The 56,717-nt window shown below is 45.6% G+C and carries 55 protein-coding genes and 1 pseudogene (1 of these 56 running past the window's edge); 25 read left to right on the top strand and 31 right to left on the bottom strand.

The features are described from left to right. A protein-coding gene (locus HNP76_RS13170; protein WP_184661306.1) for an endonuclease/exonuclease/phosphatase family protein crosses the window boundary here: on the bottom strand, positions 1-812 show its 5' portion. Its footprint begins 67 nt before the window's first position; only the first 812 of its 879 coding nucleotides appear in the window; it begins with the start codon at positions 810-812; its stop codon lies off the left edge, out of view. Between the two features lie 255 nt (positions 813-1,067). On the opposite strand from HNP76_RS13170, the gene HNP76_RS13165 reads away from it, so the two are divergent. Both HNP76_RS13165 and HNP76_RS13160 read left to right on the top strand, forming a co-directional pair. Then, entirely contained in the window at positions 1,068-2,693 is a 1,626-nt protein-coding gene (locus tag HNP76_RS13165) for a SpoIIE family protein phosphatase (protein ID WP_184661304.1), read from the top strand. Beyond that, a complete protein-coding gene (locus HNP76_RS13160) occupies positions 2,690-3,091 on the top strand; it encodes an ATP-binding protein (RefSeq protein ID WP_184661302.1) in 402 nt (133 codons plus the stop codon). The genes HNP76_RS13165 and HNP76_RS13160 overlap by 4 nt, the downstream gene beginning before the upstream one ends. Positions 3,092-3,102: 11 nt before the next feature. Here HNP76_RS13160 and HNP76_RS13155 read toward each other — a convergent pair whose 3' ends face one another. Together HNP76_RS13155 and HNP76_RS13150 are read right to left on the bottom strand one after the other, a co-directional pair. Further along, positions 3,103-3,402: an STAS domain-containing protein gene (locus tag HNP76_RS13155; RefSeq protein ID WP_184661299.1), complete on the bottom strand. Its 300-nt coding sequence runs from the start codon at positions 3,400-3,402 to the stop codon at positions 3,103-3,105. A 26-nt stretch (positions 3,403-3,428) separates the two neighbouring features. Continuing rightward, positions 3,429-4,409 carry an SUMF1/EgtB/PvdO family nonheme iron enzyme gene (locus HNP76_RS13150; RefSeq protein ID WP_184661297.1) on the bottom strand — a complete coding sequence of 327 codons (981 nt, stop codon included), beginning with the start codon at positions 4,407-4,409 and terminating at the stop codon, positions 3,429-3,431. A 64-nt stretch (positions 4,410-4,473) separates the two neighbouring features. On the opposite strand from HNP76_RS13150, the gene HNP76_RS13145 reads away from it, so the two are divergent. Next, positions 4,474-5,085: a redox-sensing transcriptional repressor Rex gene (locus tag HNP76_RS13145; RefSeq protein ID WP_184661295.1), complete on the top strand. Its 612-nt coding sequence runs from the start codon at positions 4,474-4,476 to the stop codon at positions 5,083-5,085. A gap of 83 nt (positions 5,086-5,168) precedes the next feature. On the opposite strand, the gene lysS is transcribed toward HNP76_RS13145, so the two are convergent. Together lysS and HNP76_RS13135 are read right to left on the bottom strand one after the other, a co-directional pair. Continuing rightward, a complete protein-coding gene (lysS, locus tag HNP76_RS13140; RefSeq protein ID WP_184661293.1) occupies positions 5,169-6,797 on the bottom strand; it encodes a lysine--tRNA ligase in 1,629 nt (542 codons plus the stop codon). Positions 6,798-7,062: 265 nt separating this feature from the next. After that, complete coding sequence (locus HNP76_RS13135) at positions 7,063-8,460, bottom strand: sodium-dependent transporter (protein ID WP_184661291.1); 1,398 nt, start codon at positions 8,458-8,460, stop codon at positions 7,063-7,065. A 169-nt stretch (positions 8,461-8,629) separates the two neighbouring features. Between HNP76_RS13135 and HNP76_RS13130 the strand changes: the two genes are divergently transcribed. Both HNP76_RS13130 and HNP76_RS13125 read left to right on the top strand, forming a co-directional pair. Continuing rightward, a complete protein-coding gene (locus tag HNP76_RS13130) occupies positions 8,630-9,664 on the top strand; it encodes a threonine aldolase family protein (RefSeq protein WP_184661289.1) in 1,035 nt (344 codons plus the stop codon). An 88-nt stretch (positions 9,665-9,752) separates the two neighbouring features. After that, a complete protein-coding gene (locus HNP76_RS13125; protein WP_184661287.1) occupies positions 9,753-10,805 on the top strand; it encodes an HAD family hydrolase in 1,053 nt (350 codons plus the stop codon). On the opposite strand, the gene HNP76_RS13120 is transcribed toward HNP76_RS13125, so the two are convergent. Next, the gene (locus tag HNP76_RS13120; RefSeq protein WP_246462700.1) at positions 10,802-11,383 is read right to left on the bottom strand and encodes a DNA-deoxyinosine glycosylase; all 582 of its coding nucleotides are present in this window, start codon (positions 11,381-11,383) and stop codon (positions 10,802-10,804) included. The two genes, HNP76_RS13125 and HNP76_RS13120, sit on opposite strands and share 4 nt — an antisense overlap. Positions 11,384-11,415: 32 nt before the next feature. Between HNP76_RS13120 and HNP76_RS13115 the strand changes: the two genes are divergently transcribed. From HNP76_RS13115 to HNP76_RS13090, 6 genes are read left to right on the top strand one after another with little or no spacing between them, the layout of a single operon-like run. Next, positions 11,416-12,348, top strand: coding sequence for a helix-turn-helix transcriptional regulator (locus HNP76_RS13115; RefSeq protein ID WP_184661285.1), 933 nt, complete (start codon positions 11,416-11,418; stop codon positions 12,346-12,348). 50 nt (positions 12,349-12,398) lie between these two features. Continuing rightward, entirely contained in the window at positions 12,399-12,662 is a 264-nt protein-coding gene (locus HNP76_RS13110) for a DUF3781 domain-containing protein (protein ID WP_184661283.1), read from the top strand. 14 nt (positions 12,663-12,676) lie between these two features. Next, on the top strand, positions 12,677-13,306 hold the full coding sequence (locus HNP76_RS13105) for an SAP domain-containing protein (RefSeq protein ID WP_184661281.1): 630 nt from the start codon (positions 12,677-12,679) through the stop codon (positions 13,304-13,306). A gap of 12 nt (positions 13,307-13,318) precedes the next feature. Further along, a complete protein-coding gene (locus tag HNP76_RS13100; protein ID WP_184661279.1) occupies positions 13,319-13,867 on the top strand; it encodes a ClbS/DfsB family four-helix bundle protein in 549 nt (182 codons plus the stop codon). A 9-nt stretch (positions 13,868-13,876) separates the two neighbouring features. Beyond that, entirely contained in the window at positions 13,877-14,761 is an 885-nt protein-coding gene (locus HNP76_RS13095) for an SPL family radical SAM protein (RefSeq protein ID WP_184661277.1), read from the top strand. Between the two features lie 60 nt (positions 14,762-14,821). Next, on the top strand, positions 14,822-15,220 hold the full coding sequence (locus HNP76_RS13090) for a pyridoxamine 5'-phosphate oxidase family protein (protein ID WP_184661275.1): 399 nt from the start codon (positions 14,822-14,824) through the stop codon (positions 15,218-15,220). Positions 15,221-15,236: 16 nt separating this feature from the next. Here the strand turns inward: HNP76_RS13090 and panD are convergent, their stop codons facing one another. The 6 genes from panD to panB all read right to left on the bottom strand — a co-directional run bounded on the left by panD (position 15,237) and on the right by panB (position 19,544). After that, entirely contained in the window at positions 15,237-15,590 is a 354-nt protein-coding gene (panD, locus tag HNP76_RS13085; protein WP_184661273.1) for an aspartate 1-decarboxylase, read from the bottom strand. Between the two features lie 9 nt (positions 15,591-15,599). Then, the gene (locus tag HNP76_RS13080; RefSeq protein WP_184661271.1) at positions 15,600-16,370 is read right to left on the bottom strand and encodes a type III pantothenate kinase; all 771 of its coding nucleotides are present in this window, start codon (positions 16,368-16,370) and stop codon (positions 15,600-15,602) included. 29 nt (positions 16,371-16,399) lie between these two features. Further along, positions 16,400-17,119, bottom strand: coding sequence for a phosphopantothenoylcysteine decarboxylase domain-containing protein (locus HNP76_RS13075; protein ID WP_184661269.1), 720 nt, complete (start codon positions 17,117-17,119; stop codon positions 16,400-16,402). Further along, positions 17,116-17,661: a flavoprotein gene (locus HNP76_RS13070; RefSeq protein ID WP_184661268.1), complete on the bottom strand. Its 546-nt coding sequence runs from the start codon at positions 17,659-17,661 to the stop codon at positions 17,116-17,118. The genes HNP76_RS13075 and HNP76_RS13070 overlap by 4 nt, the downstream gene beginning before the upstream one ends. Before the next feature lie 195 nt (positions 17,662-17,856). Then, entirely contained in the window at positions 17,857-18,612 is a 756-nt protein-coding gene (gene panC, locus HNP76_RS13065) for a pantoate--beta-alanine ligase (protein WP_184661266.1), read from the bottom strand. Next, on the bottom strand, positions 18,609-19,544 hold the full coding sequence (gene panB / locus HNP76_RS13060) for a 3-methyl-2-oxobutanoate hydroxymethyltransferase (protein ID WP_246462702.1): 936 nt from the start codon (positions 19,542-19,544) through the stop codon (positions 18,609-18,611). Before panB ends, panC begins: the two co-directional genes overlap by 4 nt. An 84-nt stretch (positions 19,545-19,628) precedes the next feature. Here panB and HNP76_RS13055 point away from each other — a divergent pair, with 84 nt between their 5' ends. The 5 genes from HNP76_RS13055 to HNP76_RS13035 all read left to right on the top strand — a co-directional run bounded on the left by HNP76_RS13055 (position 19,629) and on the right by HNP76_RS13035 (position 23,951). Further along, a complete protein-coding gene (locus HNP76_RS13055) occupies positions 19,629-20,201 on the top strand; it encodes a hypothetical protein (protein WP_246462704.1) in 573 nt (190 codons plus the stop codon). Between the two features lies 1 nt (position 20,202). Then, a complete protein-coding gene (locus tag HNP76_RS13050; RefSeq protein WP_184661262.1) occupies positions 20,203-21,036 on the top strand; it encodes a sensor histidine kinase in 834 nt (277 codons plus the stop codon). Between the two features lie 17 nt (positions 21,037-21,053). Then, a complete protein-coding gene (locus tag HNP76_RS13045) occupies positions 21,054-21,668 on the top strand; it encodes a response regulator transcription factor (protein WP_184661260.1) in 615 nt (204 codons plus the stop codon). 49 nt (positions 21,669-21,717) lie between these two features. Continuing rightward, positions 21,718-23,052, top strand: a complete 1,335-nt coding sequence (locus HNP76_RS13040) for an acetate kinase (protein WP_184661258.1) — start codon at positions 21,718-21,720, stop codon at positions 23,050-23,052. A gap of 143 nt (positions 23,053-23,195) precedes the next feature. Next, a complete protein-coding gene (locus HNP76_RS13035; protein ID WP_184661256.1) occupies positions 23,196-23,951 on the top strand; it encodes a hypothetical protein in 756 nt (251 codons plus the stop codon). A 157-nt stretch (positions 23,952-24,108) separates the two neighbouring features. Here the strand turns inward: HNP76_RS13035 and HNP76_RS13030 are convergent, their stop codons facing one another. Continuing rightward, on the bottom strand, positions 24,109-24,735 hold the full coding sequence (locus tag HNP76_RS13030; protein WP_184661254.1) for a DJ-1 family glyoxalase III: 627 nt from the start codon (positions 24,733-24,735) through the stop codon (positions 24,109-24,111). Between the two features lie 90 nt (positions 24,736-24,825). On the opposite strand from HNP76_RS13030, the gene HNP76_RS13025 reads away from it, so the two are divergent. Genes HNP76_RS13025 through HNP76_RS13015 form a run of 3 tightly spaced genes read left to right on the top strand, consistent with a single transcriptional unit; the run spans position 24,826 to position 28,634 of the window. Continuing rightward, positions 24,826-26,070, top strand: a complete 1,245-nt coding sequence (locus HNP76_RS13025) for a response regulator (RefSeq protein WP_184661252.1) — start codon at positions 24,826-24,828, stop codon at positions 26,068-26,070. Further along, complete coding sequence (locus HNP76_RS13020; protein ID WP_184661250.1) at positions 26,054-27,781, top strand: response regulator; 1,728 nt, start codon at positions 26,054-26,056, stop codon at positions 27,779-27,781. Before HNP76_RS13025 ends, HNP76_RS13020 begins: the two co-directional genes overlap by 17 nt. Position 27,782: 1 nt before the next feature. Then, positions 27,783-28,634 (top strand): histidinol-phosphatase, encoded by an 852-nt coding sequence (locus HNP76_RS13015; protein WP_184661248.1) that lies wholly within the window; start codon positions 27,783-27,785, stop codon positions 28,632-28,634. A gap of 2 nt (positions 28,635-28,636) precedes the next feature. Here the strand turns inward: HNP76_RS13015 and HNP76_RS13010 are convergent, their stop codons facing one another. Next, positions 28,637-28,993, bottom strand: a complete 357-nt coding sequence (locus HNP76_RS13010) for a TraR/DksA family transcriptional regulator (RefSeq protein WP_184661246.1) — start codon at positions 28,991-28,993, stop codon at positions 28,637-28,639. Between the two features lie 90 nt (positions 28,994-29,083). Here HNP76_RS13010 and infA point away from each other — a divergent pair, with 90 nt between their 5' ends. After that, positions 29,084-29,305 (top strand): translation initiation factor IF-1, encoded by a 222-nt coding sequence (infA, locus tag HNP76_RS13005; RefSeq protein WP_184661244.1) that lies wholly within the window; start codon positions 29,084-29,086, stop codon positions 29,303-29,305. Positions 29,306-29,746: 441 nt separating this feature from the next. Here the strand turns inward: infA and HNP76_RS14405 are convergent. From HNP76_RS14405 to HNP76_RS12990, 3 genes and pseudogenes are all read right to left on the bottom strand, one after another. Continuing rightward, positions 29,747-30,004: pseudogene (locus tag HNP76_RS14405) on the bottom strand (DnaJ domain-containing protein); the annotation flags it as partial. A 122-nt stretch (positions 30,005-30,126) separates the two neighbouring features. Beyond that, positions 30,127-30,711: a Smr/MutS family protein gene (locus HNP76_RS12995; protein ID WP_184661241.1), complete on the bottom strand. Its 585-nt coding sequence runs from the start codon at positions 30,709-30,711 to the stop codon at positions 30,127-30,129. Positions 30,712-30,724: 13 nt separating this feature from the next. Continuing rightward, positions 30,725-31,852, bottom strand: coding sequence for a hypothetical protein (locus tag HNP76_RS12990; RefSeq protein ID WP_184661239.1), 1,128 nt, complete (start codon positions 31,850-31,852; stop codon positions 30,725-30,727). 82 nt (positions 31,853-31,934) lie between these two features. Between HNP76_RS12990 and HNP76_RS12985 the strand changes: the two genes are divergently transcribed. Further along, on the top strand, positions 31,935-33,152 hold the full coding sequence (locus tag HNP76_RS12985) for a tyrosine-protein phosphatase (RefSeq protein ID WP_184661237.1): 1,218 nt from the start codon (positions 31,935-31,937) through the stop codon (positions 33,150-33,152). Between the two features lie 4 nt (positions 33,153-33,156). On the opposite strand, the gene HNP76_RS12980 is transcribed toward HNP76_RS12985, so the two are convergent. From HNP76_RS12980 to HNP76_RS12960, 5 genes are read right to left on the bottom strand one after another with little or no spacing between them, the layout of a single operon-like run. Next, the gene (locus HNP76_RS12980; RefSeq protein ID WP_184661235.1) at positions 33,157-34,806 is read right to left on the bottom strand and encodes a VWA domain-containing protein; all 1,650 of its coding nucleotides are present in this window, start codon (positions 34,804-34,806) and stop codon (positions 33,157-33,159) included. Beyond that, positions 34,803-35,816, bottom strand: coding sequence for a VWA domain-containing protein (locus HNP76_RS12975; protein WP_184661233.1), 1,014 nt, complete (start codon positions 35,814-35,816; stop codon positions 34,803-34,805). The genes HNP76_RS12980 and HNP76_RS12975 overlap by 4 nt, the downstream gene beginning before the upstream one ends. Then, a complete protein-coding gene (locus HNP76_RS12970; protein WP_184661231.1) occupies positions 35,813-36,856 on the bottom strand; it encodes a hypothetical protein in 1,044 nt (347 codons plus the stop codon). The genes HNP76_RS12975 and HNP76_RS12970 overlap by 4 nt, the downstream gene beginning before the upstream one ends. Position 36,857: 1 nt before the next feature. Further along, positions 36,858-37,742 (bottom strand): DUF58 domain-containing protein, encoded by an 885-nt coding sequence (locus tag HNP76_RS12965; RefSeq protein WP_246462705.1) that lies wholly within the window; start codon positions 37,740-37,742, stop codon positions 36,858-36,860. Between the two features lie 22 nt (positions 37,743-37,764). Then, complete coding sequence (locus HNP76_RS12960; RefSeq protein ID WP_184661226.1) at positions 37,765-38,769, bottom strand: AAA family ATPase; 1,005 nt, start codon at positions 38,767-38,769, stop codon at positions 37,765-37,767. 152 nt (positions 38,770-38,921) lie between these two features. On the opposite strand from HNP76_RS12960, the gene HNP76_RS12955 reads away from it, so the two are divergent. The 3 genes from HNP76_RS12955 (at position 38,922) to HNP76_RS12945 (ending at position 42,069) form a co-directional block, all read left to right on the top strand. Then, positions 38,922-40,211 (top strand): aminotransferase class I/II-fold pyridoxal phosphate-dependent enzyme, encoded by a 1,290-nt coding sequence (locus HNP76_RS12955; protein ID WP_184661224.1) that lies wholly within the window; start codon positions 38,922-38,924, stop codon positions 40,209-40,211. Between the two features lie 117 nt (positions 40,212-40,328). Beyond that, positions 40,329-41,591, top strand: coding sequence for a hypothetical protein (locus tag HNP76_RS12950; protein WP_184661222.1), 1,263 nt, complete (start codon positions 40,329-40,331; stop codon positions 41,589-41,591). An 82-nt stretch (positions 41,592-41,673) separates the two neighbouring features. Further along, on the top strand, positions 41,674-42,069 hold the full coding sequence (locus HNP76_RS12945) for a hypothetical protein (protein WP_184661220.1): 396 nt from the start codon (positions 41,674-41,676) through the stop codon (positions 42,067-42,069). Positions 42,070-42,206: 137 nt separating this feature from the next. On the opposite strand, the gene HNP76_RS12940 is transcribed toward HNP76_RS12945, so the two are convergent. Beyond that, positions 42,207-43,529, bottom strand: a complete 1,323-nt coding sequence (locus tag HNP76_RS12940; RefSeq protein WP_221301086.1) for an ArsB/NhaD family transporter — start codon at positions 43,527-43,529, stop codon at positions 42,207-42,209. Between the two features lie 133 nt (positions 43,530-43,662). Between HNP76_RS12940 and HNP76_RS12935 the strand changes: the two genes are divergently transcribed. Beyond that, on the top strand, positions 43,663-44,376 hold the full coding sequence (locus HNP76_RS12935) for a rhomboid family intramembrane serine protease (RefSeq protein ID WP_184661218.1): 714 nt from the start codon (positions 43,663-43,665) through the stop codon (positions 44,374-44,376). Here the strand turns inward: HNP76_RS12935 and HNP76_RS12930 are convergent. From HNP76_RS12930 to polA, 8 genes are all read right to left on the bottom strand, one after another. Continuing rightward, positions 44,373-45,731: an MATE family efflux transporter gene (locus HNP76_RS12930; protein WP_184661216.1), complete on the bottom strand. Its 1,359-nt coding sequence runs from the start codon at positions 45,729-45,731 to the stop codon at positions 44,373-44,375. The genes HNP76_RS12935 and HNP76_RS12930 overlap by 4 nt on opposite strands. 53 nt (positions 45,732-45,784) lie before the next feature. Further along, positions 45,785-46,915, bottom strand: a complete 1,131-nt coding sequence (gene ychF / locus HNP76_RS12925; RefSeq protein WP_184661214.1) for a redox-regulated ATPase YchF — start codon at positions 46,913-46,915, stop codon at positions 45,785-45,787. 166 nt (positions 46,916-47,081) lie between these two features. Then, positions 47,082-47,762: an ATPase domain-containing protein gene (locus HNP76_RS12920; RefSeq protein WP_184661212.1), complete on the bottom strand. Its 681-nt coding sequence runs from the start codon at positions 47,760-47,762 to the stop codon at positions 47,082-47,084. Between the two features lie 303 nt (positions 47,763-48,065). Beyond that, a complete protein-coding gene (gene fusA / locus HNP76_RS12915) occupies positions 48,066-50,156 on the bottom strand; it encodes an elongation factor G (RefSeq protein WP_184661210.1) in 2,091 nt (696 codons plus the stop codon). Positions 50,157-50,271: 115 nt separating this feature from the next. After that, positions 50,272-51,780, bottom strand: a complete 1,509-nt coding sequence (locus HNP76_RS12910) for a hypothetical protein (protein WP_184661208.1) — start codon at positions 51,778-51,780, stop codon at positions 50,272-50,274. A 134-nt stretch (positions 51,781-51,914) separates the two neighbouring features. Further along, entirely contained in the window at positions 51,915-52,829 is a 915-nt protein-coding gene (locus tag HNP76_RS12905) for an SPOR domain-containing protein (protein ID WP_184661206.1), read from the bottom strand. Between the two features lie 67 nt (positions 52,830-52,896). Then, on the bottom strand, positions 52,897-53,640 hold the full coding sequence (gene coaE, locus HNP76_RS12900; RefSeq protein ID WP_184661205.1) for a dephospho-CoA kinase: 744 nt from the start codon (positions 53,638-53,640) through the stop codon (positions 52,897-52,899). Then, entirely contained in the window at positions 53,640-56,537 is a 2,898-nt protein-coding gene (polA, locus tag HNP76_RS12895; protein ID WP_184661203.1) for a DNA polymerase I, read from the bottom strand. The genes coaE and polA overlap by 1 nt, the downstream gene beginning before the upstream one ends. Positions 56,538-56,717 lie beyond the last annotated feature (180 nt).

Raw genomic sequence — 56,717 nt, 5'->3', positions numbered from 1 at the left:
CGGAAGGGGTGGCCATCGCTGTCTGCCCAGTCACCGGAATTTTCCGCCGCAAAATCTGTAATTTCTGCATTTCCGGCCGCAAAAAAGTGGTCGATTCTTTCCCATTTTTCCTTGTACCAGTAGGAGCCTGGAATCCTGTAAGTCCCGTTTTCTAAAATCCAGGGCGAATATACTTCAACATGCTTTCTTCCGTGAAGCAGGATGTTTGTTCTTCCGCTTTTTCCCTGATGATAGTCAAATTCCGAGATGTCCTTGTTGAAATCCCCGGCCGCAAGAACTGCATTTCCCTGCTTTTCTGCCCGGAAGATCAAATCCGCCAGCAGACTTTCCTGCCTTTTTCGCCAAATTTCCGATTCTTCAGCCCCGCCGCTTTTGCTCTTCCAGTGATTGACGAAAAGGACGAGGTTCTTATCCTTTGTCTTGACTCTGCACTGAAAAATCGGCCTCATTGCAGGCTGCTTCTGGCCGTCGCGGATATCCATTGCGTGAACTGAGATTTCTTCAAGGGGGTAGCGCGAAAGCAGGGCACAGCCGATTGAAGAGTCTGGGGAGCCTGAAAAAACTGCATGGGTGTAGGCCTTTGAAAAGTCAAAAGTCCCTGAAAGCCTGTTTGCAATATCCTGAATCTGGGCTTCTTTTTCAATTTCTTCCATGATTACAAGGTCTGCATCCAGCTCTTTTATCACGGAAGCCAGCCTGTCCAGCCTCTCTTCGTATTTTTCCTGTGACCAGCCGCTTTTTTTGCTTTTGAAGTCGGTGTATTCGTTTCCGTCAAAAGTCGAGTCAAAAAAGGTCTGAAGGTTCCAGTTCATGATTCTCAGGCTTTTCCTATCCGAATCTTTCGCAGAATCCGAAAAAGAGCTGCTGCAGGAAAGCAGACAAACAAGGGCAAGCATAGCAAGGCAAGCCCGACCAGGCCTTAAAAAAGGCATCATAAAATTCATTCTTTTCATACATATTAATTGCCTTTAAAAATGCGTTTTCGGCAATGCAAATGAAATAAAGTCAGAAAATTACAAAAAAAATTAGCATTTTCTTAAATCTAGCTTTATAATTAGAATAAGATCATGAAAAGTAAAATACGTCTTTCAGTTCTTTCTATAAAATTACTCGCAAGCGCAGTCCTCTTCGGGGTCCTCATGTTCGCGATAAACAGCTTTATGAGTTACAAGCAGTTTAAGCAGCAGGTGGAGACTTTGTACGGCGATGTCACCAGACAGTTTGCCCAGACGGCTATTTCTTACGTTGACGTGGAAAGAATCTACTACTGGCTTACAGACGGCAATGACGGATTCTGGGATTCTACAAATCAGCGCCTGAACGAATTGACCGAAACGGCTGAGCTGGCCTACATTTACCTGACGGTCATTTCCCATGACTATAAATACCGCACCTATGTTTTTGACACCGTGAGCAGTCAGTTACTCAGCGAGCCTTATGAACTTGGCTATGTCGAGTCCCTTGAAAATAAAACTCCTGACTATATCGAAAATCTGCGGAAGACAATTGAAAACGGCGAAACCCACAGTTATTTTTCATACAAAAAAACGGGCGGTCACGTTACGACTTCAATTCCTGTCCGGGACTTTTTCGGCACCGTCGTTGCGATTATGAGCGTCGTCAAGCCGATGAATGAAATTCAGGCCTATAAGGAAAACTATCTGCGTTCAATCCTTGTCGCCGCCCTGATTTTTACATTTTCATTCATCCTTCTTTATGCCCTTTCCCTGATTATGGGTGTCGTCAAGCCGCTCATGATGATTATCGATGAAACCTCGCACTTTGCCGAGCATCACGGTGAGCTTTCTGGCGTCCTTAAAAAAATCAGGAATCACGATGAACTTGGTCTTCTTGCAAAGTCAGTTGAAAAGATGAGCGTGGACATGAACCGCTACATAGCCGACCTGACTCACGCCACGGCTGAAAAGGAACGACTGGGTGCGGAACTTAACGTCGCCACAAAGATTCAGGCAGAAATGCTTCCGAGAGTTTTCCCGCCCTACGAAAATCATCCTGAGATTGAGCTTTATGCTTCCATGACTCCTGCAAAGGAAGTCGGCGGAGATTTTTATGATTTCTTTATGATTGATGACGATCATTTTGCCGTCGCCGTAGCCGATGTTTCTGGAAAAGGTGTTCCGGCCGCTCTTTTCATGGTCATCGCAAAGACCCTGCTCAAGGATGCAGCCTGCCTCTTTAAAACTCCTGCCGAAATTTTCGAGCACGTCAACAATACTCTGTGCGAGAGCAATGAATCAGGTCTTTTTGTCACCTGCTGGATGGGAATTCTTGAGCTCTCTACAGGAAAGCTCACTTTTGCCAACGCAGGTCACACCTCGCCAGTCCTTGAAAAAGACGGTCAGATTTCTTATATTCAAACAAAACCTAACCTCATGCTGGCCGCTCTTGCCGGAATCTCCTACATGAATAACGAAATTACGCTGGCTCCCGGTGACAAGCTTTTCTTATATACAGATGGCGTAACTGAAGCTAGTGACAAAAACAATAATCTCTACGGAGAAGAAAGGCTTTTGGCGGCACTCAAAAAAGATGATGTAAAAACTCTGAATCCAAAAGAACTGCTGAACTTCGTCAACGATGATGTTGAATGCTTTGTTGACGGAGCTGCTCAGTTCGATGATATAACAATGCTTGGAATGGTTTTCAAAAGCAATACAATGGAGGGCAAATGACAGAACTTAAAATTACAGCCGATGACAAGAACATGGAAAGTGTAAACGAATACATACACTCATGCCTGCCGGACGACTGCCAGCCGATTATCCTGAACAAAATTGATCTGGCAATCGAAGAAATTTTTGTTAATATCGCTCACTACGCATACAATCCAGAAGTCGGTGAAGCCTGGATTTCTGCTTCTTTTGTCGATAACGTTCTTACGGTCATATTTAAGGATAAGGGCAAGGAATTCAATCCGATTGCAAAAAAAGACCCCGACATCACTCTGAGTGCAGAAGAACGTGACATCGGGGGCCTGGGTATATTCCTGACCAAAAAATTCATGGACAGTGTAAACTATGAATATAAGGATGGTCAGAATATACTCACGATAAAGAAAAAAATTGAGTAGAAATGCCCAATTTATTCAAAGGCTAAAATTCCGTCCATGCCTGTGGCACCAAGAACCTGGCGGCAAAATTCAGAAGGTTGTCGGAGAACCATTTTGCCTCCCTGAGGAAGCATGATTTTGTGAGCCAGGAGAATTACTCGTAAGCCCGCGCTTGATACATATTCGATGCCGCTCAAATCAAGGTGGAGGGTTTGTTTTGCCTGCGGCAATGCTTTGAGGGCCATTTCAAGTTCAAGGGCTGTGTTTGTGTCGAGCCTGCCTGTTACAATCATTTCAATTCCATCTGCGACTTTGTTTGTTTTAATGTCCATATTAATCTCCAATTCTAATCAATGACTTAAATTTGTACTGCCGGTGCTGACTGGCAGATTCGGAAGCCGAGGCTGCTGCTCTTGCCCGAAGGAGTGCTTGCGCTTCTGAAGAAGACCGTGCACTGCTGATGGTCATCGAGCCAGCTGCCGCCGCGCTTTATGTGCATGTTGCCGATCTGAGGACCGTGCGGGTTTGTCTGCGGTACGGCAGGGAAATCCTGTGCGAAGTAATCCCAACACCATTCCATGACGTTGCCACACATGTCGAAAAGACCGAGCGAGTTTGGCGCTTTTGTGCCGACGACGTGAGTGGTGATGTCGCTGTTTTCACCGTACCAGGCGACTTTGTTGATGTCCGAGCTGCCTGCAAACTGGTAGGGATCGCATTTTGCACCGCCCCTGGCTGCGAATTCCCATTCAGCTTCGGTGGGAAGACGGTAACCGTTGGACAGAAAGTTGCATGATATGCGCTTCCAGACCGGGCTTGCGGCGTCGAAAGTGCGTAAATCGGTGACAGAGCCGATACTGTAGCAAGGTGTAAGATTCTGCATGGTACTCAAAATATTGCAGTAGATGATTGCCTCGCACCAGTTGACCATTTCAACCGGCTTATCATCGCCCTGTAATTTTGAAGGATTTTGCCCCATGACATTGGAATATTGCTTTTGCGTGACAGGTGTTTCGGCGAGCTTGAAGGATGTGAGCCTGACAGGACAATTTGCTGCTGCCCCGCCCATGAGGAACTGACCGCCTTCTATAGGAATCATTTTTGGAATGGCATTGTTTGAAGCCTTTGACTCTTTGGCGACGAATGGATTTTCATCTGCTGATTTTATGACCCGGACAGCCTTGCCGCACTGGGAGCAGAATTTGTCTATTGCGCTAAGTGATGCCCCGCAGTCCTGACATGAACGGCAGACTCTGAGGGAGCCGACTGGGAAACCGCAGTTGCTGCAGAAATTTGCCCCGTCTGGTAATTCCGTTGCACATTTTATACAATTAATCATATAAATCTCCAAAAGTATTATTTAAATTATAGCACGGATTTTAAAAAAGTATATAATAATTTTTATGAAGAAAATTCCCGGCCCGTCAAAGAAAAGGCTTTTTACTCTTGCACGCCTTCTTTCTCAGCAGAAAAAAGAAAAAATTACTTCGGTTGAATTGAGTGCCCTTACAGGCTGGGGGGAGGCTACGATAAGGCGGGACATTTCCCTTCTGGAGCTGCATAACGGAGTCAGTAACGGCTATGATGTCAAAATCCTGCACGACGCCATCTGCTCCAGCCTGCAGATTAATTCTGATCAGGCGGAAAAGCACCCCTGCTGCATTGTCGGGCTCGGAAAACTTGGAGAGGCTTTGCTTGAATCCTCGGTTTTTAAGGGCTCTTCCTTTGAGCTTGTCGCGGGTTTTGACACTAATTTTAACAAAATCGAAATCATGAAAACGGAGATTCCTCTTTTTGCAACCCTTGATTTGGAAAAGAAAATCCGTTCCCTCAAAATTGAATACGCGGTTCTTGCCGTTCCTGATGAAAAGGCTCAGTTCATGGCCGACCGTTTGATTGCCTGTGGCATCCGTGGAATCGTAAATTACACGAATACAGTTCTTTCAGTTCCCAAAGAGGTCAGGGTTGAGCATGTGAACACGGCCGTAATCCTGACCGGAATGTGTGCTTGTTAAAAAAACAAAAAAAGAGGGAAGGAAACCTTTTTCAAAAAAGGTTTCTTTCCCTCTTTCAATCACCTATTCTTCCAAAAAATAGGCTAGTATACGCTCAAAATCTCAGCGAGTCTGTCTTTGCCGATGATTTTCATGAAGCTTGCGAGTCGCGGTCCCTGATCTTTGTTGATAAGGGCGTGGTAGAGGGCTGTGAAGAGTGCCTTTGCCTCAAGACCAAGCTCTGTTGCGATGTCGTACATTGCCTGCTGGCACTCTTTGTCTGTTGCAAATGAACCAACCTTTGGAACAACTTCATCGCGGACACGTTTAACTGCTGTAAGGATGTCGCCTGTGATGTCGTCGGCCTTTGTTCCTGCAACACGCAGAGAGAAGCACATGTCGGCTGCGCAGTCAGGAGCAGATTCGTTGATCCAGTACCATGCGCATGCGCATCGCTTGCGCAAGGTTTCTTCCTGTTCAGGCTTAACGTCGCCAAGAGACTTGATTACGGCGTCAACGTCGCCTGAATATGTCTGTAAGAGGGTTGTGAGCAGGCGGAACGGAACCTGATAAGGCATAACCTTTGGCATTTCGTCAATCTGGCTCAACTCGTAAAGTCGTTTTTCGCGCAGGAGGAGCTGCTCTTTCTTTGCCTCGTCTTTCTCTTTCGGCTGCTCAACGCCCCAGACCAGACGCTCTGTGCGGTCGTATGCTTCGTAAATTGTGATTACGTCGAGGTCAAAGCTGATTGAGAACTCGTGGTCAACCTTGTTTGAAGCGAAAATGTAGCGCAAAACTTCAGGCTGGTAAACTTCGAGTGCGTCAACGAGGGAAATTACCTTTCCTTTTGATGATGACATTTTTCCAGGAACGCCTTTGAGCTTAACGAAGTCATATTTCATTGTGACAGGAGCATCCCATCCGTAGAGGCGTTTTGAAACGAGTTTTGCTGTATCGTAAGAGCCGCCCGGAGAGATGTGGTCTTTTCCGCCCGGTTCGAAACAGACTTTTTCTTCGTTCCAGCGCATTGGCCAGTCAACTCGCCAGCCGAGCTTGAATTCTTTTGAAGTGCGCAAGTCACCCTTTTCAACATGACCGCAGGCATTACACTTGTAAGTGATTCCGTACTCGCCGTCGTATTCGAGAATTTCAGTTTCGTCCTTGTTACACTTGCAGCAGAATGCGGCTACAGGCCAGTAAACGTCAGAGTCCTTCATTTTGTGCTCGTCGTCGCGGTACTCGTTGAGACAAGCCTTGATGACGTCACGCTTCTGCATAGCGATTTTCATGCCCTCTGTGTAGCGGTTTGCACGGTATCGGCTGGCCTGATACAAGAATTCAGGGTGAATGCCAACGCGAGGGAGCTGGTTTTCGATGTCCTTTTCGTGATGGCGCGCATAGTTTTCGTCACGGCCGAATGTGTCCGGAACCATGGTGATTGGATAGCGCAGGTATTTTTCAAGTTCTTCTGGTTTCGGCATATTGCCAGGAACTTTTCGGAAAACATCGTAGTCGTCCCATGAATAAATGAAGCGGACGTTTTTCCCGTGGTCACGCAAAGCGCGTACAACCAGATCAACCGTGATGATTTCGCGGAAGTTACCGATATGAACAGTGCCCGAAGGAGTGATTCCCGAAGCACAAGTGTATGAAGGCAGGTCGCCCTTCTGTTTGATGATTCGTTCAGCCTGCTGGTCAGCCCAGTGGCATAATTCTTTAGGGTCTCGTGACATAAAGATTCCTTTAGTATTCAGATTTTTCAATATTATAGTAAAAATCAACGGCTTATACAATGAAGGTGAATGCAGAACAAAAAAAGCAGGCGTTGTACGACATCCTGTCGTGACGAGAATTTTCAAAGAAAATTCTCGCGGAAGAGTTTGCTATGCCCCGCATCCGTGCGGGAGTTTCATTGGGGTTTTAGGGGCTTTGCCCCTAGGCGGGTGGGGTAGGCCGCAACATCGTGCGGCCGTAGGGCGGGGCTCCGCCCTTTTGAATTTAGAACAAGCCCAGACCTGTAAGAAGGATTACGAAAAGGAGAACCGGAGCAATGACCTTAATCATGACGATATAAAGGCCCTTGCGGATGAAGCGCTCCCCGTTGCGGGTAATTTCGTCGATTGCAGTTTTTGGCTTGGCAATCCAGCCGATGAGGACACAGGTAAGGAAGCTTACGATTGGCATGAGGATGTTGTTGCTCAGATAGTCGAGGATGTCCAGAATCTGACCGATGCTTCCGTTTGGCATTTTCTGCTCAAAATAGAGGACGTTGTAACCGAGACAGACGATTACTGAAATGACGAATGTTGAGGCTGCCATTACGACTGCTGAACGGCGGCGGCTCCACTTGAATTTGTCAATCATGCTTGATGTGATTGCCTCGAGAATGGAAACTGCCGATGTGAGGGCTGCAAACAAAACCATTACGAAGAAGATAAGGCCGATGAATTCGCCGATGCCGCCGAGTGAGTTGAAAACTTTTGGCAGGGTGATGAACATGAGGCCCGGACCTGCTGACATTCCTTCCTTGCCTGAGAAAACGAAGACTGCCGGAACAATCATCATGCCTGCAAGAAGGGCGATTCCTGTATCGAAGATTTCAATCTGGTTGACTGACTTGTTGAGGTTTACTTCCTTTTTCATGTATGAACCGTAGGCAATCATGATTCCCATGGCGATTGAAAGTGAGTAGAAAAGCTGGCCCATTGCGTCAAGACAGACCGTAAGGAAACCTTTGAAGGTGAGTCCCTTGAAGCTTGGAATGAAGTAAACGGCCGCTCCCTGAAGACCTGTTCGGGTGGCTCCGGAATCATCGGTGTGGGAAATGAAAAGTGAATATGCAGCGATGAAAACAACGATTATGACAAGAATCGGCATGAGGATTTTTGAATAACGCTCGATTCCATGCTCAACGCCCTTGTAAACGATGATGAAACTGAGGGCTGCAAAAAGAACCGTGTAGAAAATCGGCTGCCACTGAGATGTGATGAAGCCGCCGAAATAGCCGTTTTCGACTGCAACCGAACCCTGGAAGGCAAGGTAAGAAAATGCGTATTTAAGAACCCAGCCTCCGATTACACAATAATATGGATAGATTAAAAATGGAACGATGAATGAGAAGATTCCCAAAAAGCCCCATTTTGGATTGATTTTCTTGTATGCCGTGAGCGGACTTTCCTGAGTTTTGCGTCCGATTGTGACTTCGGTGATAAGAAGGGTGAATCCGAATGTTAAGGCAAGAATGAGATAGACAAAAAGAAAGAGACCGCCTCCGTCTTTTGCCGCCAGATAGGGAAATCGCCAGATGTTTCCGAGACCGACTGCGCTGCCGGCTGAAGCCAGAACAAAGCCCAGTGAGCCTGAAAATGAGTTGCGCTGTTTTGTTTGAGTTTCCATAAATTCCTCTGTTACTTTTTTTTCATTATAATTATACATCATATTTCGAAAATATAGTGCCTGAAAATTTAAGAAAAACGTCTTTTGAAGGCGGAATTCTTAAGTTCCGGCTGTGGCATGAATCTTCTTTTCTGATAGACACTTCTCTTTACTCGCTATATTATGGCATATGCTGTCTTTTGAAAGTGATTATATCGAAGGTGCGCATCCCCTGATTCTGGATGCACTGGTAAAAACGAACATGGATTCTCAGTCCGGCTATGGGGCTGACAAATATACTGAGTCTGCAAAGAAAAAGCTCGCTGACCTTTGCGGAAATCCTGACTGTCAGATTCAATTTCTTACGGGCGGAACTCAGACAAATCAGCTTGTAATCGACACTATGCTCCGTCAGTTTGAGGGTGTCGTTGCGGCTCAGACTGGTCATGTCAGCGTTCATGAGGCTGGAGCGATTGAATACACCGGGCGCAAAGTCCTTACACTTCCTTCACATGACGGAAAAATTAAGGCCTGCGAGCTTGATTCTTTTATTTCTGATTTTTATGCTGACGGAAACTGCGAGCACATGGTCTTTCCGGGCATGGTTTACATCTCTCACCCGACAGAATACGGCACTCTTTATTCAAAATCTGAGCTGGAAGAGCTTAGTTCAGTCTGCCGCAAGAACAACATTCCTCTTTACATGGACGGAGCACGTCTGGGCTATGCCCTTGCCAGCCGCAATACGGACGTAACTTTAAAAGACATCGCTTCCCTCTGTGACGTATTTTATGTCGGCGGAACCAAGGTGGGGGCTTTGTGCGGTGAGGCTGTCGTCTTTACCCGCAAGAACATGCCGATTCATTTTGAGCATCTTGTTAAAAAGCACGGCGCCCTTCTTGCAAAAGGCCGGCTTCTTGGTGTTCAGTTCGACACTCTCTTTACCGATGACCTTTACCTTAAGCTTGGAAAAAATGCAATCGACCGGGCGGAAGAACTGAAATCCCTCTTTGCGGAAAAGGGCTGTAAGTTTTTCCTGGATTCACCTACCAACCAGCAGTTCATCATCCTTGAAAACTCGAAGATTGAAAAATTGAGGCAGAAAGTCAAATTCAGTTTCTGGGAAAAATATGATGACTCCCACACTGTAGTGCGTTTTGCGACCAGCTGGGCAACCACATCCGAAAAAATCGAAGAACTGAGGAAGATTCTTTCTGAGGATTAAGTTTTTTCTGAAACAGCCTTTACCTTTTCAGTGAAATTGTCGTATAATTGATTTATAGATTATTTTAAGAAAAGAAAGAGGTTGTTTTATGAAAAAATTTGAGAGAATCTTCATTTCGGTTTTTCTTCCCCTTCTGCTGATTTTCCTTATCAGCTGCCAGAGAAGCAAGGAAAATGTTTTTCAGTTCTGGAATGAATGTGAATCACTGAGCGCGCTGACAGAATTTGTCGAAGACGTAACAAATGAAAAATCAGAAAATTTCATTCCTGAAAAGGACAGAATCGCGACATTTGATATGGACGGAACTTTCCTGGGCGAATTGTATCCTTCTTATTTTGAGTACAATATTCTGGAATACCGCATTTTGGAGGATCCGTCCTATAAAGACAAGGCTTCTGAAAATGAAATTTCTGTGGCAAATGCAATCAGGGATTTTGTAAGGACTGGCAAAAAGCTTCCTTCTCCTTTTGACATGATTCACGCTTATGCTGCGGCCAAAGCTTATTCAGGCATGTCTCTGGCAGAATTTGATTCTTATGTCAAAAAATATGCCGAAAATACTCCCAATGGTTTTACCGGCATGACTTACGCGGAGGCTTTCTATAAGCCGATGCTTGAAGTTTTCGACTATCTCAAGGCTCATGGCTTTACCTGCTATGTCGTAACCGGTTCTGACCGCTTTATTGCACGAGCCCTTGTTTCTTCACTTGATTTCCCGCCTGAGCATGTCATAGGAATGGACATTTTGCTTAAATCAGACAATCAGGGCGAAAGTGAGGGCGTAAATTACACCTACTCAAAAAATGACACCTTGCTTCGAACTGACAAGCTCCTTATCAAAAACCTCAAGACAAACAAGGTAAAGCAGATTGCCCAGGAAATCGGAAAAGTGCCGGTTCTTTCTTTTGGAAACAGCGGCGGCGATGCGGCAATGCACAATTACTGTCTTTCAAATCCCAAATACAAATCTAGGGCTTTCATGCTGATTGCCGACGATGACGAAGAGGACCATGCAAACCGAGAAAAGGCCTTAAAACTCGGCGAGCAGTGGAAGGAAGCCGGTTATGTCGTAATTTCAATGCGCGATGATTTCAAGACGATTTACGGCGAGAATGTAAAGAAGGTTGATTTTAAATTTTAGACCTTTACCGCTCCGTATGCTTCAATCAATTTTTCAAGACTCCATGCGGCATTTGCCGGACTTGTGCTTGGAAGACAGTCACATTCAAGTGAGAACTTTTCTTCGTAGCGGGGCCCGCAAAATTTATTCCATAAATTAAACGCCGTTTTTCCTGTGCAGAAGACACGGCGGATTTTTGAATTTTCCAGTATTTCTGTGAAATCGTTGGGGACGGCATTTTTTATGCTTGAATCTGCCGCCCCTTCAATCGAGCAGGAAGAAAGCACGTCCCAGAGGGCGATTTTGTTCCGAAGAAGGAAGTCCTGCCTTTCCTGGATTGCTCTTTCCCTGTCCGGAGAATTGTTCGGATAAGTCAGGTTTTTGCCAAAGACAGCCGGAAGAACTTTCCAGAATCTGTTCTGAGGATGCATGTAAAAAAATCCTGCCTTGCGGCTGGCGGGCGAGGGCATTGTCCCTAAAAGCAGCACCCGGCTTTCTGAGTCCCAGACCGGCTCAATTTCATGAACTACACTTTCTTCCATCACTTTATCATAGATATAAAAGCGGCTTGTGTCGAGATTTTGAAATAAATATGACATTGAATTGTCATATTTCGTGCTATAATTTAGCCATGCAGATTGACCAGCTTTTCGAATTCGTCTACGTCCTCATCGATAAAAAACAGGTGACAGCAAAGGAAATGGCTGAGCGCTTTGGCGTTTCCACCCGCACGGTTTACCGCTGGATGGAAGCCCTGTCACTTTCCGGTGTGCCTCTTTATTCGCTCAAGGGGCGGGGCGGCGGAATTGCAATTTCTGAAAAATATGCCCTGGACAAGACCGTGCTTTCGGAAGAAGAAAAGCTTGCGATACTTTCAAGCGTTAAGGCCCTGAATGCTCTGACTTCAAATGCGGCGGTCGCAAATTCAGGCGTAAAGGCTCTGGAAAAGATTTCCGGGCTTTCAAAGTCGGATTCGGACTGGATTGAAGTTGATTTTGACCCCTGGAGTTCTGAAGGAAGCGAGGTAAGCCAGATTTTCGGGACTCTGCGTGAGGGAATTTTAAAGCGGAAGCAGATTACCTTTGACTATTATTCAGGCGACGGAAAAATTGAAAACCGTACTGTTCATCCCTGGAAACTCGTTTACAAGGGACAGGCCTGGTACCTTCAAGGCTGGTGCACGGCACGGAATTCAGAAAGATTTTTTAAGCTTACCCGGATGCGTAAGGTTCAGCTGACCGGGCGGAATGCGGACATTACAAAAAGACTTGCAGGAAAAACTGAAACTGAGAAAACTTCATATCAAAAGCAAAAGCTCCCGCTTCTGAAAATCGAGGCTAAGGTTGCCCCATCAAAAATCTCGTATCTTTTAGATACCTTTATCTGCTCGCAAGTTATTCCCCTGGATGACGGGAGCGTTATGGCATCTTTTACCGTTCCAGATGTCGGCTGGATTTATGAAATGCTTCTAGCCTTTGGCCCTGACATGAAAATCATTTCTCCAAAGGAGGTGAGGGATAGGGTGATTTCTCTGGCTGAGGGCGTGATTAAACTCTACAAATGAAATTTAAATATGACACGCTGTTGTCATATTTTGTCATGTATAATATAGGCATGAATCAGACAGAAAAATCAAATTGCGATTTATTGAACAATCTCGAAAAAATACACACGACGGAAATGGGAGTCGATCGGATTCGGAAAAATCTCCGGCTGGATTCCGGCGTATCTGATGTGGTGGATTTCTGCAAAAAGAAAATCTCGACTGCTGAATGCAAGATTTACCGCCAGGGAAAAAACTGGTATTGCGAAGTCGACGGAATGAAAATCACGGTCAACGCATACAGCTACACGATAATCACGGCTCACAGAATGTAGAAGGGATTGTGAATATGGAAAAACGCCCTGACTTCATTTTGATAAAGTCTTTTGAAGAATTCTCAAAATATTACTGGTACCGCGAGGAACTTCAGAAAATCTGCAAGTCGCTTGGAATTGATTCTTCGGGCATGAAGGCGGATTTGAATCACAATATTGAAGAATTCTTTAAGGGAAGGAAGATTCTTCCCAAAGAAAAAACTGGAGCGGGAAAGGCGAGGACCCGGCATAAAATCGACAGCCCGCTTTCGCTTAAAACAGGAATCATTGAATGTGACTTCACTTTCAGTCAGCGCTTCAGGGAATTCTTCTCACAGCAGACCGGAATCGAAAAGTTCAAATTCAATGCGGACATGGTTGCAAGCGTCAAAAAAGCAAAGGAAGAGGACGACCTCTCTTTTACTCTGGGCGATTTGCTGGACATTTTTTACGGCAGAAAAACTTATGCAAAATACGACAAGGTTTCGCTTCAGTGGAACAAGTTCCTTCATGATTTTTGCGCCGACCAAGCGACTTCATCGTTTCATAACAAACTGAAACTTGCGTCAATTTTATGGAAGAAAGTCCGCACTTCAACCAGGGAAAAAGTTTACAAAAGGGAACTTCTTTCGGAATTTCAGGATATAATAAATCAATATTTATAAGGAGAAGAGAACATGCCAAGACCAAAAAACAAAGAAGAACTTTTACAAGCTGCAAATGAAAACTACGCAAAACTTCTGGACGCGGTTTCCGCCATGAGTGAAAAGGAAAAGGCGACCCCCTTTGATTTTTCTGCGGACGCGGGCAAAAAGGAAGCCCACTGGAGCCGGGACAAAAACGTGCGCGACCTGATTATTCATCTTTATGAATGGCACGAACTCATGATAAAATTTGTCAGCAATAACGAACAGAGCCAGGATAAAAAAAGCAGCATCGCTTTCCTGCCGCCGGAATATTCATGGAAGACTTACGGAGCCATGAACATGACCTTCTGGAAGCGGAATCAGGCTGTGACCGAGGAGGACGCCCTCAAAAAGCTTGCTGAAAGTCACAGAAAAGTCATGCAGCTTATCGAAAAATTTTCCGACGAGGAGCTTTTCACGAAAAAATATTTTGTCTGGGTTGGAAACGCTGCTTTGGGCTCATTTTTCATCAGCAATACTTCAAGTCACTACGACTGGGCACTCAAAAAAATCAAGGCTCACAAGAAAAACTGCAAATAGGAGAAGGCCGTGCACTTTGTAAATGCCAAAACGATTCTGAACAGGCATGGAATTAACATCTACCGCGGATGCTCTCACGGCTGCATTTACTGTGATTCACGGAGCAAGTGCTATCAGTTTACGCATGAATTTGAAGACATCGAAGTAAAGCAGAATGCGCCTGAACTTTTAGAAGAAGCCCTTCGCAAAAAGCGCAGGCCCTGCATGATTGGAACCGGCTCCATGTGCGACCCCTACATCCCGCAGGAAAAAGAACTTCGCCTCACCCGTCGCTGTCTTGAAGTCATCGATAAATACAATTTCGGGGCTGCGGTGCTGACCAAATCAGATTTAGTTTTGCGCGACTTAGACCTTCTTTCTCGCATAAACAGAAAGTCCAAGGCCGTCGTTCAGATGACCCTTACAACAGCTGATGATTCTCTTTGCAAAAAGATTGAGCCTGGTGTCTGCCCGACAAGCCGCCGTTTTGAAACTTTGTGCGCCTGTCGCGACGAGGGCATTCCGACCGTTGTCTGGTTTACTCCGCTCCTTCCCTTTATAAACGACACAAAAGAAAACATCGACGGAATTATCGATTACTGCGTGCGTGCCAAAGTTCATGCAATCATCTGCTTTGGAATCGGACTTACCCTGCGCGAAGGAAACCGCGAGTATTTTTACTCTGCGCTGGACAGGCTTGCTTTGCAACACAGCCAGTTTGCAAATCTTAAAGAACGTTACATCAGAACTTTCGGAAACAGCTACATGATTTCAAGCCCACGCAATAACGAGCTTATGACCTATCTTTCAAATCTCTGCCGCAAAAACAAAATCATGCTTGGCGTGGAGAACGTTTTTAGGTGGATGGAAGAATTTCCTGAACCTGCTTCCGCCCAGCTGGAATTTGACTTTTAAAATGACTGTGCTACAATGCTTCTTAAATAAATCTACTAACTTGGTGGGTAAGAGGTGAACATGAACGAAATCTACGATTTTATCAAAAAGTGCGGAACATATTATCTTGCAACAGTTGAAGACGGTCAGCCGAGAAACAGACCTTTCGGCACCGTAAATATTTTTGAAGGAAAACTTTACATTCAGACTGGAAAAAGCAAGTCAGTTTCAAAGCAGATTCAGAAAAATCCAAAGGTTGAGCTCTGCTGTTTTGACGGCTCAAGCGGCCAGTGGCTTCGTCTTGCAGGCGAACTTGTCCGCGATGACAGGCGTGAGGCAAAAGCTGACATGCTTGAGCACTACCCGGATTTGAAAAAAATGTATTCGGCTGATGATGACAACACCGAAGTCCTTTACTTTAAGGATGCAACTGCAACGATTTACAGTTTCGCAGCTGCCCCAAAAGTAGTGAAGTTCTAGCGCCTCAGAATCAGGCCTAGCCCTTGATTTCCTTGACGGAATTGTCGTCGTTCAGAAGGACAATCTTCGGCTGCCATGAGTCGGCGTCCTTTTCGTCAATCCATGTGTAGCTTACGACGATGATTTTGTCTCCCGGCTGGGCAAGGCGGGCAGCCGCTCCGTTAAGGCAGAATTCGCCCTTTTTTCCCGGAATGATGTAAGTTGCAAGGCGGGCACCGTTGTTGATGTTGAAAATCTCGACCTTTTCCCAAAGATGCATTCCGGCCTTTTTAACAAGCTCCGTGTCAATCGAAATGGAACCCTCATAGTCCAGAATAGTCTGAGTTACAGTAGCACGGTGCAGTTTAGATTTCAAAACTTCGATATTCATAAAAATCTCCTATTTGTTCAGTTCAAGTGCGATACGCAAGCCGTCCAGAACGAGCTGGCTTTCAATCCTGTCGAAAAGCCCACTCTCGCGGAAGAGGTTTGAAAAGCCACCGGTCGCGATTATGATTGGCTTTTCTCCCTTGAAAACTTCCTTTGTAAAGCGGGTAATTAGTTCCCGGATTGAGCCCAGCGTGCCGTAGTAAAGGCCCGACTGAATCGCAGTTACAGTTGAAGTTCCGCAGGCTTTTTCAGGCTCGACGATTTCAACGCTTGGAAGCTGAGCCGTTCCCGAAGAAAGGGCGTGCATCATCATGTTGATGCCAGGCAGAATCGCACCGCCCCAGTATTCGCAGTCCTTTGTGATTACATCGACCGTTGTCGCAGTTCCCATGTCAACGACAATCAGGTGGTTTTCCAGTTTGAGCGCGCTTGCTCCGATTGCAGCCGCGATTCTGTCCGCACCGATTTCCCGCGGATTTGAATAGCGAAGCCTGAGTCCGGTTTTGATTCCAGAGCGAATCATCAGAGGCTCGATTCCAAAATATTTCAGGCAGGCACTTGTGACCGCATAGTTAAGCGAAGGCACGACCGAGCAGACCGCAATGTCCGAAATCATCTTTGAGTCGATTCCGTTTTCACGCAGCACCGACCGCAGAAAAATTCCCAGTTCGTCGCTGGAAGTCCCGTGGGTCGTAGCACAGCGGAAAGTCAGCGTAATCTTGTCGTCCTTAAAAACTCCGCCCGAAAGCTGAGTGTTCCCGATATCAAGTGTTAAAATCATTTTTTTTCTCCAAAGGGGGAAGTCTCCCCCTACGCGCCCACTTCGTTGGTCGCTACCCCTTCTGCGGGCTCAAACGCCGCCCGCAACGCCTGCTCAATTTTCTCTGCCAGAGCTTCGTTCGTCTTTCCTTCTCCACAGACTTCACCAGCTGCGTTCAGAATTACGAAGGGATGGCTGTCGCTCGTAATCTGGCTCAAATCGTTGTAGACGACAAAATCTGCCTTGCTGTGTCCGAAGAGGCTTGTAACGGCTTTTCCCATTGCCGCTTCATCTGCGTTGTTCAAAAGCTTAAAGCAGACGACTTTTGCCTTTTCGCCACCGCCAAGGGCTGCCCACTCGTGCAGGCTGTCAGCGATTTTCGGGCTGGCCTTAAAGGTTACGGTCATTTCGCCGCCGGAAGGAAGCTTTCTGGCATTCTTCCCGGCCTTTATCGTCTGACCTGCAATCAGAATATTTTCTGGCACAAAGTCGCTCACCGCCGCCGCATGAATCACGGCATCGTATTTAAAGGAAGTAAGCTCGTCTTTTATTGCAGATGCAAGTTCTTCTCCGGTTTCAAAAAAACGCAATTTAATAGAAGAAGAATTCGGCTTTATCGCGATTTTTGCTGTAATCAGCGTGACTTCAAAGCCTTTTGCGCTGAGTTCATCCGCGAGAACGGCACTTGTGCGTCCTGTGGAAGAGTTTGTCACAACACGAACCGAGTCAATGTATTCCTTACATCCGCCGCCTGTTATTAAAATTTTCATAAAGCTTCTTTTATAAAGTCAAATGCCTTTTCCGGGGCAATAAGTTTACCCAGACCAACCGAGCCGCAGGCAAGACGACCTTCCTCAGTCGGGAGGATTTTGCATCCCCAGCTTTCAAGCTTCTTGAGGCCTTCCTGAACGGATGGGTGGGCGAACATGTTTGAGTTCATTGCAGGAGCCAGAAGCACCGGCTTTTCAAAGTTGTTTGCCAAAAATGTCGCCCCGAAAAGGTCGTCACTCAAGCCGGATGCGAGACGGGCAATGCAGTTTGCCGAAGCCGGATAAACGATAATCAGGTCAGCCCATTTTTGAGCAAGCGTGATGTGAGGAATGCAGTCAGGCTTACGGACGAACATGTCAGGCGTAAGTGCTTCCCTGCGGCTTAAGCCTTCAAAAACCGCTGGCTGCAGGAACTTCAATGCTCCCTCGCTCATGGTTACCTGGACTTCGGCGCCGGCCTTTACGAGCAGGCTTGTGAGTTCGCAGGCCTTGTAGCAGGAAATTGAGCCGGTAACGTGCAGTAAAATATGCTTGTCTTTCATAAATTCGTCTCCTTCAAAAAACGGCTCCCAGTCGTGAAAACGGCTTATCGAAACCGCAGGCTAGCCTGCTACACGCTGTTTGTGCTTGTAACTATATACGTTTGCCGCTTACGCGGCAGCACAAACAGAGTGTTTTCGTAAGCCGTTTCGCTCCTTCGCACCGTTTTTTGCATTAGCTGTGATTATTAAAATCAATCACCTTTCTACGTTGTCGATAAGACGGACGTCTTCCAAGAAAACTGCGGCGTACAGACGCTTGTCTTTGATTGTTACGTAGTCTACTTTGAAGCCGGCTTTTTCGAGTTTTTCGGCGATTTCGGCTTCGGATCCGCCTGATGCGAGAATCTCGTGGAACTTTGGTGCCTTTGCCAGGCCCTCTGCGCTCAGTTTGCGGTTTCGGCTTGAGATTGCAAGACCGTTTTCTTCGCGGACGATTGGGCATGGAACGAGCTGAACGTCAAGGAAGAAGGCCTTTACCATGCCGTCCAAGAGCTTGTACTGCTGATAGTCCTTTTCGCCGAAGTAGGCTCTTGTCGGGCGGACGATGTTGAAAAGCTTCATTACAACTGTGAGTACGCCGTCAAAGTGTCCCGGGCGTTTTGCTCCGCACAGCTCGTGGCTGAAATCTTTTTCTGTGAGCATGTATTTGTAGTCATCCGGGTACATTACAGGATAAGTCGGGGCAAAAAGATAGTCTACGCCGGCTTTTTCGAGCAGGGCACAGTCATCTGCGAAGTTTGCAGGATAAGTTTCCAGGTCTTTTTTGTCGTTGAACTGAGTCGGGTTCAGGTAAACGCTTACGGCACTGACGTCATTTTCAGAAATAGCGCGCTTAATCAAGGAAAGGTGTCCGTTGTGAAGTCCGCCCATTGTAGGAACGAAACCAAGACTTTTCTCGCCCAGTTCTGAGCGAATCTTTTTAAAATCTTCTACTGTCTTTATGATTTTCATTTTGTAAATGTCTCCTCTGCTGACGGGAATGTCTTGTTTTTGCATCCCTCGTCGTATTCATTCAATGCCTTTGTTACAAGTTCTGCTCCTTCGATAAAATGGCGGACGAACTTCGGCTTGAATTTTGAGAATCCCAGCATGTCGTGGAGGACGAGAACCTGTCCGTCAACGTTTGCTCCGCCACCGATTCCGATTACAGGAATCGAAACTGCCTTGCTCATTTCTTCTGCAACATTTGCCGGAATACATTCAGCGACAAGGGCAAAACATCCTGCCTTTTCAAGTGCGATTGCATCCTTTACAAGCTTTTCCTTCGCTTCTTCTGTGCGTCCCTGAACCTTGTAGCCGCCCATTGCGTGATAAAACTGGGGTGTAAGTCCAAGATGACCCATTACCGGGATTCCTGACTCTACGAGGTGTGAAATCAGCTCAAGGTTTCCGTCCGCACCTTCGATTTTGACTGAGTCGGCTCCTGCTGCAATCAGCTTGCCTGCGGCTTCTGTTCCCCGCTCGATTCCAAGTCTTGTGCTCAAAAAAGGCATGTCTGAAACGAGGAATTTGTCCGGGAGTCCGCGGTGAACGGCTCTAGTGTGAAGGGCCATTAAGTCAACTGTTGCTGGAATTGTTGTTTCTTCGCCGTGCATTACGTTTGCAAGGCTGTCACCTACGAGAACACAGTCTACGTTTGACTGATTGATAAGGCATGCCATTGTGTAGTCATAGCATGTAACCATAGAAATAATTGATTTTTCTGACTTCCGCTTTGGGAAATCGGCTGGAGAAAGTTTGGTCATAGTACCTGCCTTCTGGTCAAGTCTAAAAATAAGTGATCTGTCACATGGATGTTCACGGTCAGTTTCCTCAACGAAGATAGCTGCCGTGACTACTAATATATAGAAAGAAAGGGCTTTGTACAAGAAAAATGGAGACATTTCTCCTTAATCATGCTATAATCACTAGAGTTTTTGGAGATTTTTTTACTGATGAAAAAAAATATGAGTACTTTTTTGCTTTGTATGGCAGCAATTGCACTCAATTTTCTCTTTGCTTATGTCTTCTGTGACGTACTTCATATCCCTCTTTTTATGGACACTGTTTTTACCGTTGCCATTACATTTTACTGCGGGCTTCTTCCGGGGCTTGTCGCTGCAATCGGCTATAACATCATCTCCGTTCTTACTTTTGAAATCCGCGGCTATGCCTTTGACCCTTTTGCGATTCTTTTTGCGGTTTGCGGAATTTTAATCACCCTTGTCACCTGGCTTTTTGCCCGCCGCAAGGAAGAATTCCGTATCAGCCCTGTCATTACAATTCTCTATCTTGTCCTTATCGCCATGCTTTCGTCTTTTGCATCAATCATCAGCAGCGGTGTCGTGGATTATGTCCGCTTTTCGCTTGTTGACCTTCCGGACAGGATTGCTCCGATTAAGAATTTTACGGATTCCTTTGTGAACCAGCATTTTTCACTTTTTGCGGCCTGTATTCTTGCCCAAATCCCTGTATCAATCATGGACAGGCTCATCACGACTTTCCTGGGATTCGGGGTTTACAAGCTGATGGTTCGTTTTTTAGGCAAAGAAAGGTGGTAGCGTGGCGGATTCTGCAGAACTTCAGCGCCTTTACGGAATAATTCACAGTTATACAGTTTTTTTCATCATCTTCGACATTGTATTCTTTGTGATTGTTCTTGGCGGCGTAGGACTTTTAATCAGATACCTCAAGTCTCAAAAAAAGCTCCGTTCTTCGGGCACTTATTTGCGTTACATAATTCGCGGTCAGGAAGAGGAGAGATCCAGGGTTGCAAGGGAATTACACGATACGGTCGCCCAGGACCTGCGTTATTGCCGTAGTCTTGTCGAAAAAATCGATGATAACGACCTGCGTGAAAATCTTTCAAAACTTTTGGATAAATCAGTACACGAAGTCCGTTCAATGAGCTATAATCTGTCTCCACCTGACGTAACCAAAAATGATTTGTCTGCGAACATCATGAACCTCTGCCAGAATTTTACCGAACAGTCGCAGGTTGAATTCCGAATGGTTACTCCTGGCAAAACTGACACAAGTTTTCTTTCAAAAGAAGAAAATTTCAATATCTACAGGATAGTGCAGGAATCGCTGAACAATATTTTGAAGCATGCCAGGGCCGAGGAAGTCACGGTTCTTCTCCGCAATGAAATCGGAGACGAAGAAAAAGGACTTTATATTTTCATCACTGATGACGGAATCGGCTTTGATACGCGGAGAAACTATTCTTCCGGCAACAGTCACTTCGGTCTGCTCGGAATGACTCAGCGTGCGGAACTCATAAACGCAAAACTTGAAATCAGCTCAGAAATCGGGGCTGGTTCTCAAATCAAACTTGTCAAATTAAAAATGTCACCGTCGGTCGGAGAAGGCGTGATAAAATTTAAAAACTTATAAAAGTTATAGGGAAAAACATGAAACATTCTTTTTTCGTAATTGAGGATCATAGTCTCACTAACCTCGGAATCCGTGAGCTCCTTCAAAACAATACCGACCTGAGCTGCGAGGGCTTTGCGATGAGTGAGGAAGAGGCTTTCGAAAAACTTACTGAGCTTGACATGAAGGGGTCTCTGCCAAAGGTCCTCGTTCTTGATTTGTTTTTGGGTGAAGATTCTGGAATTGACGTCCTTCGCGAAGTAAAAAAGCACTTTCCTTCAATCGGTGTCGTCGTTTATTCAATGTATTCAAATCCCGGAATCGTAAGTCTCGTTCTTGAAAACGGGGGAAATGGCTTTGTCTCAAAATCAAGCCCGGAAAGCGAACTCGTCGATGCCATCAAGGAAGTTTCTGCCGGCGGAAGTCACATTCAGTCAAGTCTTGTTGAGCCCCTGCACACTTTCAAGAATCTTTTTCAGTCACTTACAAAGGGCGAGCAGTTTGTCCTGAATAAAGTCATCGAGCGCTTTGAGCTCAATCGTATTGCCGAAGAAATGAAAGTCCCGGTTGCAAGGGTTGAAATCTTTCTTTCTAGGATTTGTGCAAAAACAGGTTGTCATAATCATGAAGAATTGATTGCACAGTTTGGCTGAAAATTTTATAATAATTAGCGTAAAATTTTATTATTTATAGAGGAAAGTTATGGTAATTCTTACTTTGAACTGCGGTTCATCTTCTGCAAAATACCAGGTTTACGACTGGGACAACAAAGACGTTTTGGCAACTGGTGTTGTTGAGCGCGTTACACAGGACGGTTCTGTAATCACACACAAACCAAAGGGAAAGGACAAATTCGTTCTCGAGAGCCCTTGTCCAACTCACAAAGAAGCAATCGAATTGATTTTGAACGCAATCACAGACAAAGATCATGGCGTTATTTCTGACATGAGCGTAATCGGCGCTGTCGGTCACCGCGTTCTCCATGGCGGAGACAAATTCACTAAGTCTGTAAAAGTAACTCCAGAGGTTTTGGACACATTCCGTTCAGTTATCGGTCTCGGACCTTTGCACATGCCTGCTAACATCATGGGTATCGAAGCTGCTCAGAAGGTTCTTCCAAACGTTCCTCACGTTGCAGTTATGGATACAGCATGGCACCAGACAATGCCAGAATCAAGCTTCCGCTATGCAATTCCAAAAGAGTGGTACGAGAAATACGCAGCACGCCGCTACGGTTTCCACGGAACTTCTTTCCTTTATACAGCAAAACGTGCTTCTGTCCTTCTCCACAAGGCTCCAAAAGACACAAACGTCATCATCGCTCACGTCGGCAATGGTGCTTCAATGTGTGCTGTTAAAAACGGCTGCTGCTACGACACTTCAATGGGTATCACTCCACTCGAAGGTCTCGTAATGGGTACACGCTCAGGCGACATGGACTGTGCTCTTCCATTCTACATCATGCGCCAGACAGGCATGAGCGCTGACGAGATGGACACAGCAATGAACAAAAAATCTGGTCTTCTCGGAATCACAGGCAAATACACAGACCGCCGCGACGTTGAAGAAAACGCTGCAAAAGGCGACAAAGACTGCCAGCTCGCAGTTGACATGGAATGCTACCGCCTCAAGAAATACTTTGGTGCTTACATGGCTGCAATCGGTCCGGTTGACGCAATCGTTTACACAGCAGGCGTTGGCGAGCACTCAGCTACAATCCGCGCTAAGGCTCTCGAAGGCCTCGAATGGCTCGGCGTTAAAATCGACCCAAAAAAGAACGCTCTTGCAAATACAGGCAATGCCGAGACTTGCATCTCAGCAGACGACTCAAAGGTCAAAGTTTTCGTTATCCCGACAGACGAAGAGCTCGTAATGACTGAGGATGCTTATGCAATCATGAACGGCACATACGACGTTCACACAAACTTCACATATTCTTTCCAGGACCCGGCATACCGCAACAAGGCACGCGAAGAGGGCTTGAAGAAAGATTTGGAGAAGCATCCAGACCTCGCTTCCATCATCGTTCGTCCCTAGTTTAATCAACTAGAGCAAAACGGGCAGCCTTTTTGGCTGCCTTTTTTTTATTAAGGGAGACTCCTGTTATCTGCCTCTTTCCTTGACATAAGTTTAAAAAGATTCTATATATAAGTTACAAATTATTTTAATAGGAGATTAAAATGAAAAAAATACTTATTGCAGCAGCAGCACTTTCTGCTGTTTTCTTTGCATCTTGTGGAACAACTAAAACTGTAGAAGGTTCTGGCATTAAGGCAGATGCTCCTAAAGTTAAGACTGCTAAAACTGTTCTTGATGAATGGCAGGGTTCTGAGCTTGGTGGAGAAATCCCTCAGTGGGTTGTCGAGCTTGCAAATGGTAATTATGGTGAGGCTGCTCTTTCTCGAGTTATGCCGGACATCAAAGGCAAAAAGACATTTGTTACAATCGGCTATGGTGATAACCTTGATTTCGTCCGCCAGTGGACAGATCTCGTTGACGTTGAAACGGAAGTTGCCAGCACACTTTCACGTGTAGCAGCAAAGGCTGTCGAAGCAGAAATGAACGGCAAGGGCGCAAAAGAAGGTCAGAATACAGTTGATCCAACAAAAACTGAGCAGACTTTGAAGATGTACCGCACATCACTCACAAGCGTCCGCTTCAGCGGTCTTGAAAAAACAGCTCAGTTCTGGACTCTTTCTCACAAAGAATCTGGCAAAGAGCAGTTTGATTCAAAATATTCATACTATGCCGTATGGACAATCGACAAGGCTCTCTTCGAAAGCCAGCTCAAAACTGCAATGTCTAACATTGATGAAACATCAACAGAAGAAAAGGCATTGAAGGAAATGGTCCGCCAGAAGCTTTCTGATCAGCTTTCTGTTCAGACAAACAGTGCTGAAGAAAACGAAAAGGCAGACGAAGTTATTCTTAAATAATCAGATTTTCTTGCAGAATAACTTGGATGTAGCTAGTGAATGCACACAAAAAAACGGTCGGAATCGGGGTTCCAAAACAAACTCGCCTGAGCTTTGCTCACTGCGATGTTTGATTTTGGGTTCCCGATGGAAGACCGTTTTTTTGTGTGTGAAATTGCTATCTCTGGCAGCTTCCGTCGTGAATATGGACTGCTGTTTCTGCGCCTGCCAGTAATTCAACAAACTTCATTGCAAACTGCTCGGCTGTTCCGGGGCCCCTTCCTGTAAGGACATTGTTGTCGAGCACGAAAGGCACGTCTTCAATGTGCTTGGAATTTTCCATGACTTCCTTTGCCCAGTCAACGCTTCCGCAGTATTCAGCAAGATTATTGTTCATGCCTGGATAGCAGGTCCACTTGCGGCTTGAAAGAATTCCTGTGCGGGCAAGAACTACGGCAGGACTTGCGCACATGGCCGCAACGAGTTTGCCTCCCCTGTCCATTTTTGTAATCAACTGGAAAAGATATTGGTTTGCCGCAAGATTGCTGGCTCCCGGCATTCCGCCTGGAAGATAGATGGCGTCCGGTTCGTTACCCTCCATCTTTTCGATAAATTCTGAAAGTTTTGTGTCTGCAATCACAGTGATTTTGTGACTTCCTGTGATCGATTCCAGTTCTTCTTTTGAATCAGCAGCCGGAACAGATACTGTTATTACGTTTACATTTGCCCTGCGAAGATAATCAACGACCGTGAGGGCCTCAATTTCTTCGAATCCCGGGGCTAAAAAAACTGCAACTTGTGCCATAAAAACCTCTTTAGACTACAGTATACCACATATTTTAATTTTTGTTGATTTTTAATTGAAAAGTCCTTAATGTTATTGTATTATTTTCTTATGAAGAGTGTTTTGGTTATTGATGCCCCGCCCATGATGCGCGAATTTTTGACAGAAAAGCTTACAGCAGAAAATGTAATTGTCGAAATTGCCGATGGCCAGCGGGATGCTCTCCCTAAATTTTTATCAGTACTCCCAGACCTTGTTATAATCAATGTAGAGCATTCAGTTTCTGACATACTCGATTTTTTGGATAAAAAACAGTCTGATCCTAACGGCAAGAAAATTCCGGTCATCATGTCAGGTCCTGTAATCGACCACGATGAAGTTTCTGACCTGGTTCAGTACGGCGTAATCAAATACTTTACCCGCCCGATCCGCTACGACCTTTTCTTTGATTCTGTCGGCCGCGTTCTTCATACTTCATTTTCCGTTGACACCACGCCCTGTGTTCTCGACATGCACCTCAACAAGGACATCATTTTCATCGAGATTGCAAAGGGCCTCAACCGTGAGAAAATCACTCTTTTAAAGTACAAGCTTGCGGAAATCATCGAGAGTAACAATCTTCTTCTTCCAAAGCTCATCCTCATGATGTCGGACCTCAGCCTCAGCTATGTTGACGGCCTCAACCTTGAGCTTCTTCTTGAAAACATCACCGCCGACCGAAGGATTTTGCGGCGAAACATCAAAATCCTTTCTTTCGACACTTTCGTTTCTGATTTTATCGAAGGTCATCCGATTTACGATGGAATTAAAGTCGTTCAGAACCTTTCAGACGTCATGGCATCCCTGGTTGATACAACCGCCGATTCAATCGAAAACCTCATTTCAGATAAAATCCTGGCCCTTTCAGACGGCAACGGAAAGAATGCAGATGCGGTCCGCTTCTATTCAGACACTCACACAGCCTATGGAAGCCCAGAAACTTCCGAAGGCCTCTTAAAGATTGCGGTCATCGATTCTGATATGTCAGTCGTAAAATACCTCAAATCGGTTCTTGAAACAATCGCCGAAGTAACGGTATTCATGACTCCAAAAGAATTTGTCTCAAGTGTTCAGCCGGGCAGCTTTGATTTTGCAATCACGGGCATGGTCATGCCGGAAATAACCGGTCTCGATATCCTGCGCTTCCTTGTTGAAAAACACATAGATTTGCCGGTTATCGTCTATTCAAACGTCATTCAAAAAGAAGTCATTATGCAGGCCCTCAAACTTGGTGCGGGAAGCTATTTGATTAATCCTCAGCCAGCGCAAGTGATTGTTCAGAAAGTTTTGGAAATCATAAATGCAAGAAAACAATAAGGCCGGGCAGTCTTCTGATATTGACAATACAACCCGCTTTTTCGCAAATGCCCTGCACGAAATACGCACTCCGATTCAGACTATCATCGGTGCCGCAGAGCTCATGCGCAACACAGCCCTCGACAAGGAACAGAACGAGTATGTAAGGCAGATTCTTTTCAGTGCCGAAGGACTTCTTGACCTTGCCAACAATATTTTGGATCTGGCTAAAATGAATCAGGTCGGATTTAAAATCGAAAACATCCCATTTGATATTTCTTATGTCGCCGAGCACCTCATCGATTCTGAGAGCGTAAAGGCCTTCAACAGGGGAGTGGAGCTTGTCCTTGATATTTCTCCGAACGTTCCAGCCCTTGTCACCGGTGACTCAATGCGAGTCCGCCAGATTATGCTCAATCTTATCAGCAACGCCGTAAAATTCACCAAAGAAGGCTACGTTCACGTTGAGCTTGATTACAATGACAGCGACGGAATCTGCTTTACCGTAACTGATTCAGGAATCGGAATTTCCGAAGAAAAGCAGAAAAAGATTTTTACCGAATATTTCCAGGCAGACCTTTCGACCTACAGGCTTTTTGGCGGAACGGGACTGGGACTTTCCATCAGCCGCAATCTGGTCAACCTCATGAACGGCAAAATCGGGGTTAAGTCAAATCCAACCGGAGGCTCAGTTTTCTGGTTCAAAATCCCTCTTTCAGTAGCCCTTGCCAAGCCTGCTAAAATCAGGTTTTCTCAAAGCACCGAAAATTTCCGCATCCTTATCGTCGATGACAATGAAATTGCCGCAGAAAGCCTCTTGAAAAAGCTCCTTTACCTGGGCTTCAAAAAAACGAAAGTCTGCACCGACGCAAGCAAGGCCCTTGATATTCTTTCGGAAGCAGAAAAAGAGGGCGACCCTTTCAGCATTGCCTTTATCGACATGATTATGAAGGGCGGTCTTGACGGCTGGCACCTGGCCTTTGACCTGCAGCAGATCGGAAACCTCTCGACATCCCTCTATCTTCTTGTTCCTGAAGGACAGATGCATGAGGATGCCAAGATGAAATTCCTCAATCTCTACAAGGGCTACCTTTACAAGCCGATTAAAAAAGACGGCCTGATTTCCCTGCTTTCCGAAGAACTTTATGAATCTGAAAACAGCGGGAAAAGCGGCAACAAATTGGAGTCCAAGCCTATCGAAGAGCTGGTCCCGATCACACCCGAAGAAGAAAAATCCCTCTCAGCCGGAAAAAGTGCCTCATCAAAGGCCGAAAACAAAAAGATTGCTGAGGGCTTGAAAATCCTTGTCGCAGAAGATCACCCGATGAACCGCAAGCTGCTTGCTACATTTTTGGAGAGATTCGGGGCTGAAGTCTATCTTGCGGAAAATGGCGAAGACGCCCTGGACATCATCAGGAATACGCCTGAAATCAGCATGATTTTCATGGACATCTATATGCCTGAAATGAACGGAATTGAGGCCACAAAAGAGCTGAGGGCAATGCACTACAACGAAATCATCATCGCCTGCACGGCCAACAATGATTCTAACGACTTCGCCGAATACAAGCGGAGTGGAATCAACGACATCCTCGTAAAGCCTTTCAAAAGCGACACCTTAAAGGCCATGATCGAAAAATGGAAGGCCGTAATGCAGACAGTTTCCTTTGCGCAGATTAACCTGCTCAATATCGGAAACGATCTTTTTATTGAATATGCGGAAGAGGCATAAAATGAGCAAAGAATACATAAAGTCAAACTTGCACACACATTCGACCTTCTGTGACGGAAAAAGCAGTCCCGAAGAAAACGTTCTTGCTGCCATTCAAAAGGAAATCAAAGTCCTGGGTTTTACCAGTCACAGCATGTATCCTTTTTGGACTGAAAGCAACATGAAGCCGGAAAATTTTAATTCCTATTGTGAAGAAATCCACCGCCTGCAAAAAAAATATGAGGGGCAGATTTCCATCCGGCTGGGATTTGAGGCAGACTTTTTCCCCGGAGTCACTCTTCCTCACCACGACAATTATGCCCAGTTTAAGCCCGATTATCTGATTGGCTCCCTTCACTATATCTTTCAGAGGTCGGGTTCTTTTGGCGTGGACAATACACCTGAAATCTGGGCGGAAGGTGCCAGAAAATTCTATGGCGGCGACATGAAGGCTTTAATCGGCGACTATTTTGCCCTTCAAAAAGAAATGCTTGCCCTGGGAAAATTTGACCTTTTGGGTCACCCTGATTTGGTCAGAAAATTCAACGAAAAATATCCCCTTTTTGACGAAGAAGCCGGCTGGTACAAGGACTATCTTTGTGACATGGCAAAGGCAATTGCAAAGTGGGGCGGGGCTACAGAAATCAACACCGGTGCAATCAGTCGCAAGTGGCTGACCAAGCCTTATCCCAGCCTCTATTTCCTGGAAAAACTTCACGAGGCCGGCGTTCCCATTGCAATCACGGCTGACGCTCACTCTGCGGAAAACCTGGACTGCGCCTTTGACCAGGCCCGCTTACTTGCAAAAAAAGCCGGTTATACCGAAATCATTTACGACATCGATAGAACCGGCTATAAATTCTGCGGGCTGTAAAACTAACGGTTTCGGCGCTCGTTTTCGCTCTGGCAAGAAATACACATGAAGGCATATGGAATTGCTTCAAGGCGCTCCAAAGGAATTTCTTTGTGGCACTTGAGACAGATTCCGTATTTGCCCTGCTTGATTCTTTCAAGAGCATTGTTAATCATTGTGAGGCGGTTTGAATCCTGCGCTCCAAGAGACTCAAGAAGTGCTCCGTCAATTACGTCTGATGCAACATCAACTTCATCTCCAGGCTCTCCGCTTTCAACCATCTTTTTATACTCAGAATGTTTGTCAGCCAATGATTTCAGAATTTGTTCTTTTTGCTCCGTGAGCAATTTTTGCATTTTGTCAATGAATGCTTGTTCCATGTTCCCTTTCTCCCATGTTGCAATTTTTTTGTTATTAGATAATAATAAGGGAGAAATCTTGAAAAGACAAGTAAAATTTTTGGAGGAATCGTGGCTAAAGAAGAAGCTATCGAAGTCGAAGGCATTGTAAAAGAAGCATTGCCAAATACTCAGTTCCGCGTTGAGCTTAAGAACGGCGGACACGTTGTTATGGCGCATTTGTCTGGTAAAATGCGAAAGCACTACATCAAAATCGTACCGGGTGACAGCGTAAAAGTCGCACTCTCACCATATGACCTCAACCGAGGCCGAATCATCTTCCGCGAAAGATAATAGCGATTTAAGATAACGCCAAAAACGTCAGGCGTTCAAAGGTAACGCCGAAAACGTCTGGCGTTACCCGCTTTCCTAACGCAGTAATTTTCTCAATCCTCGTGTTATTCCTGTAAATCCGTGGATAACTGCCACAATGCTTAGAATCGGGCCAAATGGTATAAAGAACCATGATATTTTCATGAATGACCAAACGCCAATCAAAAGAATCGCAAGGCTCCGCAGAATGTAAAGCAGGCTTTCTGTTTTTGTCTGCGGCTCGCTTTTGCCAGTATAGAATGTATAGGCCGAGTTTGAATTTTCTCCATTCTGATTTTGACGAGCGTAGTTAAACCACTGGTTGAAGGCATCGTTAAAATCGTCCTGAGTTTCTGCCTGCCAGCCACCCTTGTGCCACTGCTGCCAGTTCCCGTTTTGACCCCAGCCGTAATTTCCGTATCCGTAAGTGCCGGTGCCCTGTGAACCGTAGGCGTCGCTGCTTGCATATGTGCCGTAAGAATCGTACTGGCGGCGTTTTGTCTCATCTGAAAGAACGTCATAAGCGGCTGTGATTTGCTTGAATTTTTCTTCTGCCGCCTTATCACCTGGATTTTTGTCTGGATGATATTTGACGGCCAGCTTGCGGTAAGCCGATTTGATTTCGCTCTGAGAAGCTGTTTTTGAAATGCCAAGGACCTGATATAAATCTTCCAATATTATTCCTCTTACCTTTGATACTTTTAAAATAATGATATTTTAGAAAAGATACAATGGAAAATAAAATACTTCCTGTATTTTTTTTCCATTGCTTTTTTCACCGCCTCCATGCGGTGAGCTATACTCTACTTTATAATGACCCAGGTTGCGCCGTTTCCGCCCATTGAGCGGTCCGGGTGGCCTGACGTGCCGAGATTTTTGTTTTGCTCGATGAATGTTTTGACCATCGGGCCGAGTACAGGATCGCTGCCGTTGGAGTGATTGCCCTTTCCGTGGATGATGAGGATTTTTTTGAGTCCCCGGCGTATGCAGTCGTTTACAAAGCCTGTCAGCCTGTTCCATGCTTCCTCGCGGGTCAGTCCGTGCAGGTCAATTCTTGCTTCCGGCCTCATCGTGCGAAGATATTCCCGGCTTTCCATTTTTGTGCGCTCGTTATATTCATCAGCTGCCTTGTCCTTGTCAGTCACGCCGTAACGCCTGAGCCACAATTCCATGGGATTGATTGTCTTTTTGGCATCTTCTTCCATCTGGGCTTCGTAAATTCTTCCCTGAGCGGCGAGTTTTGCCCTTTTTCGCGCTTCCTTTTCTTCCGGAGTGGGGGCATTTGCCATTTTATGCGAAACCTGGGGCACCTTTGCCTTTTCGCGGGCCCGCTTTTTTTCTTCTTTTTGGTTATTGTCCCATTGATTTAAAATATCACCAAAATCCATATGAATGCCTCTGTTATTTTATCTCGAATATATTATCATTTTTTGTCCAGCCTGAGAATTCCTGACACTCTATGAAGGACCAGGCTCCTGCCTGCTCTGTAAGCCTTACTTTTTGTCCGCCGGTGAAGTTCTGCCCCTTTGTTTTTTCTTCTGGAACGGAAAAGACCCTGCCGCCTGCAAAGATTGCGAATTTTCTTGCTAAAAGCCTGTCGAAGAGGCCCCGCTTGGATTTTTCTGCGATTTTCTGATATTCCTGCCGGGCCGGAAGGGAGTCTTTTGCCTTTACTGATTCTTCTTCGGGCTTTGTGAATGCTGATGCGAAAATTTCGTTATTCTTTTCTTCGTGAGTCACGCTGTTTTGAGATTTTGACACTGAAATTACTATGTTTTTTGGAAGGAAAATCTGCTTTTTGACGCCGTTGTATGAAATAGCCCCGATTGTGATTTCCGGAAGGGAGAAAGTTCCTTCGCTTAAAATCTGCCACTCAAAGTCAGCAAGTTTTTTGCTTTCAGTGGTGAACTGACTTATTTTCTGAGCACCTTTTGCGAATTCAGTGCGGTTGCTTTCGGTGAAAATCGAGTCCTTGGGAGTGGGACACTTAAAATCGAGGACCTGGATTGCGTATTTTATCATGACGGTAAAGCTGATTTTCTGGCCGGTCTGGGCTTTCAGGATTTTCTGACCGCTTTTTTTGTCATTCTCAAGTTTTGAGGGATTTTGAAAGATTACTTCTGCGACCGGTGAGATTAAGGCCGGATTTTCATAAACGTAAGTCTGCTCGAATTCAAAAAAATAGCTTCTTCCGTTGATTTTTGTCATGAGGGGCGGAATATGAGTGCTGCCTGATTCTGAAAAGGTAAACCAGAGTGAAATCTGGGTGCCGCGCTCGCCATTTTCGTTGATGAATTCTTCTTTTTTGGATGAAATGAATTTAGTTCCCAGCGGCAGGTCGGGCAGGTCCAGCTGAACTTTTGCAGGCTCAATTCCCAGAATCTGGAGTTCATAGCAGTTTTCGGTCTGGGTAAAAAAAACTTCAGAGCGGGGAAGGATTTTTAGTTCTTTCAGTTCCTTTCTAGATGGAAGGGCAAAAAGCGAAAATGAGAAAAGATACAGTGTAAGGAAAATCAAAAAACGTTTCATATGGGTTTTAAAAGATTATCATACAGCTATATTGATAACAAGCGGATTTCATGGTAACTTCTTCAAATATCAGGAGAAAAAATTGAATTCTGACGAGCAACTTCTTTGTATAAATGGCAAAAAATATTTCATTACCCAAGAAGACCGTAAAAGGTGCATGATTGAGGATTCGGAGCTTTCGCTGGTTGTTTTCCTTTATGATTATGAGCTTTGGGGGCAGTCGGACGATGTTCATTCGGCTTATGTTTGCGGTTCTTTTACTTCCTGGGTTGAAAATCCTGATTTTAAAATGACTTTTTCGCCGGAACTTTCGCTTCAATATCTTGCAGTTCCGGTTTCAGCTCTCAAGGAATGTGGCAATTCCAGTCATCCGGAATACAAATTCTGCATAAACGGCAGTTACATCAGTCTTGCTGGCAAAAATTTTATCCCGGAGCCTTATTTTTTTCCTTCTTTTGATAAAAATCTCATGGTCGTGCTTTCAGCGGACAATCTTGAAGAGACAATAAAACTGAATCGGATTGCAGGCTGGGTTAAAAAACTTTCTGATTTTGATTTGGAGTCGCGTGAAGGGCAGGAAGAAATTTCCAATTTCAGGCTTGTTCCAGGCACCAGAAAGCTTTTTCGTTCGTTCCATCCTTTTTATCCGACCGGCAATCGCAATGAAATTTTTGAAACCGAAAAAACGCGGATTGAGCTTGTGCAAAAACTTGCCTCTGAAGAAGGAATCAAATCTGACATCAATCTTACGGATGATTATACTGTTTTTGCAGGACAGGAAATTCACTGGCTTGACGGTACTTGCGCAAAGATTGAAATTCCGCCTTATTATCAGAAAATCATTGATTCAAAATGCGTGTGCAATGTTGCCGCTCCGTCTGGAATTGTCCCTAGTTACGAATATGTTTATGCAAAGCCCCGTGACCCGCTTTTTGGCGAATGGGTGCGTTGCATAGTAAATTTTATCATCGATGACTCTCATCCGGCTCCGTTCCAGATTCATTGTGCAATCGGAACTGACAGAACCGGTGTTTTCAGTGCGGTTTTGGGAGGTCTCTGCGGTGCAGGCTGGAAGGAAGTTTCAGAAGATTATGAAAAGACGAACAGAATGGGAATTAACGAATATCGCTCAAAAGTTTTTCTGGCTCAGTCATTCCAAAGGCTCCTCGATGTCGAAGATATTTCCAAGGTCAAAAATCTGAGCGAAAGTTTAACCGACTATTTTACAACGGCCAAAATTGAAGGCGAACCAATCCTGACAATGCGGCAAATAAAAGCCTTGATAAAGAAAATCGGCTGATATTCTAGTAATCCAGCACGTCTTCTTTCTTTTCGCTGCTGTCGCTCATATTCCGCCATTTTTTTCCTTCCTGCTGGCGGATCAGGTCAAAAATCTCGTTGTTCATGTCAGGATTCTGCTGCTTTTCTTCGTTGACGCTCTGCATCTGGGCCTGGGCGCTGTTTGCCTGCTTTTGGACAAGTTCCCGCTCGCACAGTTCAAGATTGATTTTGGCGTTGAGGTTTCTGGAATCAGCAAGAATTGCCTTTTTGAAATTTTCGGCCGCATTTTTGTAATCGTTCTTGCGGGCAAAAATTATGCCTGTGTTGTAGTAGGCCGCGCTCCGGAATTCCTGGGGAAGAGCCTGATCGTCTGGATTCAGGGATGCAAGCCTGTCAAAAGCCGCCTCATTTTCACCCATTGAAAGGTAGGTCGCGCTCAAATCAAAGACGGCGTATTGGTGGGCGAGGGAGTCTTCCTGGGATTTTTCTGCCAGCTTTAGGAAATTTGCCGTAGCCGAAGTGTATTTTCCTTCGTACCAGGCCCAGACTCCGCTTAAAATCTGCTTTTTTTCGGAAGAACAGGAAGTGAGGAAAATCATCAGGGATAAAGTTGCGCTTGCGGCCAGCTTTTTCTTGCCTGAGCCCTTTTTTATTTTTCGAGTGGAAAATCTTTCAGCTGAAACAAAAGAGAGAATCATGAAAATTATGGCCCAGAAAATGAAGAAAGAGTGGCGGTTGACGTTCTGGACTTCGTAGGAAAGGGCTCTGTCTTCTTCGCCGGAACTTCCCTTGACCTGATTTAGAAGCTGCCAGGCCGAACCAGCTGATTTTGAGTCTATGTAGAGGCAGTTGGAGTTTTTGAAAATGCTTGTTGAGTTGCTTTTCTTTGTATCTTCGATGATTTTTTTGATTTTTTCGGCGCGCAGGGCTGTCTTTACTCTAGTTTTACCGTCACCGGCCGTGATTTCAATTTCATTTTCCGAGCCAAAGCCCACAATCGATACTGGAACTCCGAATTTTGCCGTCTTTTCAAGAGATTTTTCCAGCTGGTTGTCAGTTTCGTCGCAATCAGTAAAGACAAAAAGGTACTGGGACTTGGCTGAATGGGGCGGAATTGCTGAGAGGGCGGCTTCGATTCCCCTTCCCAAAGAAGAGCCGCCTGAAGTCATAAGGTGTGGCGAGAGGTTTTCAATCAGATTGAGCATGGCGTTCTTGTCTTCGGTCTCTGGAATTGCAAGAAAACCGTCTCCCTTTGCAAGAACTGCTGAAAATGAAGAAGAATCAAGCTGGTCAAGCAGGGACGAGGCATAGATTTTTACCGCATCGAGCCGGGACAGATTTTGGGGAGCGTCATTAGCCAGCATTGAATAGGAAATGTCGAAGACGAAAAATACATTGCTGCCGCTTTTGTGGACCGGAATCTTTTTGGAGCCGAAAGAAATCTCGGACAGGGCAAAAACCGCCGAAATCCATGCAAGACAACGAAATAAAGTGCGTAAAATCAGAAAAATCCTGAGCTGGCGGGCAGATTTGTCACCCTCTGCCTGGGAAGAAATTGCCTTTTGAATCCTTTTGAATTTGAGGAAGACAAAAAGGGCTGCCGGAAAGATTGCCAGGGCTGAGAGAAGAATCTGCGGCTTTTCGATTGAAAATGAAGCGAGAGTCTGAATCATATAAGCTCCGAAAGAAAAATTCTCTTGATGAACCAGGCCAGGAAGAATAAAAATCCTGAAAGAAGGAGAAAGTTTGCGTAGCAGTTGGTGTCGTTTGACCTGTAATGAAAGCTTTGAGCCGAGTCTTCTTTTTTTGCTATCTGCGAGAGCGAATCTGAAAGAACGGCAGTTGATTCTATTCCAAAATATGAGCCGCCCGCAATTTGAGCGATTTCTTCGAGGGGACCGGTGTCAAAATTGGAATCGTAAAAGCCTGAGCGAATTTTACCGCTTTTTGGATCAACATATTCGATTGGAACCGAGCCTTTTGTGCCGATTCCGAAAGTGTAGAGGGTGATTCCGTTTTCTGCCGCAAGATTTGCCGCTGTTTCCGGGTGGATTGAGCCAGCGTTGTTTTCACCGTCCGTAATCAGGACTATGCATTTTTTGGGGGCATTGCTTCCTGAAAGATGGTAGATTGCTGTGCTCAGTCCGATTCCGATTGCCGAGCCTTCCCCGAATTCGCCCACGTTGAGGTCCGCAAGCCGCTTTAAGAAGAGCTCGATGTCGTTTGTCGGCGGAACGATGCAGGCAGCCTCGCTTGCCATTGCGACAAGACCATAGCAGGCTCCTTTTTCTGCTGATGTAAGGGTTTTGATTCCAAGTTTTGCCGCCTCAAGCCGGGTGACCTGCTCGTTTGCAAGTGAAATATCCCGGGCCGCCATTGAAGGACTTGTGTCCAGAACGAAAAGAATGTCGCTTCCCCGTGAAGTATAAATCTTTTCCTGATGGCGGATGATTGGATTTGCCAGGGCTATTACCAGTGCGATAAAAGCGAGGACGGCAAAGGCCTGGGCAAAAAATTCACCGGCCCTGGCGATAGTGTTTTTGTATGTGAAAGTTTTTCCGCCCCAGTCAGAAATCGTGAGGGGAAAGGAAATGCGTGAGAAAAATCCCAGATGGCGGAGAATGTAAAGGGCGGGCAGGGCCAGAAGGAAGAAAAAGCCCTGAGGATTTTCAAACTGAATCATTCTTCTGCCTCCATGTCAAAGTCTTCTATTAACTGAATCGAATTCTGGATTTGCGCCAGTCTTTCACTTGTGCCGCCGTTTTCGCTTTCTGAAAGGAATTTGCCTTCCCTTGCAAAGCGGATGTATTCAAGTCTGCTGAAAATTGCCAGCAGTTTTTCGACAGTGTCTTCCTGATGGCTGTCCAGACTTCCGCCTGAAATCGCGATGAATTCTGCGTAAAGTTTACTCGTTGAAATCGAAGAAAAATCACAGTCGAAGCGCCTGTTTAAGAAATTTCGGATGATATGCTGGATTTTTTCGGCGAAATCCTTGTCCGAGGCGATATGGCCGGATTCTTTCTGCAGCTTTATAAGGCTTTTTATGCTTTTGCGCGAATTTTTCTTGAGGGAATAGAGGTAAGAGATATTTTTAATGAAAGATGCGACTTTCGGAATATGCATTAGGATGAAAAGAAGGGCGGAAAATACTATGAGTGAGATGATTGCGAGAATCACGAGAAAAGCCGTTGTTCCGCTCATTACAAGAGGTGCCGACTGGGGCATGAAATTTTTGTTTCCGCTTTTTGCCAGCAGGGATTTTACTTCGATTGGAGAAAGGCTGATTATGAAGGGCGTGAAGGTAATGGCCATTGAAGAGCGGGAGCCCGCAATCGACCTTGAAAAGTCCAGGGAAGAATTTACCAGGGAATTGAGGTTGAAGGGTGGAATCTGCAGGTAGCCTGTTTTCCAGGGAATTACCGTCATGGTCAGGGTGTACTCTGCGTTGATTTTTTCAAGACTTGCCTTTGTGACTGCAAAATCGGCCGCATTTGCCTTAAAAAAATCGTAGTCAGTATTGAGGTTTAGAAAGGCGGACGGAGATTCTGCAAAGTCACCGCCAAAAATCTTGGCTTCGGAATGGAAAATGTAGCGGATTTCAACAGTGTCGCCGATGTAAATGATTTTCGGCATGACGAGCTGAAGGTTTTCGGCATATCCTGGCAGGGAAAGCAAAATCGAAAGAGACAGAATTGCAAAAATCCGCGAAAAAATGCCCTTCATTTTATGACCTTGCCTTCTGCTTGAAAAATCTTGATAAAACCAAAGCCGCATCATCCTCGGTTGAAAGGAGAAGGGGGCTTGCACCGTGCTTGAGGCAAAATTCCTTCCATAAATCGGTTCGCTGGCGGTTTGCTTCCCGCCATTCATGCTTGAACTTTTTTGACAGGGTTGGGAAAAGGCCCTTTTTATTTGTTTCCGGGTCAAAAAATGGAACCGTGCCCATGTCAGGAAGCTCAGAATCCGCCGGTGAAGTTATTTTTACGGCAACGACGTCATTTTTTTGAGCGAGCTGGGCGAAGGGCTTTTCCCACTTTGCGCTGCGGAAATCCGAAAGAATGAAGACCAGAGATCGTTTTTTAAGGAGTTTTGCCGCACCCATTATTGCGTTTGGCAGAACCGAACCGTCAGTTTTTTCTTCATCAGAAATGGAATCAAGCTTGTCCAGCTTTGAAAGAATCATCATGGAATTTTCATGACCTGCTTTTGGCTCGCATGAAAAGAGAATCTTTCCGTCAAAAAAAACAGCCCCGATTGCACCGGAAATATGCTCTGAAGCAAGAAGAAGCAGGGCCGCCGCTTCCTGGGCTTGGGAAAGCCTTGAAGAAGCCAGTCCCACTTCCATTGAGCGGGAGCAGTCCAGAATCAAAAAGACTGAAAGTTCCTTGTCCTCTTCGTACTGCTTGATGAAAGCCCTTCCCATGCGGGCCGTAACGTTCCAGTCGATGGCTCGCACGTTGTCTCCGTGAAGATATTCCCGAACATCACTGAATTCGATTCCCTGACCCCGGTAAAGAGACTTGAAGCTGCCGTTCTGCATGTTTTCGGCAAGGCTGATTGCGCTGAGTCGAAGTTGAGAAGCTTTTTTTGCGAGTCGGGTGGCGTTCATCGGCATAAAAATAAACCAAGGATTACGGCAGAGGCATTAAATCCAAAATCTTCTGAATCAAATCATCGCTTGAAACGCCGTCTGCTGCCGCCTCGTAGGAAAGAACGATTCTGTGGCGGAGGACTGCCGGTGAAGCTTCCTTGATGTCGTCCGGAAGAACAAAATCCCGGCCAGAGAAAAGGGCACGGGCTTTGGCACACTGAAGAAGCGCGATTCCGGCACGAGGTGAAGCACCAAATGAAATGTATTTTGAAATGTCGTCCTTTTTTGGCATTGTTCGGACGGCGATTTTTGACACAGTCTTTTTTTCTGAAACAGGACGGGTGGCCGCTACAATCGAAACGATGTATTCAATCAGTTTTTCGTCACAGTTGACTTTGTCCAGAAGGGCCTGCATTTCCTTCAATTTTTCTGCTGAAAGGATTTTTGAGACCTGAACCTGGCTTGCCTTGCCGGCTGTCTTTACGATTGCGACTTCTTCGGCTGGAGTTGGATATGGAACGAGAACTTTGAGCAGAAAGCGGTCCAGCTCGGCTTCAGGAAGATTGTAAGTTCCTTCCTGTTCGATAGGGTTTTGCGTGGCAAGAACGATAAATGGTGAGGGCAGGGCGTGACTTTCTTCGCCAATCGTGACCTGGCGCTCAGCCATTGCCTCAAGAAGGGCCGACTGAACTTTTGCCGGAGAACGGTTGATTTCGTCCGCAAGAACGACGTTGGTGAAAACAGGCCCCTTTCTCACTGTGAATCTGCCGGAAGTCTGCTCGTAAATCAAAGTTCCGCTTACGTCAGCAGGGAGTAAATCAGGAGTAAACTGAATGCGCTTAAAATCAAGACCTGAAAGCTCGGCGAATGTTTTGACCGCCAGGGTTTTAGCCAGCCCCGGTACGCCTTCAAGCAGGATATGTCCGCCGCAAACAAGGGCCGTGAGGATGCCGTCGATGACCTGCTCCTGACCGACAATTCGTTTTGCGGCCTCAGTTTTAATCTGCGCCACAAGATTCTTGTATTCAGTAAATTTTTCGTCCATAAAAATAAGTATATCAAATCTCCGGGAATTATTGTAGTATGGAAATAAATATTCGAAAATTATGCAAAATATTCACAAAAATTGCGTTTTTATGCATAAATATACAATTTTTAATTGACACTAAATATTTCAATCAATAAAATATTTTCATCATGTTAAATCCATTGGCACAAGAATTGAATGACACTCTCCGTGGCACAGTTGCAGGGGAGCTTTTGTCGGATTTGGGAAGCCGAATCTTCTTCCCACGGGGCATTATTTCTCAGGGCGCAGAAGCCCGACAGTTTGGCAAAGTCGCGAACGCAACTATTGGTACCACGATGATTGAGGGCAAACCTGCCGCTCTTCCGTCTGTCAAAAAATTCGCGCCTGAGCTTACAAATGCTGAGCTGGTTTCTTACACACCTACAGCCGGCAACCCTGACTTGCGCAAAAAATGGAAAGAACTCATGCTCAAAAAGAATCCGGGCCTGGCTGGCAAGGCTACTTCAAATCCTGTCGTAGTTCCTGGCCTCACAGCCGGTATTTCATATCTTTCTGACCTTTTCGTGGATTCAAATCATCCGCTTCTGGCCGCAAATCCTTCATGGGACAATTACGCTCTCGTTGTAGAGACTCGCCGTGGAGCAGAGCTTCACACATTCAACATGTTCGCTAACGGTGGATTCGACATCGATTCATTCAAAAAAGCCATGGAAGAAGAGGCAAAATCAGGCTCAGTCCGAGTCCTCCTCAACTTCCCTCAGAATCCAAGCGGCTACTCACCAACGAACGCCGAGGCAAAAGAGATTGTTCAGGTCGTAAAAGAACTTGCTGAAAAGGGCACAAAAATCATCGTTTGGGATGACGACGCATATTTCGGACTCAACTATGAGGAAGACATTTACCCTCAGTCACTTTTCGCAGAATTCGCATGCCTTCACGAAAATGTCCTCGCCGTAAAGGTTGACGGTCCTACAAAAGAAGATTTCGTATGGGGATTCCGATGCGGCTTCCTCACATTCGCAGGCAAGGGCCTCACAGACGAGCAGTACCTTGCTTTGGAGAAAAAGCTCATGGGCCTTATCCGCTCATCAGTAAGCTGTTCTTCAAGCCCAAGCCAGTCGATTTCACTTCATGCCTTCTCTGAGCCAAAAATCGAAGAAGAAAAGAAGATTTTCAGGGACATGCTCTGCGCCCGCTACAAAAAAGTCCGCGCATTCGTTGACTCACACAAGTCAAGCGTTCTTGAGGCACTTCCTTTCAACTCTGGCTACTTCATGAGCTTCCACACAAAATGCAATGCCGAAGAATTGCGCCTTAAAATCCTTCACGAAAAGCAGATCGGCACAATCTCAATCGACGCAAGTACACTCCGCGTGGCATTCAGCTCAGTAGACGAGTCAAAAATCGACGAAGTTTACTCAGCAATCTATGCTGCAGCAGAAGAAATGAAAAAATAAATAAATACCGGGGCTTGCATTGTCCTGTAAATGCAAGCCTCAACTTTCTTTCTTAAAACCCTCTTTGATACACTGATTTTTTATGTTATAATCTCCAGCTAAAAGGACATGTTCAAATTGAAAAAGTTTTTTCGTCTTTTTGTTGGAATTTTCATCTTTCCACTTTCACTTTTCAACTTTCTCTCTTGTGGCTCTTCTTCCCCAGTCGTAATCTGGACCGACCGGCCGGAAATCGTTTCTTATGTAGAATTTTTTAACGTAGCGCAGACAAAGGCTAAGGCTGTTGTCGTTTACAAAGAAAAGCTTGCGTCAGCTCTGCCTCCCGCAAAGGACGAGCAGAATCCAGACATCGTAATTGGCTCGTTTTTGCGTAACTCTCGTATCAAAAAGAATTTTTCTTCCCTTGAACGTGTTTTCGGCCGCAGCAAGATAAATCCTTCTTCGATTTATGCGCCGCTTCTTGAATACGGCAAAGTTGGCGGCACTCAATATTTGATTCCTGTTAGTTTTAACATTCCTACGATGATTTTTGCTCAGAAAAACCATGATTTGATTGCCGAGAACATGCTGATTGATTCCGATACAATCCGTGACTCAGCGGCCCTTTTCAACCAAAAGTCAGAGCACGAAGTATTCGTAAAGATGGGCTACGCTCCTTCCTGGAACGCCAATTTCCTTTTCCATGTCGCCAAAATGAACGGAATCGAATTCACCGAAAAGGGAAATATCTTTTCTTGGAACACCGACTCCCTCAATTCAACGATTGCTTACATCAAAAACTGGTCTCGGAATAAAAACGGCGGAACTGCTGCCGAGCAGGACTTTTCTTTCAAATATCTTTATGCTCCTGCCCATAAGCTCGTAAATTCAGACCGCTGTTTGTTCGCTTACATTAAAAGCGATGATTTTTTCAATATTCCAGGCGAGCAGACTGAAAACATAGCCTTCCACTGGCTGGGAAAAGACGGCAAAATCTTTGTGAACGATGATATGACTTCCCTGGGCCTTTACCGCAAGTCCAGAAATTCAAGGGCAGCCTGTGATTTTGTCACCTGGTTTTTCTCGGAAGCCACCCAAAAGAATCTGATTGACCGCGCCATGCGGATGAACCTCGACACACAGACTTTCGGAATTTGCAGTGGTTTTTCTTCTGTTAAAAGCGTGAATGAGCGAGTTTTCCCTTCCTCATACAAAATCCTTCTTGGAAAAATGCCGGAAGAGTCTTCTCTTGTAGCACCCCTTCCTCTGCCGTCGCGCTGGGAAAGCCTTAAAGAGAGGGTCATTATTCCTTATCTTTCCGAAGCCACCAGCACTGACAACACAAGGGCAATCAAATCCATCGACGAACGAATTGCCGCCTGGAGAAACCAGTTCAACTAGCGTTTTTTTTCTAATCTCTTTTTCTCATATTCCGATAATGTAAGTAGATAAAAAAAGTTTGGTGGGAGTGTGAGGTGAGATTATGGTAAACGGAATTTCATTGAACGCAAGCAATTTTAATTACTCTGGAGTTGTTTCAACTGGCGGACAGGGAAAACTCTATGTTCCTGTTGCCCAGCAGAATGTTATTTACGCTCACTTTGATCATGTTACTGGAGTTGCCGCAAAGCCTAACCAGCAGGGCGTTTCAATCTCAAAGATTCAGATTCTTAATTCACTTTTGAATCAGCTTATTTCCATGAAGAATCAGCCGAAAATAAATGTTGCTCCAGAAAATATGGATGATTCGCAGCTCGACGCACTGATTCAGAGCACTCAGTCAAAAATTCAAACAAATATTCAGGTTGCGCAGGCAACCGGCTACGGCCTTGCAGGTGTTGCTCCACAGACCGGAGCCGTTTTCAGTCTGGATGCATAGAAACAAAAATACTTCCGTGTATTTTTGTTTCTCATGAGAAAATTCTGTTCACCTAAAGGCAAACACGGCAAAAATCGTTGTCTTTGCCGTTTGAATTTTCTCTCTTTGCTGTTTCCCTGCATCCATGCAGGGCTTTTTTATGCCCACAAAATCCAGAGGACAATTGCGGCCGCTGCGGTTGTAATCAGCGTGAAAGTGCCGCCCAGTTTGAGCCATTTTGCAAAGCTCATCGGGTGGCCTTCTTTTTTTACGATACCCATTGCAACGACATTTGCGCTGGCACCAAAAGGAGTGAGGTTTCCGCCCAGGCAAGAGCCGATTAAAAGGGCAAAAAGGAAGAGCTCTCGGTTGATTCCCATTGATTCAGCCATGTTTCCTGCAACCGGGAGCATTACGATGATGTAAGGAACGTTGTCCACAAAGCCGGAAATGAAAATTGAAACCGCAAGAATCAAAATGAAGCCCGCGAATTTGCTTCCGCCTGTGATTCGGGCAAGGAAATCCGCAAAGTCTTTGAGCAAGCCTGTCTCGCTGATTGCTCCGACCACGACGAAAATTCCAATCAAAAATGCGATTGTCTCCCAGTCAAGGCTCTTGATAAGCTCCCATGTTTCGCTTCCGCTCTTTTTCTGAGAAAAAATATACCATAGAACACCCAGAGCGCCCAAGACCATGACGAATCCGCCTGAAAGGAAGGGAATTTCATTCGGAATAAAGGAAATTGCCGCCAGACCGAAAATCAGGCTGAGCAAAAGAATTGCCGGAACTACAGAAATTATAGGCTCACCATCAACCTCAGTTTTTTCCTTGAGGCGGGCAAAGACTGCGTAAAAGAAAAGACAGCCGGCCAGCAAGCCTGTCTGCACGACGAAGAAAATCGAGAGGCGGCCCGAGTGGACGAAGAAGTCATTGAAAGTGTAGCCGGCATAGCTTGCAAAAATCATGCTTGGCGGATCACCGACGAGGGTTGCGGTTCCCTCAAGATTTGACATTACGGCAAGACCAACCATGAACATGGTCGGATTCATCTTGAGTTTTTTGCAGAGCGAAAGCGCAATCGGAGCCATTACAAGCACTGTCGCGACATTCTCGACGAAAATCGAAATGATGCCGGTCATGGCAAGAATCAGGACAATCGCAAGGCCTGTGGAAGGGCTTACCTTTACAATCCAGTCCGCGATTTTGGCCGGAACCTTTGAATAGAGGAAGAGGGCCGCAATCGTCATGCTGCCGACATAAATCATCAGGACGTTCCAGTTGACCAGGGCCGAAAAAGCATGGGTCAGCGCGTAAAATCGTCCGCTGCCAGTCGTAAAAATCGCACCAGGGAAAGCAATTCCAAGCCCGATCACCAGAAGCGCCGTAACGCTCGTAAAAATTACCTTTTTGTCCTGTTTTGCAATTACAAGGGCGTACATAGCCACCGCAAGAGCCAGGACAATCCATTTTAAGTTAATCATGGGTATAATTATAGCAAAAATTAGGGGAGAAGTCTCTCCCCTGTGCCACACTTCGTTGTGTCACACCCCACTCTGCGGGGACACCCCGCAACGCCCCGCTTTACTTTCTTCCCTTTAATTCCGATAATCTAGTATGAAAAAAAAGTTTCGTGTCACTTATAATGCCCCGGTAACTCTGACCTTCGCAATTCTGTGCGTTGTAATCCTTTTAATGAATGATTTTTTGCTTGGCAAGCACCTGATTCCTGCTATTTTTACTGCTCCTTCACGAATAGGCTCAAATGCCGGTTTCAATTACAAAAGCGTCCTCGATTATTTCAGGCTTTTCCTTCATATTTTCGGTCATACCGACTGGAACCATCTTCTCGGAAATTTTGCCTTTATCCTGCTGCTCGGTCCCCTCATGGAAGAACGCTACGGCTCAAAAATGGTTCTGCTCATGTTCGTCGTAACGGCTTTCGTCACAGGCGTAATCAACGTCTGCCTTATTCCGCGTCCCCTTCTTGGTGCCAGCGGAGTCGTCTTCATGCTGATAATTCTTGCCTCAATCACAACTCTGGACAAAAACGTGATTCCCCTGACTTTTATTTTCGTGGTCGCAATTTATCTGGGCCGGGAATTGATTAACGCCCCGAAAGCAGAAAATATTTCCACTGTTGCCCATATCGCAGGCGGCTTGTGCGGCTCAATGTTCGGCTTCCTGGTAGCTCCAAAAGCCAAGCGAGGTTCAAAGAAGGAAAAAGAAGAAAAAACTTCAGATGATGAAAATAAAAAAACTGCCCTCTTCAAAAAGCGGAATACGCCTAGAGAAGAAGACAGCACTGTCGTCGGAACTCTGGAAATCTAGCTTATCAGGGATTTTGTCATCCAGCGTTTGCTGAGCCATCTGAAAATCATTACGATTCCGCGGGTTGTCTCGTCAAGACCGATTCCAAGCCAGCAGCCCGCAACTCCCCAGCCCAGTTTGAGGCCCAAAAGCCAGCTTAAAAAGACCATGATTCCCCAGTTGGAGCACATTCCGTAAAGAACAGGGAATCGTATGTCGCCAGCCCCCTTGAGACCGCCAATCCAAATCAAATTCAATGAACGGCCGAATTCAACGAGAATTGAAAGACGCAGTAAAGTTGTGACTATCGAAGAAATCTCAGGCGCCGTCGTGAAAATTGAAATCAACGGATTTGAGAAAATATTTATCAGCGAAATCATGCCGATTGAAACGGATGTTGCCACAAGCGAGTAGGAAAACATCTTTTTGTAAGCGATGTCAGCCTGATGGGCACCAACGTAGTAGCCGGCCTTAATCTGGCAGGCTGCTCCCATTCCGATTGCAACGATGTAAACGTACTGGCAGATTGTTCGCGTGTAAACCTGGGCACTCATGGCAGCAGTTCCAAGCGTAGAAATCATTGCCATAATTGCGATTTGTGATACGTTGTAGGAAAGGCTTTCGCTTGCCGTCGGAACGCCGACCTTGAGAATCAGCTTGTAAAAGTGCTTTGGAGTCTTCTGCCAGCCCTTGAGATTGTAGCAGATGTCAGATTTCTGCCTGATGATTATCGCAAGAAGAATGCATGAGACGATTGCCGCAACCAGGGAGGCCCCTGCAACACCCTTTACGCCCAGAATCGGAAGTCCGAAAAATCCGTAGAGGGAAAGGGCGTTTCCCACGACATTGATGACGTTTGCAGTCAAAGTGACGTAAAGAGCCTGCTTTGTGTAGCCGTAACAGCGGAGAATCGCCGACTGCAGGATGTTCAGTGCGTTAAAAATGGCACCGATTCCGCCAAAAATGATGAAATATTCGTAAGCCGCAGTTCTGACCGAATCTTCGAGAGTGTAGCAGGCGAGAAGGAATTTAAGTCCGAAGATGACGAGAAAGGTCATGAAAATGCCCAGCTGCAAAATCATTACCGTGCTGGCACTGGCGATTGAATTTAAATCATCCTTTGATTTTTTTGCTCCGATATACTGGGCCAGGACAATTGAAGTTCCTGTGGCAATCATGCTGAAAAGAAGGTTCAGAAAAAAGACGTACTGAGCCATTAAGCCTACGCCCGCAACAGCCTTGTCCGAATAAGAGCTGAGCATTATGGTGTCAGCAGAAGATACAAGAATTCGGAAGAATTGCTCCAACACAAGCGGCAAGGCAAGCTGAAACATCGAAAGTGCGCCGCGGCTTGATTTTGAAGTGTTTTTTGGCATAAAAAATCCATGTCCGGTCACCAGAATCTGCCTGGTGACCAATTGCTTATGTTCTAAACGTTAAACTTGAAGAATATACAGTCTCCGTCCTGAACGACATATTCCTTGCCTTCCTGACGGTATTTTCCGTGCGCCTTGATTTCAGCTTCGCTTCCATACTGACGCAGGTCTTCAACTGAATAAACTTCGGCCTTGATGAATCCTTTTTCGAAATCGGTGTGGATTACGCCGGCTGCCTGTGGTGCCTTGTCGCCTTCATGGATTGTCCATGCACGGCACTCATCCGGTCCGCCTGTGAAGAAGGTGCGCAAGCCCATGAGATGGTAAGCTGCACGAGCCAGAACTGTGAGGCCGCTTTCCTTGAGGCCAACGCTCTCCATGAAGTCTTTTCGGTCAGCTTCGTCCTTGATGTCGGCAAGGTCTGCCTCGAATTTACCGCAGATTACGATGACTTCGCTCTTTTCCTCAGCGGCGATTTTTTTGACCTGCTCGACATATTTGTTTGTACCTTCAGCAATTGTGTCTTCATCGATGTTGCAGACGAAAAGCTGTGGCTTGATTGTAAGAAGATGAAGGTCGTAAATTCCTTCCATTTCTTCTTCTGTCAAATCAGCCTGGCGGGCGCATTTTCCGTCCTGAAGGAGCGGAAGAATCTTGTCGACGGCACTTCGGTAGCCTGCAAATTTCTTTTCTTCGGCCTTTCCCATTGCACGAATCTGGCGGGTAACTTTATCTTCGCGCTTTGTGATTGTATCGATGTCAGCCTGGCAAAGCTCGTAGTTAATAGTAAGAATATCGCTTTCCGGGTCGATTGAAGCGTCTGTCTTTGCGTCTTCACGGACGTGCTGGATGTCAGGGTTGTCAAAACAGCGGACAACATGTGCGATTACGGAAGTTTCGCGGATGTTTGCAAGGAACTGGTTTCCCAATCCTTCGCCTTTTGAAGCACCTTTAATCAAGCCCGCAATATCAACGAAATCAACTGTTGCGGCGATTTTCTTTTTTGGCTGGAAAACGCTTGCCATAAAATCAAGGCGTTCATCCGGAAGCTCAACAACACCAACATTGGGATCAATAGTACAGAATGGATAATTCTCAGCAGGAGCCGGAGATTTAGTCAAAGCAGAAAAAATAGTAGACTTTCCGACATTTGGAAGTCCTACGATACCACAAGTCAATTTCATTTATATTTCCTCAATTTCCAGGGGCGGCCTGAGCAAGTCGAAACCACCCGATAGTCTTTTATGTAAAAAGTCTACCACAAATTGCGACTTGGTACAATCAGAGAAAAAAGGCAAAAAAAATCCCGCACCTCAAAATGAAGGGCGGGATTTTGGGGTTATGCTGAGTTTATGCCTTTGTAATCAACAAAGTTTTTGTGTCGAGCTTGAGGCCTGACTCAACGTTCTTTTTGTCGTGAATCTTGAGGACGTCAACTGCGACAGCATCTGTCTTCTGGTTCAAGTGAACGATTGCAGAGAAGTAGCCTTCGAGGTTTGCCGGAACAGAGTCAGCAAGCTTGTTTCCGTCTGCTGTAGAAGCTCCCCAAACTGTTACGTTTTCTTTCTTTGCGTAGTCAGCTACTGCCTTAACGTCATCTTCTGAAACTTTTGCAAAGTCGATGCCGTCGAGGATAACTCCTGCAACTGCGATTCCGCCTGCTTTAAGAGCATTGAGTGTGTTTACAACTTTTGAAAGAGAGAAGTTGTCGAGAGAGAAGTTAAGGATTGTTCGTTTTGAAACGATTGATTCCTTGAGTTCTGCTGCGTTTCCGACATTCTTCTTTTTTGCAAGTTCTGTGAAGATACCGTCGTACCATGAGATGACATTTGAAGAGTGGAGGTCAAATGTTACGTGAACAAGCTGTTTATCCTGCAAAAGTGTGTCCATACCGAACTGAACGAGTACGGAAGTCTTTCCTAAACCCTTTTTTGATGTTACGAGACCGATTTCTCCGGCCTTCAAGCCGCCCTCTGTAGCTGCGTCAAAAAGACGAATTGTGCTTTTGTCGTAAAGATCCTGTTTAACCATAATTAACTCCTAAAATAATTCTGTGTTGGAAAATGTTGCATGAAGGCAACTGATTCAAATTTTCTGCCAACGGCAAAAAACTGGACGTGATAAATTACGTTGGACTAGTTTTTATCATGCCTCCTTGGTTTTAAACTCTCTTTAATAATATTATAACACGACTTTAAAAAAAAAGGAAACTGATTTCTCAGTTTCCTTATTAATATCATACTAAAGATGTAGCTTTGTTATGACTGCGAGTTTTCTGAAAGAAAACTCGTCGGAATAATCAAAGTTTCGTTATGAAGAAACTTTGATTATGACTTATTTCTGAGCTGCTTTGCGCTCTTCCTGATACTTTTTGATGAGTTCGTCAGCAACATTGCCCGGAACTCGTCCGTATTTAAGGAATTCCATAGTGAACTCTGCTTTACCCTGAGTTGAAGAACGGAGGATTGTAGAGAAGCCGAACATTTCAGAAAGTGGAACTTCAGCGTTAACTACAGACATGTTGTTCTCATCAGTTGTTTCAAGAATTACACCACGGCGCTGGTTGATAAGACCGAACATGTTACCCTGGAATTCTGTAGGTCCTTCGATAGAAACCTTCATGATTGGTTCGAGGATAACTGGCTTAGCCTTCTCGTAAGCTTCGCGGAATGCACCGATAGCTGCAGTCTGGAATGCGATGTCTGAAGAGTCAACTGGGTGATACTGACCATCGTTGATTGTACATTTGATACCAACAACAGGAGCACCGATGAGTGAACCCTTTTCCATTGCACGTTTGAAACCTTTGTCACAAGATGGAATGTATTCGTTAGGAATAGCACCACCCTTGATTGCGTCTACGAACTCGTAGTCTTTGTCAGCCAATGGCTCCATGAATCCGGCAACACGACCGTACTGACCAGAACCACCAGTCTGTTTTTTGTGTGTGTAGTTGAATGAAGCCTGTGTTGTGATAGACTCGCGGTAAGCTACTTTTGGTGGAGTAACTTCAACTTCACATTTGTATTCTCGCTTCATGCGTTCAACGTATACGGCAAGGTGAAGCTCACCCATACCTTTGATGATTGTCTCGTTAGACTCTGGGTCAAGTTCTGTCTGGAATGTCGGGTCTTCTTTTGTGAAGCGGTTAAGAGCTTTAGCAAAGTTAGCTGCCATTGACTTGTCCTTTGGTTTAACAGCCTGTGAGATAACAGGTGTTGGAACGAACATAGAAGTCATAGCAACGTTGATGCCTTCGCCACAGAATGTATCGCCAGAAGCACAATCAACACCGAAGAGAGCACAAATGTCTCCTGGTTCGCCGACTGAAATATCTTCCATTGCAGCAGAGTTCATGCGGACAAGACGACCGACCTTGAATCTCTTCTTTGTGCGGACGTTTGTAAGCTCGCAGCCTTTTGGCAAGCGGCCCTGGTAGATACGGATGTATGTGAGCTGACCGAACTGGCCGTCATCAAGTTTGAATGCAAGTGCAACACATGGCTTGTCCGGAACGTTGAAGAGCTCAACCTGCTCTTCGTTTTTGTCGAGGTCAAGACCGTAGTTGTGAACTTCTGTTGGGTTTGGCAAGTAGCGCTCAACACCGTCGAGAAGTGGCTGGATACCCTTGTTTACGTGAGCTGAACCACAGAATACGCCGACGAACTGCTCTGAGAGTGTACCAGCGCGGATAGCTTTGATAACCTGTTCTTCTGTAGGCTCTTTTTCCTCAAGAAGAAGCTCCATGAGCTCGTCATCGAAGTTAGAAACTGCGTCCAAAAGTTCTGCACGATATTTTGCAGCATCTTCTTTCATGTTTGCAGGGATTTCTGCAACGCGTACGTTTTCACCGTTCTCGCCGTCGAAATAGATAGCCTTCATGCCAACCAAGTCAACAACGCCTTCGAGTTTGTCTTCAAGACCGATTGGAAGCTCAACCATGTGAGAGTTGAGGCCGAGTTTGTCACGAAGCTGGTGGCATACGCGGATTGGGTTTGCACCCTGGCGGTCACATTTGTTTACGAATGCGATTCGAGGTACATGATAGCGTTTGAGCTGGCGGTCAACAGTGATAGACTGAGACTGAACACCTGCAACAGCACAAAGAATCATGATAGCACCGTCAAGAACGCGGAGTGAGCGTTCTACTTCGACTGTGAAGTCTACGTGTCCCGGTGTGTCGATAAGGTTGATAGTGATGTCCTTCCACTGAACCTGTGTAGCTGCTGACTGAATTGTGATACCGCGCTCGCGCTCCAATTCCATGTTGTCCATTACAGCACCAACACCGTCCTTACCACGAACTTCGTGAATCGCATGAATCTTGTTACAATAGAACAAGATGCGTTCTGATGTGGTAGTCTTACCAGAGTCAATGTGGGCACTGATACCGATATTACGTACTTTAGTAATATCAAAAGCCATATTGTTTACCTCTCAAAAAAAAATTTCCAAATATTGAAGAATTATAAAATTATATAAGAAATCCGAGCCTTGTTCAATACTTTTGAATATGGAAGTCTCCCCGCGGCAATTTCCTTTAAAAAGGGACGATAAGGCCCGCTTTCAGGTAAGAACGGAAATATTTCCTCCTGAAAAGATAAGTCAGTCCCGCCGAAAACTGACCGGACTGTCTGGCTCCATTCTTTACGGTCAGGTCGATTCCAGCCTGGGAAGTGAGTCCTGCTTTCCCCGACGCGATTTTCACATCAGCAGAATAGGCTTCCTTTAGGGCTGAATTCCCTTCTGCCGGGGGATATCTTGTGTAGCTTCCCGAAAAGGAAATTTTTCTTTCTCCTGCAAGCGAGCCTGAAAGTGCGTAAGACTGATATTCTTCCGGTCTTGCTGATTTTACCGGAGCCTGGCCTGCAAGAAGAATATTAGCGTGGGTCCAGTCGAAGCACAGGTTAAAAAATCTGCTTTCATAGCTTACTGCCGCCCTGATTTTCGCCGTATTTAGCTGAACCGGAACATTCGTGGCAGTAACCTTCCAGTTTTCCAGCGCGGAAAAGCCCAGTCTGAGTGAAGAAGCCCTCTGGTCATCAAAGAGGAATAAAATCTGCGGATTTATGCTGGCCTGCTCGACCGTCCTGCAGATTTGCCCTGCTGCCCCGATCAATGGAGCGGCTTTCGGAGAATCTTTCGTGGTCGGAATGGCAAAATATGAAAAATTCAAAAGCAGGTTCCTGTAGCTTGTCCGGCCGTCAATCCTGAACCAAACCGGATTTACGTCATAGGGATTTTCCTGAATGCCCGAAAAGAAATTGATTTTTAGAAGAGGGGAGTGAAAGCAGAATTCTCCGAGTCCTGAATAAAAATAGTCTGCCTCAAAGCTGGCGTTATTCTTTTCCAGAATTTTTGATTTCCCTTCAAAACGGTACCTTCCGCCTGAAATTACTGACTGCAGGAAAATACTCCGGCCCAGAGGAAGCTTGGCAGAAAGCAGGACCACTCCATCCTTGTCTTCCGTCACAAAAGATTCCAGCCCCAAGGCAAGCGGAAAAAGATTTGAGTCCCTTTCTGTAGAAATTGAACAGGAAAGGGGCTGCCTGCTTGAAGTCAGATTTGTAAGGCTTGAGCCGAGTCCTGTTGAAAAGGCAAATGACTTTGCGAGAGGATTTGCCGTAAGCGATGGCGAAGGGTTTTTCAGCTTTGAAACTGATTTTGAATAGGAATTGTGCCCGATTTTTACCGCCGTCGGAAAAGTCTTTTTGAAGAGAAAAAATTCCGCTCCCAGCCGGGGCTCATCGAGAAGCTCCAGTTTTTCCAAAAATCCCTCGCTCTCGCGGATTTCAGAGAAGTCACTTTTGGGAAGGGTGACAAATCCCCTTAAATCCGCATCCCGGAAGGAAAGCCTTAGACCGCTGGCACCCGAAAGGGCCTTTTCTTTTTCATCCCCGCCCGGAATCGTAAAATTGGCCGCCGCCTTAAATTCCGCGAAATTAAAGAATTCACCGGCATAAGAAAAATTTGCCGAAGCCATCAAGAGGCAGAAAATCAATCTGCGTCCGGGAGAAAAGTCTCCGCATTTTTCCAATATTTTTTTCATACATATTTATTGGATTTAAAAATCGATTTTCGGCAATGCAGATTCAAAAAAGTCAGAAAATTACAAAAAAAAACTGCTGTGCCCGGGCTTTTTTTCCAGACACAGCAGTCTTATTCAGATTTATCAGACATCAATTAGTTAATCGATGTGTTTACAATTACGCTTTTTGCACTGGCAAATTTGTCAATCATGCCGATTCGTGTCTGCCAGTATTCAGCCTCGCTTTTTGTAACATAAGGTCCGACGCGAACACGGTAGAAAGTTTTTCCGTTTGAATCAGTGAATGTGAAGACTTCGCTTGGAATCTTGTTTGACTCAAGTGTAGTTCTTGCTTCATCGGCATTTCGTTTGCTTGTGTAAGCAGCGGCCTGAACCCAGAATGAATCCGGAGTTTTTTTAGCAGCAGCCGCAACTTTTTTAGCCGCACTGGCTTTTGTCTCTGCTGATTTTGCAACGGCAGCTTTTGTCGAAGTAACTTTTGCTTTTGGAGCTTCTTTCTTTGCAACTGTTTTTTTGCTGCTTGGAGCCGGAGCATAGTAATTTTCAGCCACAGGAGCTGGCTCTTCGTAAGATTTTTTCTCAACCTGGCGGTTTGTGTTAATCTGATTTGCAGTCATCTCATTCTTTGCAACGATGCCGTTTCCTGATGATGCTTTGAGTGAGTTCAAGTCGATTGTTGTTGTCTCGTTTGAATAAACTGTTGCATTGTCAGAAATTACAGTGAGTTTGTCAGCATGGAGCGTATTTTCAGACTGAGCGATTTTGTTAGAGTCGTTTACGCTGTCAAAAGCTGTGAATGGAGAAGGAGTGAGGGCAGAAGACTGGCCCTGAGAGCCGCTTGTTTCTGTCGTGAAAGCAAGGCTGTTTTCTGGAACCGAAGTTTCGCCCTGTTTTGTAGAACTAATCCATCCTGAAGCCGGATCAAAGCCTGCCTGAACGCCTGCTGGCTGATGCAATGAAGGCGAATAAAGAATCAAGGCTGCGCCAACTACTGCGAGCAAAAAGATACCAGCCGCAGCGACAATCCATAAAGTTCTTTTCTGTTCCATAATTAAATCCCCTTTGCGTAAGTTTTTTATTCCTACGAATTCAATATCGGATTTTCAGAAAAAATGTTTAGTTCTTTATGATTTCAATTGGAATATTGAATTTGTCCGCTGCCTTTTTATATTCATCGAAAAGATTTTTCTGACTTTTAAAGCGGGCGAGGATATGTCTGAGTGGCATTCCGTCTCGCTTTTTTGCGCGGTAGAGTCTCTTGAGGAAATTTGCCTTTATGAAAAGAATTTTTCCGCATTTTGAGAGAAGTTCCGGCGTTTTAAAAAGCACTGTCGCATTCAAAATGACTGATTTTTCGCGATTTTCTTCTATATATTGTGTCGTAATCTGAATGATTTTGGGGTAGACGATATTTTCCTGACGAGAAAGCAATTCCTTGTCTGGAAAGACAATCTGACCCAAAGCCCGCCTGTTGAGGGAGCCGTCGCCATTCAAGAGTGAAATCCCGCGTTTTTCAGCCTCAGCGCCAAAGGCCTGAAGAATTTCCGGCGTGCAGAGGTTGATTGCCTCGTGGGCGGTCTTATCCAGATCGAGCGAGACAAAGCCACTAGCTTCCATTTGTGAGCAGATAAAATTTTTCCCAGCCGCCATCTGCCCGGTAAGACAGATAATCTGCGGGGCCTTGCGGGTAGGGAGCGACGGCGAAGCCGTCAAAACCTGTGAGACAGTTTTTGAGCGAGTCTCGGCGAAGGCTGTGCCTGAGTCGTCTCCCGCAGAGGAGGTAGCGGAAAACGCGTCAGCGGTTGGAGCGAGGGGGAGACTTCCCCCTTCATTCCTGATTTCTAATTCATTATTGTCCATTAGTGGAATTTTCCCCAGTTCTTGTCGTATTCGATTGAGACTCTGAGAGGCACGTTCAGCCTGACCGCACCTTCCATTTTTGCCCGGATGAGGGCGATTGCGTCTGAAATTGATTTTTCATCGTCGTCGCACTCAAAAATCAGCTCGTCGTGAACCTGAAGCAGAAGTTTTGCCTTGCTCTCTGTGGATTTAAGGGCTTCGCAGACATCCACCATTGCTTTTTTAACGATGTCGGCCGCGCTTCCCTGAATCGGAGAGTTTTTTGCGACACGGATGGCCGCTTCCTTTTCCATCTTGTTTTTGCTGTTGATTGCGATGATTTTTCTTTTTCGCCCGCAAATCGTTTTGATGAAGCCGTTTTCTTCTGCCTGGCGCACGTTTTCGTCAAAGAATGCCTTTACGCCTGAATAAACCGCGAAATAATTATCGATAAAGTCCTTTGCCTGACCGCGGCTGATTCCCAGGTCTTTTGCCATTGAGAAGGCGCCCATTCCGTACATGAGGCCGAAATTGAGGGTTTTGGCGTTTCTTCGCATTTCAGGAGTTACGTCTTTCATATCGACTCCGTAAATCAGGCTGGCCGTGGACTTGTGGACGTCAACTTCGTTTTCAAATGCCGTGCAGAGATTTTTATCACCGCTCAAATGTGCCAGAACGACAAGCTCAATCTGTGCATAGTCGGCTGAAATTAAAACCTTGCCCTTTTCTGCCGTGAAAGCCGTTCTGATTCTTCGGCCTTCCTCGCTGCGAACCGGAATGTTCTGTAAATTAGGATCTTTTGAAGAGAGGCGGCCGGTCGCAGTTCCGGTCTGCATGAAGCTTGTGTGGAGCCTGCCGTCAGAATCAGCCTGAGCCGGAAGTGTCTCGACATAAGTTGAAAGCAGCTTTGCTTTTGCCCTGTATTCAAGGACTTTTGCCGGAAGCGGATCAAGCTCAGAAAGTTCTTCAAGCACGCTTGTGTCTGTTGAGTAGCCGGTGCGTGTTTTTTTGCCGGTCGGAAGCTTTTTTTCCTCAAAAAGAACCGTGCCCAGCTGTTTTGGAGAAGCGATGTTGAATTCATGGCCGGCGAGGGCAAAAATTTCCTTTTCGATGGAGTCAATCTGATTTTTAAGCTCAACCTTGTAGTCGTTCAGATAGTTTGAGTCGATGTGGATTCCGTTTGTTTCCATGAGGGCAAGAATCGGCAGGACTTTCATTTCCATGTCGAAGAAAAGTCCGTGCATGTTTTCGTCCTTAAGCCGCTTTTCAAAAAGATTCCAGAGCTGAAGGGTAAAATCCGAGTCCTCGCTGGAATATTTTGCCGCAGTTTCAAGAGGAACGTCTGCGAAAGTCTTTCCTTTTGGGACAATCTCGTCAAATTCGGTTCCCTTTAGGTGCAGGTGAATTTCCGAAAGATATTCGAGTGAGTATGCCGCCTTGCCGCTTCTGTCGCTTTCCAAAAGCCAGGCCGCAATCATCGTGTCAGCAAGTCTTGCCACCTTACGGCCATTTTCTTTGCAGTCCGGGCAGGCAATCCAGTCATCAATCTGTAAAAAGCCCTGGGACTCAAGCACTTTTAAATCGAACTTTGCGTTGTGAAGGACGATCGTGCATTTTGGATCGTAGAAAAGCCTTCTGATTTGCTGAAGGGCCTCTTTTTTGGCAAGACCGACTTCTTCTGAAAACAAATCTGCTGCGCCGTTTGAAACAGGAACATAAACGCCGCTTCCTTTTTCGTAAGAAATTGAGAAGCCGAGAAGATTTGCACTGCTCGTATCGAGGGAATCAGTTTCCGTGTCAAAAGCAAAAAGCGGATTTTCAAGCGAAAGAATTTTATCAATATATGAAGAAAGTTCGCCTGAGTCTGTAATTGCACGGTAATTTCCGTAATTTGGTGAAAGAAGAGTTTCAGCCGGGGCAGAGTCTAAAGACTGGGCCTCGCCGGTATCCTTTGCGCCTTCTTCTGATTTTTTTGCCGGGCTTGCAAAGAGTCCTCCCAAATCGGAATCGTCCTGAGATTTGACCGCAGAAATCCCTGCTTCTGCCCTGTAATCCCTTGCAATTGCCCGGATTTCAAGGGCTGCCATTTTTTCTGCCGCCGCCGCATAATCAAGCCGGGCGGTACAGCAGTTATCCATGTCGCACAAATCAGGTACTTCAGTGCAGAGGGTAATCAGTTTTTTTGAAAAGAAAGCGTTTTCCTTGTCGGCGCGGATTTTTTCACCGATTGCACCTTTGATTTGGTCTGCGTGCTCGTAAATTCCTTCAAGGGTTCCGTATTCAGAAAGCAGTTTGACCGCGGTTTTCTGACCTACGCCCTTAACGCCCGGAACATTGTCAGCCGTGTCGCCCATTAATGAAAGCAAGTCGAGCAGTTTTGAAGCCGGAACGCCCCAGTCATTTTCGACTCCTGCCTCGTCAAGCTCAGCCCAAATCTGACTCTTATCTGGTTTCATGCAGTGAATGTAAGAATTTGTAAGCTGCTGAAGGTCTTTGTCCGCGCTCAGAATCACACAGTGTCGACCTGCCGCCTCCGCCTTTTTTGCCAGGGTTGCAATAACGTCGTCAGCTTCATATCCGTCACGGCGAATCACACGGATTCCCAGAGTCTCCAGAATATCCTCAATCCATGGAATCTGAGCATGAAGGTCTTCCGGAGTTTTGGGCCGGGTTGCCTTGTATTCCGCGTACATTTCATGTCTGAAAGTCGCAGTTTTTGAATCCATGGCGGCAACCATGTATTTTGGTGAATAATTCTTCAATATAGTGAGCAGATTCCTGAAAAATCCGAAAACCGCTGAAACATTTTCCCCGCGCGAGTTTGTGAGCGGTCTGGAAATAAAAGCAAAATACTCGCGGTAAATCAGTCCGTAAGAATCCAAAATAAAAAGCGTATTGTTATCAATAAAATTTCCCATAGGTAAAGTATAATTTTTTTTTGCCCTCAAATCTACGGTTTATAAGCGGTGAAAAATTGATGAAAAAAAACAGAAAAAAAAGTGAAAAAAAAATTCAAAAAAGTGTTGACAGAAAAAGTAGTGCGTGATATATTCATTCTCACCCGCTGACAACAAGCGGCGGGCACTAAGTTCTTTGAA

Source organism: Treponema ruminis (genome assembly GCF_014201975.1).
Classification (GTDB): Bacteria; Spirochaetota; Spirochaetia; order Treponematales; family Treponemataceae; genus Treponema_D; species Treponema_D ruminis.
This window is presented reverse-complemented; position numbering and strand designations above follow the sequence as displayed.

Coding starts and splice junctions, on each gene's coding strand:
- HNP76_RS13055 (WP_246462704.1), top strand. CDS start 19,629: ATGGCAGCAATTGCACTCAATTTTCTCTTTGCTTATGTCTTCTGTGAC.
- HNP76_RS13105 (WP_184661281.1), top strand. CDS start 12,677: ATGGAAAAACGCCCTGACTTCATTTTGATAAAGTCTTTTGAAGAATTC.
- HNP76_RS13015 (WP_184661248.1), top strand. CDS start 27,783: ATGAGCAAAGAATACATAAAGTCAAACTTGCACACACATTCGACCTTC.
- HNP76_RS12975 (WP_184661233.1), bottom strand. CDS start 35,816: ATGATTCAGTTTGAAAATCCTCAGGGCTTTTTCTTCCTTCTGGCCCTG.
- HNP76_RS13155 (WP_184661299.1), bottom strand. CDS start 3,402: ATGGACATTAAAACAAACAAAGTCGCAGATGGAATTGAAATGATTGTA.
- HNP76_RS13040 (WP_184661258.1), top strand. CDS start 21,718: ATGGTAATTCTTACTTTGAACTGCGGTTCATCTTCTGCAAAATACCAG.
- HNP76_RS13135 (WP_184661291.1), bottom strand. CDS start 8,460: ATGGAAACTCAAACAAAACAGCGCAACTCATTTTCAGGCTCACTGGGC.
- HNP76_RS13025 (WP_184661252.1), top strand. CDS start 24,826: ATGAAGAGTGTTTTGGTTATTGATGCCCCGCCCATGATGCGCGAATTT.
- polA (WP_184661203.1), bottom strand. CDS start 56,537: ATGGGAAATTTTATTGATAACAATACGCTTTTTATTTTGGATTCTTAC.
- panB (WP_246462702.1), bottom strand. CDS start 19,544: ATGTCTCCATTTTTCTTGTACAAAGCCCTTTCTTTCTATATATTAGTA.
- HNP76_RS13125 (WP_184661287.1), top strand. CDS start 9,753: ATGAAAAAATTTGAGAGAATCTTCATTTCGGTTTTTCTTCCCCTTCTG.
- HNP76_RS13090 (WP_184661275.1), top strand. CDS start 14,822: ATGAACGAAATCTACGATTTTATCAAAAAGTGCGGAACATATTATCTT.
- HNP76_RS13070 (WP_184661268.1), bottom strand. CDS start 17,661: ATGAAAGACAAGCATATTTTACTGCACGTTACCGGCTCAATTTCCTGC.
- panD (WP_184661273.1), bottom strand. CDS start 15,590: ATGAATATCGAAGTTTTGAAATCTAAACTGCACCGTGCTACTGTAACT.
- HNP76_RS12930 (WP_184661216.1), bottom strand. CDS start 45,731: ATGCCAAAAAACACTTCAAAATCAAGCCGCGGCGCACTTTCGATGTTT.
- panC (WP_184661266.1), bottom strand. CDS start 18,612: ATGAAAATCATAAAGACAGTAGAAGATTTTAAAAAGATTCGCTCAGAA.
- HNP76_RS13165 (WP_184661304.1), top strand. CDS start 1,068: ATGAAAAGTAAAATACGTCTTTCAGTTCTTTCTATAAAATTACTCGCA.
- HNP76_RS13130 (WP_184661289.1), top strand. CDS start 8,630: ATGCTGTCTTTTGAAAGTGATTATATCGAAGGTGCGCATCCCCTGATT.
- HNP76_RS13120 (WP_246462700.1), bottom strand. CDS start 11,383: ATGTCATATTTATTTCAAAATCTCGACACAAGCCGCTTTTATATCTAT.
- HNP76_RS12965 (WP_246462705.1), bottom strand. CDS start 37,742: ATGAACGCCACCCGACTCGCAAAAAAAGCTTCTCAACTTCGACTCAGC.
- HNP76_RS13080 (WP_184661271.1), bottom strand. CDS start 16,370: ATGATTTTAACACTTGATATCGGGAACACTCAGCTTTCGGGCGGAGTT.
- HNP76_RS13020 (WP_184661250.1), top strand. CDS start 26,054: ATGCAAGAAAACAATAAGGCCGGGCAGTCTTCTGATATTGACAATACA.
- HNP76_RS12945 (WP_184661220.1), top strand. CDS start 41,674: ATGGTAAACGGAATTTCATTGAACGCAAGCAATTTTAATTACTCTGGA.
- HNP76_RS13150 (WP_184661297.1), bottom strand. CDS start 4,409: ATGATTAATTGTATAAAATGTGCAACGGAATTACCAGACGGGGCAAAT.
- HNP76_RS13160 (WP_184661302.1), top strand. CDS start 2,690: ATGACAGAACTTAAAATTACAGCCGATGACAAGAACATGGAAAGTGTA.
- lysS (WP_184661293.1), bottom strand. CDS start 6,797: ATGTCACGAGACCCTAAAGAATTATGCCACTGGGCTGACCAGCAGGCT.
- fusA (WP_184661210.1), bottom strand. CDS start 50,156: ATGGCTTTTGATATTACTAAAGTACGTAATATCGGTATCAGTGCCCAC.
- HNP76_RS12970 (WP_184661231.1), bottom strand. CDS start 36,856: ATGAAGGGCATTTTTTCGCGGATTTTTGCAATTCTGTCTCTTTCGATT.
- HNP76_RS13145 (WP_184661295.1), top strand. CDS start 4,474: ATGAAGAAAATTCCCGGCCCGTCAAAGAAAAGGCTTTTTACTCTTGCA.
- HNP76_RS12960 (WP_184661226.1), bottom strand. CDS start 38,769: ATGGACGAAAAATTTACTGAATACAAGAATCTTGTGGCGCAGATTAAA.
- HNP76_RS12920 (WP_184661212.1), bottom strand. CDS start 47,762: ATGGTTAAACAGGATCTTTACGACAAAAGCACAATTCGTCTTTTTGAC.
- HNP76_RS12905 (WP_184661206.1), bottom strand. CDS start 52,829: ATGGAACAGAAAAGAACTTTATGGATTGTCGCTGCGGCTGGTATCTTT.
- HNP76_RS13010 (WP_184661246.1), bottom strand. CDS start 28,993: ATGGAACAAGCATTCATTGACAAAATGCAAAAATTGCTCACGGAGCAA.
- HNP76_RS13030 (WP_184661254.1), bottom strand. CDS start 24,735: ATGGCACAAGTTGCAGTTTTTTTAGCCCCGGGATTCGAAGAAATTGAG.
- coaE (WP_184661205.1), bottom strand. CDS start 53,640: ATGGACAATAATGAATTAGAAATCAGGAATGAAGGGGGAAGTCTCCCC.
- HNP76_RS12910 (WP_184661208.1), bottom strand. CDS start 51,780: ATGAAAAAAATATTGGAAAAATGCGGAGACTTTTCTCCCGGACGCAGA.
- HNP76_RS13035 (WP_184661256.1), top strand. CDS start 23,196: ATGAAAAAAATACTTATTGCAGCAGCAGCACTTTCTGCTGTTTTCTTT.
- HNP76_RS13100 (WP_184661279.1), top strand. CDS start 13,319: ATGCCAAGACCAAAAAACAAAGAAGAACTTTTACAAGCTGCAAATGAA.
- HNP76_RS13075 (WP_184661269.1), bottom strand. CDS start 17,119: ATGAAAATTTTAATAACAGGCGGCGGATGTAAGGAATACATTGACTCG.
- HNP76_RS12935 (WP_184661218.1), top strand. CDS start 43,663: ATGAAAAAAAAGTTTCGTGTCACTTATAATGCCCCGGTAACTCTGACC.
- HNP76_RS12940 (WP_221301086.1), bottom strand. CDS start 43,529: ATGATTAACTTAAAATGGATTGTCCTGGCTCTTGCGGTGGCTATGTAC.
- ychF (WP_184661214.1), bottom strand. CDS start 46,915: ATGAAATTGACTTGTGGTATCGTAGGACTTCCAAATGTCGGAAAGTCT.
- HNP76_RS12990 (WP_184661239.1), bottom strand. CDS start 31,852: ATGAAACGTTTTTTGATTTTCCTTACACTGTATCTTTTCTCATTTTCG.
- HNP76_RS12995 (WP_184661241.1), bottom strand. CDS start 30,711: ATGGATTTTGGTGATATTTTAAATCAATGGGACAATAACCAAAAAGAA.
- HNP76_RS12955 (WP_184661224.1), top strand. CDS start 38,922: ATGTTAAATCCATTGGCACAAGAATTGAATGACACTCTCCGTGGCACA.
- HNP76_RS13045 (WP_184661260.1), top strand. CDS start 21,054: ATGAAACATTCTTTTTTCGTAATTGAGGATCATAGTCTCACTAACCTC.
- HNP76_RS12980 (WP_184661235.1), bottom strand. CDS start 34,806: ATGATTCAGACTCTCGCTTCATTTTCAATCGAAAAGCCGCAGATTCTT.
- HNP76_RS13110 (WP_184661283.1), top strand. CDS start 12,399: ATGAATCAGACAGAAAAATCAAATTGCGATTTATTGAACAATCTCGAA.
- HNP76_RS13115 (WP_184661285.1), top strand. CDS start 11,416: ATGCAGATTGACCAGCTTTTCGAATTCGTCTACGTCCTCATCGATAAA.